The following is a 54,967-nucleotide window of genomic DNA, read 5'->3' on the forward strand; positions in this document are numbered from 1 at the left end:
CCTCGACGAGCAGCCGGGCCTGCGCGGGCTGTTCAACATCGGCGCCGGCGTCGATGCGCTGCTCAAGCTCAAGGTGGCGCCGCAGACCCAGGTGGTGCGGCTCGACGATGCCGGCATGTCGGTGCAGATGGCCGAGTACGTCTGCCATGCGCTGATCCGCCATTTTCGTGAGTTCGACGCCTACGAGGCCGAAGCGCGAGCCGGCCGCTGGAGCTATCGCAAGCCGCGCGAGCGCAGGGATTTCGCGGTGGGCGTGATGGGACTCGGCGTGCTGGGCGAGCGCGTCGCCAAGGCGGTGGGGCAGTTCGAGTTTCCGGTCAACGGCTGGAGCCGTTCGCCGAAGCAGATCCACGGGGTCGGCTGCTTCGCCGGCGCGGCCGGCTTCGACGACTTTCTCGGCGCCAGCCGCGTGCTCGTGAACCTGCTGCCGCTGACCCCCGAGACGCGCGGCATCCTGAACCGCGACACGCTGGCCAAGCTGAACGGCGGCCGCCCCGGCGGCTACCTGATCAACGTGGCGCGCGGCGCCCACCTGGTCGACGACGACCTGATCCCGCTGCTCGACGGCGGCCAGCTCGCCGGCGCCACGCTCGACGTCTTCAACGTCGAGCCGCTGCCGGCCGGGCATCCGTTCTGGTCGCACCCGAAGATCACGGTGACGCCGCACGGCTCGGCGCGCACCGAGCGCGACACCTCCATCGCGCAGATCGCCGGGAAGATCCGGGCGATAGAGCGGGGGGAGGCGATCGCCGGGGTGGTGGACGCGGGGCGGGGGTACTGAGCGCCGGGGTGGCGATGACAATGCAATTGCATGGCCACCCGGCTTTGCAGCCTTCTGCGGAACCGCCATGGCCCACCGCGGCTCCGCTGGTCGTCAACGGCTGGACGTTGTTCGCCCACCCGCCATTCCTGCACCAACTCCAGGTTTTGCTCGACCAGGCACCAAACGGCTGGCCGCCATCGCCAGGGTGGCGTTCGAAGTGATTCTCCAAAGATGCTGCAGACGGGGCATCCGCCCGACGACTGGGACGGCCTGCTGCGGGAGGCGCGCGTGGAGTCGGGGCGACTGGCGTCGGCTGCTCAAGGGTCGTCCTCCGCGCAGACCACATGGGCTGCGTTTTCCCGGCGAGTCCGCGATCCGCCCAGCGGACCACGTGGCGGGCTTTGAAGGACCCGTACAAACCCTGAACCCAATTTAATTCACATCCATGAAAATAAATTCATGAGTGTGAAAACAGCCTTGCGGGTCTTCGAGATCATCGAAGCCTTCGCGCAGGAGAAGCAGCCGCTGGCGCTGTCCGAGATGGCGCGCCTGCTCGACATGCCGGTGTCGAGCTGCCTCGGCCTGATCCGAACCCTCGAAGAGCGCGGCTATCTCTACGAGACCGGCCGCCGCCAGGGCTACTACCCGACCAGCCGCCTGCTGGCGATGGCGCAGGTGATCGCGGCCCACGATCCGGTGCTCGACCGGGTCAAGCCGGCGCTGCTCGAACTGCGCGACAGCGCGCGTGAAACGGTGGTCTTCGGCAAGCTGCGCGAGGGCGGGTTGGTGGTGTATCTCGAAGTGGTGGATGCGCCGCAGAGCATCCGCTACACCACCGCTGCCGGCGAGACCCGGCCGGCCTATGCCAATTCGATGGGGCGCGCACTGCTCTCCACCCTGACGCCCGACGCCCTGCGGGACTGCCTCAAGGCCACACGGCTCGCGCGCCTGACCGATGCGACGCTGACCAGCACGACCGCCCTGGAAGCTGAACTGGAGCGCTCGGCCGCCCGCGGCTGGTACGCCAACCTCGGCGAGAGCATTCCCGACCTCGCCGGCATCGCCTGGCCGGTGCACGTCGGCGGCCAGCCCTACGCCATCTCGATCGCCGGACCGCGCTATCGGGTCGAGCCGCGGATCGAGGAAATGGCGGCGATGCTGCGCGCCGCCTGCCGGTCGATCGAAGAGCCGCAGCGCACCGCGACCGCAGCGCCGCCGCGCAAACGATGAGCGCGCGCATGAACCCATCCGACCCGCGCTACTTCATCCGCGAAGCCGAGATCCCCGGCTACCACCCGGCCAACCACACCGGCACGCTCAACAAGCGCCTGATCGGCCCCGACACCGTCGGCGCCAGGCAGATCGAGATGCTGGTCGGCCATATCCAGAAGGGCCAGGGCGCGCTGCCGCATGCGCATCCGGGCATCGAGCAGGTCTGCTACCTGCTGGCGGGCCGCGCCGTGGCGCAAGTCAATGGGCAACGGCAGGAACTGGGGCCGGGCGACTGCTGTTTCTTTCCGGCCGGCGCGATGCACAGCTTCACCGTGGTGAGCGAAGAGCCGGTGCGGGTGTTGGTGGTCTACAGCCCGCCGTACGAGGAATTGCCCGATCGGGTGGTTCGACCGTGACATCGACAACAGAAGGGAGACAGGCATGCAGAAGAACATCGACAGCCGCGGCACGGGCGACCGCCGCCGCTTCATTGCACTCGGAGCCGGACTCGGTCTCGGGAGTGCCATGCCGTGGGCCTTCGCGCAGGACGCGGGCTACCCGAAGCAGCCGATCCGGCTGGTGGTGCCCTTCGCGGCCGGCAGCGGCACCGACGCGGTGGCGCGCATCACGGCGCAGATGCTCGGCGAGGCCCTCAAAGGCTCGGTGATCGTCGACAACCGCGCCGGGGCCAACGGCGTCATCGCGGCCGAGGCGGTGGCCAAGGCGGCGCCCGACGGCTACACGCTGTTCATGACCACCAACACCACCCACTCGGCCAACCCGAGCCTGTTCAAGCGGCTGCCCTACGACCCGGTCAAGGACTACACGCCGATCAGCCGCATGGGCAACCTGCCCTTCATGCTGGTGGTCAACAACGACCTGCCGGTGAAGAACGTCGACGAGCTGCTGGCCTGGGGCCGTGCCCATCCCGGCAAGCTCAGCTACGCCAGCGGCAACAGCACCGGCATCGTGAGCGGCGCCACGCTGTCGCGCATGAGCGGCATCCCGATGCTGCACGTGCCCTACAAGAGCACGCCGCCGGCCATCGCCGACCTGATCGGCGGCCAGGTGTCGATGATGGTGGTCGACCTGGCCGCCGGGCTGGCCACCGTCCAGGCCGGCCGCATGCGCGCCATCGCGGTCACGACCCAGGAGCGCACCCAGCTCTTTCCCGAGTTGCCGCCGCTGGCCGACACGCCGGCGCTCAAGGGCTTCGACATCACCTCCTGGAACGGCGTCTACGGCCCGGCCGGCATGCCGAAGGACACCGTCGCGAAACTCAACCAGGCACTGGCCGGCATGGCCAATGGCGCGGTCTTCCGCGAGCGCGTGGCCAAGCTCGGCTTCGACGCCTTCGGCAGCACGCCGGAAGCGCTGGGCAGCTTCACCGTGGCCGAGCTCGGCAAGTGGAAGAAGCTGGTCGAAGCCGCCGGCATCCAGCCCGAATGACGAGCGTCGACGCAACGGCCGGCGGCGGCCCGCTGCAGGGCATCCGCATCCTCGACCTCACGGCGGTGGTGATGGGACCGTACGCGACCCAGATCCTCGGCGATCTCGGCGCCGACGTGATCAAGGTCGAGCCGCCGGCCGGCGACAACCTGCGCGCCGTCGGCCCGATGCGCCATGCCGGCATGGGCGCGATGGCGCTGCACCTGAACCGCAACAAGCGCTCGGTGGTGCTGGACCTGAAGCAGCCGGCGGGCCGCGACGCCTGCCTGCGGCTCGCCGCGGGCTGCGACGCCCTCATCTACAACACGCGGCCGCAGGCGATGGCCCGCCTCGGGCTCGACCACGCGGCGGTCGCCGCGGCCAACCCGAAGATCGTCTACATCGGCTGCTTCGGCTACGGCGAGGACGGCCCCTACGCAGGCAAGCCGGCCTACGACGACCTGATCCAGGGCGCGACCGGCATCGCTTCGCTGTTCGCGCAGCAAAGCGGCGCCGCGCCGCGCTATGCGCCGGTCACGCTGGCCGATCGCGCGGTCGGCCTGCAGGCGGCCATCGCGCTGCTGGCGGCGGTGCTGCATGCGCAGCGCAGCGGGCGCGGCCAGGCGGTCGAAGTGCCGATGTTCGAGGCCCTGTCTCAGCTCGTGATGGGCGACCACCTGGGCGGCCACAGCTTCGAGCCGCCGATCGGTCCGACCGGCTATGCGCGGCTGCTGGCCCCGCACCGCAAGCCCTATGCGACGGCCGACGGCCATCTCAGCGTGCTGATCTACAACGACAAGCAGTGGCTGGCCTTCTTCGACGTCATCGGCCGGCCCGAGCTGCGCGACTCGCCGGTGTTCGGCAGCCACACGGCGCGGGCCGCCCACATCGGCGAGGTCTATGCCTTCGTGGCCGAGCTGATGGCGACGCGCACCTCCGATCAGTGGCTGGCCGCGCTCGAAGCGGCCGACATCCCGGTGGCGCGCCTGCACACGACGCAAAGCCTGCTCGACGATCCGCATCTGCGCGCGGTCGGCTTTTTCCGCCAGGTCGATCATCCGAGCGAAGGCCGCCTGCGCACGCCCGCCCCGATCGGGCGCTACGGCGAGACGCCGGCCGCGCTGCGCCGCCCGGCGCCGCGCATCGGCGAACACAGCGTCGAGCTGCTGCGCGAAGCCGGCTATGACGCCGGCGAGATCGCGGCCCTGCTGGCCAACGGCACGACCCTCCAGCCCACGTCCCCTACCGACGAGCCACTCCCATGAATTTCTCCCTCGACGACGACCAGCGCGCGCTGGTGGCGGCCATCGAACGCCTGTGCGAAGACTTCCCCGCCGACTACTGGCGCGCGCACGACGACAGCGCCACCTTCCCGCACGAGTTCCACCGCGCCGTGGCGGCCAGCGGCTGGCTCGGCATCGCGATGCCCGAGGCCCAGGGCGGCGCAGGGCTCGGCATCACCGAGGCGGCATTGATGATGCGCGCCATCAGCGCGTCGGGCGCCGGCATGTCGGGCGCGTCGTCCATCCACATGAACATCTTCGGGCTCAATCCGGTGGTGGTGTTCGGCAGCGAGGCACAGCGCCAGCGCTTCCTGCCGCCGCTGATCGCCGGCGCCGAGAAGGCCTGCTTCGCGGTCACCGAACCCGACGCCGGGCTCGACACGACGCGGCTCAAGACCCAGGCGGTGCGGCAGCCCGGCGGCGGCTACCTGCTGCATGGCCGCAAGATCTGGATCTCGACCGCCCAGGTGGCCGACCGCATGCTGATCCTGGCGCGCACCACGCCGCTCGACGAGGTCAGGAAGCCGACCGAGGGCCTGACGCTGTTCTACACCGCGCTGGACCGCAGCCGGGTCGAGGTGCGCGAGATCCACAAGCTGGGCCGCGCGGCGGTCGACTCCAACATGCTGTTCATCGACGGGCTCGAAGTGCCCGAGGCCGACCGCATCGGCGAGGAGGGCCGGGGCTTCGAGTACATCCTGCATGGCCTCAACCCCGAGCGCATCCTGATCGCGGCCGAGGCCATCGGCATCGGCCGCGCGGCGCTGCGCATCGCGGCGCAGTACGCCAGGGAGCGGGTGGTGTTCGGCCGGCCGATCGGACAGAACCAGGGCGTGGCCCACCCGCTCGCGCGTGCCTGGGCCAACCTGGAGGCGGCCGACCTGATGATGCTGAAGGCGGCCACGCTCTACGACGCCGGCGCGCCCTGCGGCATCGAGGCCAACAGCGCCAAGTACCTGGCCGCCGAAGCCGCCCACGACGCCTGCCAGAACGCGGTCCTGACCCTCGGCGGCATGGGCTACGCGAAGGAATACCATGTCGAGCGGCTGCTGCGCGAGAGCTACATCCCGCGCATCGCGCCGGTCAGCCCGCAGATGATCCTCAACTTCATTGCCGAAAAGGCCTTGGGCCTGCCGAAATCCTACTGAGCACCGGGATGCTCCGGATGCGGAGAAAATGGCGTTCGCCCTTTCATCGACCACGAGCGAGCCCATGAACCTCCCTTCCAAAGTCAAGATCGTCGACGTCGGCCCGCGCGACGGCCTCCAGAACGAGAAGCAACCCGTGTCGGCCGGGATCAAGATCGGCCTGGTGCACCGCCTGCAGGACGCCGGCCTGAAGGAGATCGAGGTCACCAGCTTCGTCTCGCCCAAGTGGGTGCCGCAGATGGCCGACAACGCCGAGGTCATGCACGGCCTGCGGCGCAAGCCCGGCGTGCGCTACTCGGTGCTGACGCCCAACATGAAGGGCTTCGAGGCCGCGATCGCCGCGCCGCGCGAAGAATGGCCCGACGAAATCGTGGTCTTCGGCGCCGCCAGCGAGGCCTTCAGCCAGCGCAACATCAACTGCTCGATCGCCGAGAGCATCGAGCGCTTCCGGCCGGTGGTGGCGGCGGCGCGCGAGCACGGCATCCACGTGCGCGGCGCGATGTCCTGCACCGTGGGCTGCCCCTACGAGGGCGAGATCGCGCCGTCGCGGGTCGACATGCTGGCCGGGCTCATGAAGGAGATCGGCGTGCAGCACGTGGGCGTGGCCGACACCATCGGCGTCGGCACACCCTTGAAGGTGCAGCGCGCCATCGAGGCCACGCTCAGGCACTACGGTGTCGACGACATCTCGGGCCACTACCACGACACCTACGGCCAGGCGCTGGGCAACACGCTGGCCAGCCTCGAGCTGGGCGTCTGGCAGTACGACACCTCGTCCGCCGGGCTCGGCGGCTGCCCCTACGCTAAGGGCGCGACCGGCAACGTCGCGACCGAGGACGTGGTCTACATGCTGCACGGCATGGGCATCGAGACCGGCATCGACCTGGATCTGCTGATCGATGCCGGCGTCTACATCAGCGACGCACTCGGCCGCGAGCCCAATTCGCGGGCATCCAAAGCGATCCGCAACAAGCGGGCCAACTGACATGTGCGGTGCCGAGCTGACTTCATTGCCGGAGGGCGTGCAGCGAGTCGCCCGCCTGCTGCAGGACAAGGGCCATGGCCACGCGCCGCGGATGCTCGACGACGCCGCGCGCACCGCGCAGCAGGCTGCCGATGCGCTGGGCATCGAGGTCGCGCAGATCGCCAAGAGCATCGTCTTTCGCCGCAAGTCCGACGACGCCGCGGTGCTGGTCGTGACCTCGGGCGACAAGCGGGTCGACGAGAAGAAGGTCGAGGCGCTGGTCGGCAAGCTGGGCCGCGCCGATGCCGAGTTCGTCAAGTCGAAGACCGGCTTCTCGATCGGCGGCGTGTCGCCGTTCGCGCATGCCGTGGCACCGGTGATGCTGATCGACCGCGAGCTGTTCCGCTTCGAGGAGATCTGGGCGGCGGCCGGCCATCCGCATGCGGTGGTTCGACTGCATCCGCGTGAACTCGAAGGCCTGACCGGCGCGCCGGTCGCGGACGTGGTGTGAGCATCGCCTCCCTTTCGACCCTGCCGGCGCGCGCCGCGGTCGCACGCGCCATGCACGGCGACCTGCCGTCGCCCTGCATCTCGATCTGCCGGATGGTGCCGGCCACGGGCTTTTGCGAGGGCTGCCTGCGCACCATCGACGAGATCGCCGCCTGGAGCCGGATGGACGATGCCGGCAAGCGCAGCATCTGGCGCGCGATCGAACTGCGTGCCGAGGCCGGGTTCGGCATCGCCGCCGGAGACACGCCATGAAGCACCTCACCTGCCACCTCGACTTCATCTCGCCCTATGCCTACCTGGCCTTCGAGCACCTGCCGCAGGCGCTCGAAGGCCTCAGCTACAGCGTGGCCTACCGGCCGGTGCTGCTTGGCGCGCTGCTCAAGCACCACGGCCAGCTCGGCCCGGCCGAGATCCCGGCCAAGCGCAGCTGGACCTACCGCCACGTGCTGTGGCTCGGCCAGGCGCACGGCATCCCGATCCGGATGCCCGCGACGCACCCCTACAACCCATTGCCGCACCTGCGGCTGGCGCTGGCGACCAGCGCCGACGGCGACATCAGCCGGCAGGTGGCCGAGACCGTGTTTCGCGATGTCTGGCGCAGCGGCGAGGAGCCCGGCGACGCGACGCGCCTGGCGGCGCTCGCGGCGGCGCTGCGGCAGCAGCGCGACGCGAGCGGCGACGCGGTCAAGTCGCAGCTCAAGGCCAACACCGACGACGCCATCGCGCGCGGCGTGTTCGGCGTGCCGGCCTTCGAGGTCGACGGCCGGCTGTTCTGGGGCTTCGACGGCCTCGCGATGCTGCGCGCCTACCTGCGCGGCGAAGCCTGGTTCGATGGCCCGGACTGGGCGGCCGCCGACCAGCGTCCCTCGCTGCTGCGCAGCAGCAATAAGTAGTTTTACTGCCATCTGAAACGTAAGGCGCGGGTTACACCCTAATTCGTCAGCCGCCGTTCAGTTTCGCGACAGCCTCGGGTCAGTCGCCGCTCCAAGAATGATGCACGTCCCACGCCGTGGGCGCAAATTCAACAGGAGACGACATGGCAGCCACACTAGATTCGAGGGGAGCGGCAAACGTTCCCCGGCCCATGAGCAAGGAGGAGAAGAAGGTCATCTTCGCCTCGTCGCTCGGGACCGTTTTCGAGTGGTACGACTTCTATCTGTACGGCTCGCTGGCGCCCGTGATCGCGCGCCAGTTCTTCAGCGGCCTGGACGCCGGTGCGGCCTTCATCTTCGCGCTGCTGGCCTTCGCGGCCGGCTTCCTGGTGCGCCCCTTCGGCGCCATCGTGTTCGGCCGCCTCGGCGACATGATCGGCCGCAAGTACACCTTCCTGGTCACGATCCTGATCATGGGCCTGTCGACCTTCATCGTCGGCCTGCTGCCCAGCTACGCGACCATCGGCGTCGCGGCGCCCGTGATCCTGATCGCGCTGCGCATGCTGCAGGGGCTGGCGCTCGGCGGCGAGTACGGCGGTGCCGCCACCTACGTGGCCGAGCATTCGCCGCACGGCAAGCGCGGCGCCTACACCTCGTGGATCCAGACCACCGCCACGCTCGGCCTGTTCCTGAGCCTGCTGGTGATCCTGGGTGTCCGTGAAGGGATGGGCGAAGCCGCCTTCGCCGACTGGGGCTGGCGCATTCCGTTCCTGGTCTCGATCCTGCTGCTCGGCATCTCGGTCTGGATCCGGCTGTCGCTGTCCGAGTCGCCGGCCTTCCAGAAGATGAAGGCCGAGGGCAAGACCTCCAAGGCGCCGCTGTCCGAATCCTTCGGCCAGTGGAAGAACCTGAAGATCGTGATCCTGGCACTGGTGGGCCTGACCGCCGGCCAGGCCGTGGTCTGGTATTCGGGCCAGTTCTACGCGCTGTTCTTCCTGACGCAGCAGCTCAAGGTCGATGCGACCACCGCCAACCTGATGATCGCCGCCGCGCTGCTGCTCGGCACGCCCTTCTTCGTGATCTTCGGCACGCTGTCCGACAAGATCGGCCGCAAGCCGATCATCATGGCCGGCTGCCTGCTGGCGGTGGTGACCTACTTCCCGGTCTTCAAGATGCTGACCGAGAACGCCAACCCCGACCTGGCGCGCGCGCAGGCCACGGCCGGCGTCGTCGTGACCGCCGATCCGCGTTCGTGCTCGTTCCAGGGCAACCCGGTGGCCCGCGAGATCGACTTCCGCAGCTCCTGCGACATCGCCAAGCGCTACCTGGTGCAGAACTCGGTGAGCTATGAGCGCGCCGACGGCCCGGCCGGCTCGCCCGCAGTGATCAAGATCGGCAACGCGACCATCACGGCGCCGACCGGCAACGTGGTCAACAGCAAGTTCGACGAAGCCTCGGCCAAGGAGATCGCGGCCTTCAAGAAGGCCGTCGCCGAACAGCTGAAGGCTGCGGGCTACCCGAGCAAGGCCGACCCGGCGAAGATCAACAAGGCCATGACGGTGGCCCTGCTGTTCTACCTGGTGCTGCTGGTGACCATGGTCTACGGCCCGATCGCCGCGATGCTGGTCGAACTGTTCCCGACCCGCATCCGCTACACCTCGATGAGCCTGCCGTACCATATCGGCAACGGCTGGTTCGGCGGCCTGCTGCCGACCACCGCCTTCGCGATCGTGGCCAGCACCGGCAACATGTACAACGGCCTCTGGTATCCGATCGTCATCGCCGCGATGACGCTGGTGATCGGCACCATCTTCATCCGCGAGACCAAGGACGTGGACATCTACGCGAACGACTGAGGTTCGCAGGCACGAGGGCCTCTTCGGTCCTCGGTTCAACAAAGAGGCTTCTCGCCGATCCGGCGCGAGGCCTTTTTCTTGAACACCCCGGGAGACTCAATCATGTGGAAAATCGTCGTCGGCTTCGTCATCTTCGCGGCCATCGTGCTGTACGTGCTCAGCAAGGCGGGCGGCAATGTCGACATGTCGGGCGAGAAGCACGGCGGCGACGCGACCCATGCGCCGGCGCCGGCCGCGGCCGGCGAATCGAAGTAGCGATCAGTCGGCGTGCCGCCCGATCCAGTCGACGATGCCGCCGGCGCTGCGGAACTCGTCGGCCGAGCGCGCGGGGATGTCCGGGTGGCGCTGGTTCCAGATCCGCGCCAGGGCCTGTCCAGGGCCGATCTCGAGCACGCAGCCCACGCGCCGCGCCGCGATGCCCTCCATGCATTGGTCCCAGCGCACCGTGTGGTCGAGCTGACGGGCCAGCGCGGACCGGGCATGGGCGGCATCGCGCACGCGCCCTGCGACATTGCTGAGCAGCGGGAGCCGCGGCGAGGCGAAGGGCTGCGTCGCCAGCCGCGCTTCGAAGGCCCGCGCCGCCTCGGCCATCCACGGCGTGTGCGAGGCGACCCCGACATGGAGCGCCGTGACGCGGCCGCCCTGGCGCAATGCCGCATCGGCGGCCGCCGCGAGCGATGACCTGGGGCCGCCCAGCACCACGCTGGCCGGGTCGTTGCGAATGGCGATCCGCAGCCCGAACGCGCTGCACAGCTGGGCCATCGCCTCGTCCGCCAGGCCGCTGACCGCCAGCAGCCCGGCGTCGCAGCGCCGGGCGTCGCGGTCCATCAGCGCGGCGCGGTGCTGCACCAGCGCGATCGCATCGCCCGTCGTGCAGACGCCGGCCGCCGCGAAGGCCGCGACCTCGCCGACGCTGTAGCCGGCGACGACCGCGGGTTCCGGCAGCCGGGGCGCGAGCTGTGTCCACGCGGCCAGCCCGAGTCCGGTCAGGAGCAGTTGCGCATGCGCGTTGCGGCCGGCCCAGTCGCGATCGTGGAGGCGCTGGCGCCAGTCCGCGCCCAGCACGTGCGCCACGCTCGACAGCAGCTCGTCGTCGGCCAGCCAGGCCAGCATCGCGGGATGCTGCATCCCCTGGCCCGAAAAGATCAGCGCGAAGCTCATGGTGCAGGCGCGTCAGATGCGCTCGCAGACCCGCCGCATCCAGCAGGCCGCGGCCAGCGTGTCGGCCGCGCCGCCGGGCGACAGGCGGCGGGCGACGAAGTCGCGGTGCAGGGCCCGGGCGGCGGCGAAGCCGTGGTCGCTGGCTGCGCCGCCTTGCGCGAGATAGCCGCGCGCTGCCTGCTGCGCGTGGCGCAGTCCCGCCATGCCGCCGCGGTGCGCGAGGTTGCTGTCGTCCAGCGTGGCCATGGTGGCGAACAGGGTGTCGACGCGTGCGCGCTGGGCACCCAGGCCGCGCCGCAGCGCAGAGGCGAGGGCGGGTACGGCCGTGTCGAACAGCACCGGGAAAGCCAGTGCCGCTTCTTCCGATGCGCTGCGCAGGCCATGGCGGCGCGCGGCGATGCCGCCCGGCAGGGTCGAGACGCGCCGGGTGCGCGCCGCCAGCGCATCGCCCCAATGGCGGCGCAAGGCCTGGCGAAGCGCGTGCGGGTCCGGCGGCGCGCCGTCGCGGAGCAAAGCGCCCGCCGCGGCGCACAGCAGGCCGAGCGTGAAGATGGCGCCGCGGTGCGTGTTGATGCCGCCGGTGGCCGCCAGCATGCGTGCCTCGGCGGCGACGCCGCAGCGCTCCAGCGCATCGAACGGCGCACGGGCCTCGCCCAGGGCGCAGATCTGCACGAAGTAGTGGCGCAAGGCGAACAGGCTGCGCATGAAGGTGTGGGCATCCATGTCCGCGTGGCTGCCGCTGTCGACGAAGGACACCAAGCCCGGCTTGGGCGCCAGCGCGAGCTCGTCGTGCAGCGCCAGGGTGGCGGCGCGTCCGATGTCGGCCGCGCTGCGTCGGGCGGCGCGTCGAGCCGGCAGTCGGGCAGCGTTCATGTCTCTATCTCCAGGACAGGCGCATGGCGGCGCAGGAACGAGACATCCGCCATCGCCGCGCCATGCAGCCGCTTCACGAGCAGGCGCCGGGCCCGGCCTGCGCGCCATGCCTGCCATTCGCGCCAGGCCACGGCCGTGCCGTCCGCGAACACCAGTTCGCCATCCAGCCGCGGCTGGCGGGGCGCGAAGCCTTCGAGGTGGCGAACGACCGTGTCCGCGTGCCCGGCGTCGTCGACGGCGATCCACAGGTCGACGTCGGAGCTCTCGCGCAGGTATTCGAGGCCGGTCAACAGCTGCCAGCCGTAGCCGCCGTAGACCCGTGCCGGCGCGCGGCAGTCGGCGAGCGACTGGCCGAGCGCGCGCAGCGCGGCGCGGGGCCCGCGCGGCAGCAGGCCCAGCGCATCGACGGCGCGCGGAAACTCGTCGAACCAGGCGAGCGCGCTGCGGGGCGCCAGGATGGCCAGGCGCCGCCGATCCCATTGCAGTGGGGCCGGCAGGCCGAGCGCGATGGGGGCCTGCGCCGGATCGGCGTGCGCCGGCTGCCGCGTCACGACCAGCGGCAGCCGGTGAGCGGCCCAGTGGTCGACGCAGGCCCGTGCCTGGGCGTCCCAGGCCTGCGCGCGGACGACGGCCCAGCCCGCGTCCGTCAGGCAAGCCAGCCGATGGCGTCGCAGCGGCATCATGGTGCGGTCCTCAGGCGGCATCCAGCACGCGCTGCGCGACCGCGGCGGCGAGCTGGCGGCCGCCGCGCGCGGCGCCGTCGATCGCGCGCAGGTCTTCACGGGGCGAATGCGCCAGCGCCTCGCGCAGCGCCGCCGCCAGATCGCCCTGCCACAGCGAGCGCACGCCGCCCATGGCGACGTAGTTCGCCACCCCGGGCGCGAACACCGGGTTCGATTGCGACAGCGCGGCGAGCATGTCCTCGGGCAGCTTGGTCACGCGCGCCATCGCGGGGATGCGCATGACGCGGATCTCGGCCTCGGGCAGCGCATGGCAGGCGTCCGCGATCAGGCCCGAGGTGATGAAGCCGCCCGACAGCGCCTGGTCGTACACCAGGCCGATCACGCGATGGCCGCGGCGCCGGGCAAGGTCGATGCTGGCGCCGAGGTGGGCCATCGCGCGGTTGATCCCGAGCAGTTCGTCGCGCCGCCGCAGCTGCTGGCCCTGGGTGTCGACCAGCAGCAGGATCGGCCGCTCCGGGTGCTGCGCGAGGGTGTCGAGCACCACTCGCGCCTGGGCCAGGGCCAGCCTGACGCCGATCGACGCATGGTTCGTGGTGCCGATCACGGTGATCGGCCGGCCGTCGAAGTGCGCCGTGCCTTGCAGGAAGTCGCCGTCGGCGACGATGCCATGGCCGGCGCCGAAGAGCCGGGTGGCGAGAAGGTTCCAGTCCATCGATTCGCTCCTCATGCAGGCCGCAGTGCGCGCACCGCGGCCACGTCCAGGTCGGGCACGCGGTCGGCTCCCGCAATGCCCAGGTGGGTCCACAGCGCAATGGCGTCGTCGCCGCCGTCCTCCGCGAGCGGGTCGCGCAGGCGGGCGGAGAGCAGGGCGTGTTCGGCTTCGAGCGTGGCGGGCGTGACGGGCTTCGAGGCACCGATCGCATCGATGGCCGCGTCGCGGAAGGCGGCCGCGTCGTCTTCCACCAGCATGTCGCAATCGCCGGTCAGCCAGCGGTGCTTGCCACCCGTGGTGCGCCATACCAGGGCGCGGTCGCGCGAATCGAATTCCTCCACCCCGTGCGAGGCCTCGATGACTTCCGGGCCGGACATGGCGAGCCGCCCGACATCGCTCATCACGACGTGGTCGGCACAGCGCGCGACGATGCCCATGCCGCCGAAGCAGCCGTTGGCGCCGCCGATCAGCACCACCACCGGCACGCCGGCCGCGCGCACGTCGAGCACGGCGCGCATCACCTCCGACACCGCGATCAGGCCGGCGTTGGCCTCGTGCAGCCGGACGCCGCCCGACTCCGCCAGCAGCAGCACCGCCGCCGGGCGATCGCGCAGCGCGCGGCGCAGCAGGCCGACCAGCTTGGCGCCGTGCACCTCGCCGACGCCGCCGCCCATGAAGGCGCCTTCCTGGGCGGCGACGAAGACCTCCAGCCCGCCCAGCGTCGCCCGGCCGATCGCCACGCCGTCGTCGAAGGACGAGGGCACGCCCAGCTGCGCCAGGTGCGGGCTGGTGAGGCGCTCGGCCGGCGGCAGCCATTCGTGGAAGCTGCCCGTGTCCAGCAGCTGCGCGATGCGTTCGCGCGCCGAGCATTCGGCGTAGCTGATCATGGCCGGGCTCCTGGCGCCGCCGCCGGCAGTTCGGCCACCGCCTGGTCGAGCCGCAGGCTGACGACCGCGGGCGTGGCGCCCATGTCGTTGATGGCGATGCGCACGCCGGCCAGCGGATGCCGCGCGTGGAAGTCGCCGAGCACGGCCTCCCAGATCGGGCCGAAGCCGCGCGCCGAGGTCTCGATGCGGACCGTGCAACCGTCGCCGCCGGCCGCTTCGAGCAGCACCTCCAGGTTGCCGGAGCCGACGACGCCGACCAGCACCGGCGCGAAGGCGCCGGCCGGTCGGGTGCCGGTGAAAGAGAAGTCGAGGGCTTCGAGGCCCGCAGGAAGGGTCATGGTCGTTCTCCCGTTCACCAGTTTCTGAATCGCTTCGGGGGCTGGTAGAGCCCGCCCGAGGCCCGCACCAGGTCGCGCATGCTGCGCGCGGCCAGCAGGTTGCGGGTGGCCTGGCGCGGATCGATGCCGAGGTCCTCCGGCCGGCGGATCACGCCGCGGTCGCGCAGGTTCTCGACCGCGCGCCGGTCGCGCCCGAGGCCGACCGCCGTGTAGCCGGCCACGCCGCGGATCGCCTGCTCGCGCTCCGCGTCGGTGCGGCACAGCAGCAGGTTGGCGATGCCTTCCTCGGTCAGGATGTGCGTCACGTCGTCGCCATAGATCATGATCGGCGGCAGGTCCATGCCGGCCTGCGCCTGCAAGGTCCAGGCATCGAGCCGGTCGACGAAGGCCGGCTGCATGTGCTCGCGGAAGGTCTCGACCATCTGCACCACCAGCTTCTGCCCGCGCGGCGTGCCGGCGGCGCCGCTGCGTCCGGCGCGCGCCTCGCGCCCGGCCTTGAGCCAGGCGGGGCTGGCATGGCGCCGGCCGCGCGCGTCGGCGCCCATGTTGGGCGCGCCGCCGAAGCCGGCGATGCGGCCCAGCGTGGCGGTCGAGCTGTTGCCGTCGAGGTCGATCTGCAGGGTCGAGCCGATGAACAGGTCGCAGGCATAGTGGCCCGCGGCCTGGCAGAGGGCGCGGTTGCTGCGCAGGCTGCCGTCGGGCCCGGTGAAGAAGACATCGGAGCGGGCGCGGATGTAGTCCTCCATGCCCAGCTCCGAGCCGAAGGAATGCACCGATTCCACCCAGCCGGCTTCGATCGCGGGGATCAGCGCCGGATGCGGGTTCAAGGCCCAGTGCTTGCCGATCCTGCCCTTGAGCCCCAGCGATTCGCCGTAGGTCGGCAGCAGCAGCTCGATGGCCGCGGTGTCGAAGCCGATGCCGTGGTTGAGGCGCTGCACGCCGTACTCGGCGTAGATGCCCTTGATCGCCATCATCGCCATCAGCACCTGGATCTCGCTGATCTGCGCCGGGTCGCGCGTGAACAGCGGCTCGATGACGTTGGGCCGCGGCGCCTTGACCACGAAGCTCACCCAGTCGGCAGGGATGTCGACGCGCGGCAGCGTGGTGGTCTTGCCGTCCACCAGCTCGTTCACCTGGGCGATCACGATGCCGCCCGAGAACGCCGTCGCTTCGACGATCACCGGCGTGTCTTCGGTGTTCGGGCCGGTGTAGAGGTTGCCCTCGGCATCGGCCGCGTGCGCCGCGACCAGCGCCACCTGGGGCGTGAGGTCGACGAAGTAGCGGGCGAAGAGTTCGAGGTAGGTGTGGATGGCGCCGATCTCGATCCGCCCCGCCGACACCAGCTGGGCCAGCCGCGCGCCCTGCGGTCCCGAGAAGCTGAAGTCGAGCCGCGCCGCGACGCCGTTCTCGAACACGTCGAGGTGTTCCGGCAGCGCCAGCACCGACTGCACCATGTGCAGGCCGTGCACCCGCGCCGGATCGACCTGTACCAGCGCGCGGGCCAGGAAGTCGGCCTGCTTCTGGTTGTTGCCTTCGAGGCAGACCCGGTCGCCCGGCGCCAGCACGGCTTCGAGCAAGCTGCCGATGGCTTCGGTGTCGACCCGCTTGCCGCTGAGTCGCGGGCCGAGGGCGCCGGCCGCACGCGCGAGGCGCGCGGCGCGGTTGTCGGCCTTGGTGTTCCAGTTCGTGCGTTCCATGGGGTGTCCCTCAGCCCACCAGTGCCTTGGTGGCGAAAAACAGCAGCGACGGGCCGAGCAGGCAGCCGAGGCCGGTGTGGAAGGTGGCGACCAGCGCGCCGTACGGCACCAGCTTGCGGTCGGTGGCGGCCAGTCCCGCCGAGACGCCGCTCACCGTGCCGGCCAGTCCGCCGAACACCATCGCCGAGCGCGGCGTCTTCAGGCCCAGGAAGCGCGCCGCGATCGGCGTGCCCACCATCACGAGGATGGCCTTGACCAGTCCGGTCGCGATGCTGAGCGCCATCACGTCCGGGCTGGCGCCGATGGCCGCGCCCGTCACGGGGCCGACGATGTAGGTCACGGCGCCGGCGCCGATGGTGGTCATGCTCACAGCGTCCGAGTAGCCGAAGCTCCAGGCGATGCCGGCGCCGACGACGAAGGGCAGCACCGTGCCGAGCAGCAGCGACACGACGCCGATCAGCCCGGCCTTGCGCGCCTCGGTGGCCTGCACCTCGAACGCGGTGGCGACGATGGCGAAGTCGCGCAGCATCGCGCCGCCCATCAGCCCGATGCCGCCGAACAGCGTCATGTCGGCCAGCCCCTTGTGGCCACCCGTCTGGGTGCCGCCCCAGTAGGCGAGCGCCAGGCCGATCACGATCGCGATGGCCGAGCCGTGGACGCGGCCGAAGGTCAGCCGGCGCGAGATCTGGCCCGACAGCAGGATGACCAGGCCGACCACCGCGAAGGCGGTCACGAGGCCGTTCTGGACCGCGGCTTTTTCGAGGATGTCGATCATGGCGTCACTCCGCGTCGGCCAGCAGGGGGTTGTCGTGCAGGGTCGGCGCGCCATCGGTCTGCGCCTGCGGCCGCTCGGTCCGATTGATCACGGCGATCACGCAGGCACAGACCGCCACGGCGGCGATGGCCGACAGCAGCGCGACCGGGCCGCCGCGCAGGGCCGACACCATGTCCTGCTGCGCCGCCATGGCGACGACGACCGGGATGTAGAGCGCGCCCCAGTACTCGACGCCGAGTTCCGTCAGCTTCGGCAACATGCTGTGCCGCTGCATGTAAATGCGGGCGAAGATCAGCAGCAGCATGGCGATGCCGACGCCGCCGACGTTGGTCTTGACGCCGAGCGCCTGCCCCAGAAGATCCCCGAGAAAGATGCCCAGCAGGTGGCACACGGCCAGCAGGGCGGTACCGAATATGATCATCCGCTCGTCTCCTTGGATTCGCCGTCCGGAATCGCGGCGCTGTGGAGACGAACGGTACCGGTGGCCCCCGTCCCGATCAATTAACGGGGGACGGCGACCCTTACGCCGCGTGAAACGGTCGCGGGTAAACCCTGGGCAGCAGTGTCAGGAGAGATCGGCCTTCGAGCTGCGGCACAGGGCCAGCAGGGCCAGCAGATTGGGGTCGCGCTCGCGGGTGCGCAGGAAGTTCACCGCGATGGTCTGGCGCACCAGGTACTTCGCCTGCAGCGGAACCAGCCGCACGTTGGGCGGCAGCGCGCCGCGCACCCGCCCGGGCAGCAGGGTGTAGCCCACGCCGCCGCTCACCAGGTTCATGAGCGAGAAGATGTCGCCCGTCTGCATCACCACGTTGGGGGCGAATTCAGCGATGCGGAACGACTCCATGAAGCCGCTGTAGGTCACGAAGCCCTCGGACAGGCTGACGAAGCGCTCGTCGGCGCAGGCGCCGAGGTCGACCTCCGTCATCCCGGCGTAGCGGGAGTCGAGCGGCGCGGCGAAGAAGATGTCGTCCTCGAACAGCGGCTCTGATTCCACGTCGGGCGCCTCGCCGGGGATCGCCATCAGCACCGCGTCGACGCCGCCGTCGCGCAGCTTCTGCAGCAGGTCGGCGTTCGAGCCCAGCACCAGCTCGGTGTGGAGCTCGGGCCTGCGCTGCTTCATCCCCATGATGACCTTGGGCACGGTCCGGCTGGTCAGGGAAAAAAGCGACCCGATGCGGATCCGGTCGGCCGAATAGCCTGCCACCTGGCGCGTCGCCCGGATGCCTTCCGACAGCGTGCGCACCACGTCCCGGGCGACGTCGGCCAGCGTCTTGGCGGCGTCCGTGGGCAGCAGGTTGCGGCCTTCAAGACGGAACAGCGCGCAGCGGGTGCCGGTTTCCAGCGAATGCAGGGCCCGGTGCACGCTGACCGTGCTGATGTCGAGCCGCTCGGCGGTGCGCGCGAGATTGCCGGTCTCCATGAACACGAGCAGGATCTCCAACTTGCGGAAGGTGATTTCTTCGTCGACGAGGAAAGTCATATGTGTCCGTGTGTAATTATTTCATGCACGGTCCGGCGGGGAAGCCCCCGCGTAGCGCGCAACCATACGCCCACGCGGGCGAGGGCCGCGCCGGCTTCCTAGAATGTCTGCCCCACCCCGCAAGGCATTCATGACACAGGGCTCCATCCGGATTCGCGGTGCACGTCAGCACAACCTCCAGAACCTCGACCTCGACATCCGCACCGGCGAGATGACGGTGGTCACCGGGCCGAGCGGCTCGGGCAAGTCGAGCCTGGTGTTCGACACCCTCTATGCCGAAGGCCAGCGGCGCTATGTCGAGACCTTCTCGGCCTACGCGCGCCAGTTCCTCGACCGGATGGACAAGCCGGCGGTCGACAAGGTGGAGGGGGTGCCGCCCGCGATCGCGATCGACCAGACCAATCCGGTGCGCTCCTCGCGCTCCACCGTCGGCACCATGACCGAGCTCAACGACCACCTGAAGCTGCTGTTCGCGCGCGCGGCCCAGTTGTTCGACCGCGAGACCGCCCTGCCGGTGCGGCACGACTCGCCCGATTCGATCTACGCCGAACTGCTGTCGCGCGCCGCCGCGGCCGGCGATCCGCGGGTCGTCCTGACCTTCCCGGTCGAGTTGCCGGCCAGCACCTCGACCGAGGAAGTCACGCAGTGGCTGTCGGCCAGCGGCTTCACGCGGGTGCAGGCCGAGCGCGAGGTGGCGACCCCGACCGGCCCGCGCAAGGTGCTCGACGTGGTGGCCGACCGTTTCCGCATGGCCAACGCCGAGCGCGCGCGCGTGGTCGAAGCGATCGAGGTCGCGCTGAAGCGCGGCAGCGGGCGGCTGACCGTGTATGCGGTGGCGGCCGACGAGGGCGCCGAGCCGGACATCTGGAAGTTCTCCACCGGGCTGCACTGCCCCGAGAGCGACATCCGCTACGCCGATCCGATCCCCTCGATGTTCTCGTTCAACTCGGCGGTCGGCGCCTGCGAGACCTGCCGCGGCTTCGGCCGCGTGATCGGCGTCGACCTCGGGCTGGTGATTCCGAACGACAAGCTCACCTTGCGCGCCGGCGCCATCAAGACCATCCAGACGCCGGCCTGGAAGGAGGCGCAGGACGACCTCATGCGCCATGCCGAAGACGCCGGCATACCGCGCGACACGCCCTGGAACAAGCTCACGGCCGAGCAGCGCCACTGGGTGATCGAAGGCTCGCCGAACTGGAAGGGCAAGTGGAACCAGCAGTGGTATGGCGTGCGCCGCTTCTTCGCCTACCTGGAGAGCAAGGCCTACAAGATGCACATCCGCGTGCTCTTGTCGAAGTACCGCAGCTACACCCCGTGCCCGACCTGCGCCGGCGCCCGGCTCGAACTCGAGAGCCTGCTGTGGCGCATCGGCAGCAAGGAAGACGCCGACGCCGTGCTGGCGCCGGCCAGGCGCTTCATGCCGGTCGGCGTGAAATGGTCGCGCGAACAGCTCGAGGCCCTGCCGGGCCTGTGCCTGCACGACCTGATGCTGTTGCCGATCGAGCGCCTGCGCCGCCTGTTCGACCGCATCGAAAGCCACGGCAACAGCAGCAGCGCGAGCGAGGGCGACATCCAGGCGCTCAAGCTGCTGTTCGAGGAGATCACGACCCGGCTGCGCTACCTGCACGACGTCGGCATCGGCTACCTCACGCTCGACCGCCAGAGCCGCACCTTGTCGGGCGGCGAGGTGCAGCGCATCAACCTCACGACCGCGCTCGGCACCTCGCTGGTCAACACCCTGTTCGTGCTCGACGAGCCCAGCATCGGCCTGCATCCGCGCGACATGAACCGCATCACCGAGGCCATGCTGCGGCTGCGCGACGCCGGCAACACGCTGGTGGTGGTCGAGCACGACCCGGCCGTGATGCTGGCCGCCGACCGGGTGATCGACATGGGCCCGGGTCCCGGCATCCGCGGCGGCCAGATCGTCTTCGACGGCAGCACCGATGCGCTGCGCGATGCCGAGACCCTGACCGGCCAGTACCTGGGCGGGCGCAAGCAGATCGGCATGGGCTTCCGCCGCATGGTCAGCGACAACACGCCGCGCCTGATCCTCGAAGGCGTGCGCGAGCACAACCTGCAGGACATCACGGTCGAGCTGCCGCTGTCGCGCCTGGTCTGCATCACCGGTGTCAGCGGCTCGGGCAAGTCGACCTTGGTGCAGGACGTGCTGGCGCCGGCCCTGATGCGGCACTTCGGCAAGGCGACCGAAAGCCCGGGGGCGCACGACCGCATGCTGGGCGCCGATCACCTGAGCGACGTGGTCTTCGTCGACCAGTCGCCGATCGGCAAGACGGCGCGCTCCAACCCGGCGAGCTACGTCGGCGCCTGGGACGCGATCCGCGAGATCTTCGCCACCGCGGCGCTGTCGCGCCAGCGCGGCTACACGGCCTCGAAGTTCAGCTTCAACAGCGGCGACGGCCGCTGCCCGACCTGCGGCGGCTCGGGCTTCGAGCATGTCGAGATGCAGTTCCTGTCGGACGTGTATTTGCGCTGCCCCGATTGCGACGGCAAGCGCTACCGGCCCGAGATCCTCGAGGTGACGATTGAGCGGGCGGGCCGCAACCTCAACGTCGCCGACGTGCTCGACCTCACGGTGGCCGAGGCCGCCGCGGCCTTCGGCAACGACCGCGAGGTGCTGCGCGTGCTGCAGCCGATCGTCGACGTCGGCCTCGACTACGTGAAGCTGGGCCAGCCGGTGCCGACATTGAGCGGCGGCGAGGCCCAGCGCCTGAAGCTCGCGGGCTTCCTGGCCGAGGCCGCCAAGAGCGGCAGCGCCAGCAAGCAGCCGCTGGCGCGCAAGGGCACCTTGTTCCTGTTCGACGAGCCGACCACCGGCCTGCACTTCGACGACATCGCACGCCTGATGCGGGCGCTGCGCAAGCTGCTCGATGCCGGCCATTCGCTGGTCGTGATCGAGCACAACCTCGACGTCATCCGCGCCAGCGACTGGATCATCGACCTCGGCCCCGAAGGCGGCGAGGGCGGCGGCCAGGTGGTGGCGGTCGGCACGCCCGAGCAGGTGCGCGAGAACCCTGTCTCGCTGACCGGCGCGGCGCTGGCCGACTACGAACTGGCGGTCGGCCCGGGCGCCTACAAGGTGGCGGAGCGCGCGGCGCGCTCCTATGCGGCCCGGGTGCAGCCGGCGCCGGGGCGCGAGGCGATCCAGATCGTCAATGCGCGCGAGCACAACCTCAAGAACCTCTCGGTCGACATCCCGCGCGGCAAGTTCAGCGTGGTCACCGGCGTCAGCGGTTCGGGCAAGTCGACGCTGGCCTTCGACATCCTGTTCAACGAAGGGCAGCGGCGCTACCTCGAATCGCTCAACGCCTATGCGCGCAGCATCGTGCAGCCGGCGGGCCGGCCCGAGGTCGATGCGGTCTACGGCATTCCGCCCACCGTGGCGATCGAGCAGCGGCTGTCGCGCGGCGGCCGCAAGAGCACGGTCGGCACCACCACCGAGGTCTGGCACTTCCTGCGCCTGCTCTACGTCAAGCTCGGCATCCAGCACTGCATCCACGACGGCGCCGCGGTGCAGCCGCAGACGCCCGACAGCATCGCGGCCCAGCTGCTGAAGAACTTCAAGGGCCAGCACATCGGCCTCTTGGCGCCCCTGGTGAGCAACCGCAAGGGCGTCTACACCGAGCTGGCCGACTGGGCGCGGCCGCGCGGCTTCACCCACCTGCGGGTCGACGGCGAGTTCCTGCCGACCACGGGCTTCCCGCGCATCGACCGCTTCAAGGAGCACAGCATCGAGCTGCCGGTGGCCAGCCTCGACGTGCTGCCGGCGCAGGAGACCGAGCTGCGCCAGGCGCTGACCCGCGCGCTCGAACACGGCAAGGGCGTGGTCCACGTGCTGAGCGACCTCACGGGCCTGCGGGCCGCGATGATGGCCGGCGCGCCGACGCTGGGCATCGGCCACGCCCATGTGTTCTCGACCCTGCGCGCCTGCCCGGTGTGCAGCACCAGCTACGCGGAGCTCGACCCGCGCCTGTTCTCCTACAACAGCAAGCACGGCTGGTGCCCCGATTGCGTGGGCACCGGCGTCAAGCTCACCAAGGAGCAGCGCAAGGTCTACGACGACTCGGTGATGGCCGACGACCAGAAGGGGCGCGAGCAGACCTTCGCCGAGCCCGAGGCGGAGGACGTGGGCGACGTGGCCTGTCCGACCTGCGAAGGCACGCGGCTCAATGCGACCGCGCGCGCCGTGCTGTTCGGCGAGGGCGGCGGCATCGGCATCACCGAGCTGGCGCGCATGAGCGTGAGCGACATCCGCGTCTGGTTCGAGAACGTGGTGCTGAGCGGCCGGCAGGCCGAGATCGCGCGCGACCTGGTGCCGGAGATCAAGAGCCGGCTCGAGTTCCTCGAAGAGGTCGGGCTGGGCTACCTCACGCTCGACCGCGGCGCGCCGACCCTGAGCGGCGGCGAGGCGCAGCGGATCCGGCTCGCGGCGCAGCTCGGCAGCAACCTGCAGGGCGTCTGCTACGTGCTCGACGAGCCGACCATCGGCCTGCATGCGCGCGACAACCAGATCCTGCTCGACGCCCTGCACAAGCTCGGCGACAAGGGCAACACGCTGGTGGTGGTCGAGCACGACGAGGACACGATCCGGCGCGCCGACCACATCATCGACATCGGCCCCAGCGCTGGCAAGCGCGGCGGCCGGCTGGTCGCCGAAGGCAGCGTGGCCGACATCGAGGGCGCCGGCGAGTCGCAGACCGGCCGCTATCTGCGCGAGGCGATCCGGCATCCGCTGCAGGCCCGGCGCGGCGTGCCTTCGCCCGAGCCGGGGGCTCCGGGCTGGCTGAGCGTGAGCGGGGCCGACCTGCACAACCTGAAGGATGTCGCGGTCTCGCTGCCGCTGCACCGGCTGGTGGCTGTCACGGGCGTCAGCGGCTCGGGCAAGTCGACCCTGGCGCGCGACGTGCTGCTGGCCAACGTGTACGCGGTGGTGGTGCAGCGCATGACCAAGGCCGGCCGCGATGCCGATGCCGTGGGCAAGCATCCGAAGTGGGTCGGTTGCCGCGCGGTCGAGGGCTACGAGACCATCGACCGTGTGCTCGAGGTCGACCAGACGCCGATCGGCAAGACGCCGCGCAGCTGCCCGGCGACCTACATCGGCTTCTGGGACACGATCCGCAAGCTGTTCGCCGACACGCTGGAAGCCAAGGCGCGCGGCTACGGTCCGGCGCGCTTCAGCTTCAACACCGGCGAAGGCCGCTGCCCGGGCTGCGACGGTGCCGGCGTGCGAACCATCGAGATGAGCTTCCTGCCCGACGTCAAGGTGGCCTGCGAGGTCTGCCACGGCGCGCGCTTCAACCCCGAGACGCTGGCCGTGAGCTGGCGCGGCAAGAGCATCGGCGACGTGCTGCAGATGGAGGTCGACGAGGCGGTCGAGTTCTTCGCCTCGATGCCCAACATCAGCCATCCGCTGCAGCTGCTGAAGGATGTCGGGCTCGGTTATCTCACGCTGGGCCAGCCCTCGCCCACGCTGTCGGGCGGCGAGGCGCAGCGCATCAAGCTGGTGACCGAACTCAGCAAGGTGCGCGACGACGTCACGCGGCGCGGCAACAAGGCGCCGCACACGCTCTACGTGCTCGACGAGCCGACGGTGGGCCTGCACATGGCCGACGTCGAGAAGCTGATCCACGTGCTGCACCGGCTGGTGAACGGCGGCCACAGCGTGGTGGTGATCGAGCACGACCTCGATGTCATCGCCGAGGCCGACTGGCTGATCGACCTGGGGCCCGAAGGCGGCAACGGGGGCGGGCGCGTCGTGGCTGCGGCGCCGCCGGAAGAGGTGGTGAAGCTGGGCACGCATACGGGCGTGGCGCTTGGTCCGGTGCTGGCGCGTTCTCGGGAGCGGCATGTGGTGCTGACGCTGCCGGTGCAGGAGCCGGCGGGCGTCTCTGCCAAGGTTCGAAAAGAGGCTTGATCGTTGCGTACCATCTACAACGACAGTCACGCCTTGCACCACGGCAAGGTCGAGATGTTCCGGGGCGAACTCGTGCCGTGCTTCGAGGTGCCGGCGCGCGTCGACCATGTGCTTCGCGCCTTGAAGGCGCGCGGCCTCGGCGCCATCGAGGCGCCCGACGCCTTCGACGACGCCGCGATCGCGCGCGTGCATGCGCAGCGCTACCTCGATTTCCTGGCGGGCGCATGGGATGAATGGGTCGCCCTCGATCCGGCCAACGCCACACGCGATGCCTTGCCTTCCTACTGGCCGGTCCGCACCTTCCGCTCGGACGTGCTGCCGGCGAGCTTTCCCGCGCGCATGGGCCTGTTCTCGTACGACGCCGGCACGCCGCTGACCGCGGGCACCTGGACCGCGGCCCGCGCCGGCGCCCGCTGCGCATTGACGGCCGCGGCGCGCGTGCTGCAGGGCGATCGTGCGGCCTTCGCGCTCACGCGGCCGCCCGGCCACCATGCAGGCGCCGATTTCTTCGGCGGCTACTGCTTCCTCAACAACGCGGCCATCGCGGCGCAGAGCCTGCGCGATGCCGGGGTCGAGCGCGTCGCGGTGCTCGACATCGACTACCACCACGGCAACGGCACGCAGGCGATCTTCTACGAGCGCGCCGATGTCCAGTTCACCAGCCTGCACGGCGATCCGCACACCGAGTATCCGTACTACCTCGGCTACGCCGACGAACGCGGTGCCGGCGCGGGGCTGGGCTGCAATCACAACCTGCCGCTGGCGCGCGGCAGCGGCTTCGGGCTGTGGCGGGAGGCGCTGTCGACGGCGCTGCGCGGCATCGCCGCCTTCCAGCCGGGCGCGCTGGTGGTCTCGCTCGGGCTCGACACCTTCGCGGGCGATCCGATCGCCGGCTTCACGCTCGCCACGCCCGACTACCTGCGCATCGGCGAAGACCTCGCCCGCGCGGGACTGCCGACCGTGTTCGTCTTCGAGGGCGGCTATGCCGTGGCCGAAGTCGGTGCCAACGCGGTCAACGTGCTCGACGGCTTCATGCAGCAGGCCGGCTGACGCGGAGGCGACGCCACCGGGGACATACCCGCTTGCCGCGCGAATGTCCCTGCGGCCCAATGCGGCCTTTCGAATCCGTTGCGGAGTTGCCCCATGTTTCGTCGTTCCCTCCTGTGTGCCGCGCTGCTCGGCGTCGTCGCCACGGCCGTCCACGCGCAGACCTTCCCGACCCGTCCGATCAAGCTGGTCATCGCCTTCCCCGCCGGCGGCCCGACCGACATCACGATGCGGCAGCTGGCCGACAACGCCTCCAAGATCCTCGGCCAGCCGATCGTGGTCGACAACAAGCCGGGCGCCGGCGGCACGCTGCCGGCGCAGGCGCTGCAGACCGCGCCGGCCGACGGCTACACCATCGGCCAGATCCCGCTCGGCGTGTTCCGCCTGCCCTACACGACCAAGATCAACTGGGACCCGGTCAAGGACATCAGCTACGTCATCAACGTCACCGGCTACGCCTTCGGCATCGCGGTGCCGGCCGACAGCCCGTTCAAGACCTGGAACGACTTCGTCGCCTATGCCAAGGCCAATCCCGGCAAGCTCACCTACGGCTCGACCGGCAACCTCACCAGCCCGCACCTCACGACCGAGCTGATCGCCCAGCAGCTCGGCATCCAGCTGCAGCACGTGCCCTACAAGGGCAGCGCCGACCTGTCGCAGGCGGTGCTCGGCAACCACCTGATGGCGATCGCCGATTCGACCGGCTTCGCGCCGCTGGTCGAATCGGGCAAGCTGCGCGTGCTGAACACCTGGGGCGAGAAGCGGCTGGCCAAGTTCCCCGACGCGCCGACCCTGAAGGAGCTGGGGCTCGACATCGTGCAGAACTCGCCCTTCGGCATCGGCGCGCCCAAGGGCACGCCGCCCGAGATCGTGAAGAAGCTGCACGACGCCTTCAAGCAGGCCATGGAAGAGCCCAGCTACGTGGCCGCGCTCGGCCGCTACGACATGCTGCCGATCTACATGAGCTCGGCCGACTACGGGAAGTTCGCGCAGACCACCTTCACCCGCGAGAAGGCCCTGATCGAGAAGCTGGGGCTGGCCAAGCCGCAGTGAGCGGGGGCTACCCGAGCTCGAAGCTCGTGAGCCCGTAAACGCGCTGCAGCTCGCAGGGCGGCGCGGCGCCGGCGTACATGCGGGCGGTCTCGAAGACGCTGCGCATCCCTTCGGCCCGCGCCATCGCCACCGCGTCTGCGTTCGGCAGCGGGACGTCGATGGACACCGCGTCGCCGGCCGGCACCGCCGCACACAAGGCGGCGAACAGCGCGCGCGCCACCTGCGGATCGTCGGCCAGCAGCGGCGCAACCTTGTGGCCTTCGCGACAGCGCCGGATCAGCCCCCAGCCGGCGAGCCGTCCGTCCTGGAGCCAGGCCAGGCCGGTCGCGTCTGGCATGGCGACCCAGGCGCGCAGAAAGGCGTCGCGCGGCGCCGGGAACACGCGGCGATCGTCGGCCGCCAGCGAGCTGGCCTCGACAGTGGCCAGCGGAACGATCTGTGAGGGCGCGGTGCCGCCCCCTCGGGCAACGCCGGCAAAGCGGGCGTTGTTCCAGGCCAGGGCGAAACCGCTGCGGCGATAGTTGTCCTGCTGGGCCGGAACGCCATCCAGTCCCACCACGTGGCCGGCCAACCGCGCCATGCCCGCACGCCACAGCCGCAGCCCGACGCCCTTGCCGCGCCAGGCCGGCGCGACGATGTAGAGGCCGATGAAGCCGAAGCGACCCGCGTACGAGACCGCGCCGATGCAGCCGATCGCTTCCCGGCCGTGCTCGGCGACCAGGAAGCCGCCGAGGTCCGCGGCATGAAATGAGGCGCCATCGTGCAGGCCGGGATTCCAGCCCTCGCGGGCCGCCATCTCGATCACGAGCGGCATCTCGGCGAGGTCGAGAGATCGAATCGTCAGGTCCATTTCCGCATTCTGGACCGGCGCTGCGCCGGCTTCCTGTCCAATAGCGCCATGGACACCTCGCAAGACGCGCACCGCCGCCTGACCGAACTCGAGATCAAGGCGAGCTTCACCGAAGACCTGCTGGACCAGCTCAACCTGACGATCTACCGGCAGCAGGAACAGATCGACAGCCTGTTGCGGCAGGTGGCGCTGCTGCGGCAGCAAAGCCCCGATGGCGGCACCGGCGGCGCCCGGAACCTGCGCGACGAGTTGCCGCCGCACTACTGAAGACCTTTTTCACGCTTCGGTCGTGCCTGCGCGCTCACCGTTTGCTACTCATTGATACACAATCACACCAACACTTAAGGAGTAAGCATGCGGCAACCAGAGCGCCGGGGACGGCGGGCGATCGAAGCTGCGGCGATGGCCGCCCTGATGCTGGCGGCCGCTGGCGTCGCTGCCCAGGCCGCCGATGCGCCAGCCGCTGCCGCGGCGCCGTCGGCCGACGGCACCGACCTCGTGGCCCATCCCTGGGTGGTGCCGCCGCCGAACTGGTCGCCCGAGGCCTACTTCAGCAACCTGAAGGACGGCGCGACGATGGAAGCGCCCTTCGTCGCCCGCTTCGGACTCTCGATGCGGGGCATCGTGCCGGCCGGCAAGACCGCGGGCTCGGCCGGCCATCACCACCTGCTGATCAATCAGCCGCTGCCGCTCGATTTCACCAAGCCGCTGCCCTTCACCGAGCACTACATCCACTTCGGCAAGGGCCAGATGGAGACCGTGGTCGACCTGCCGCCGGGCAGCTACACGATGCGGCTGGTGCTGGCCGACCAGGGGCACATCCCGTATTTCGTCTACAGCAAGCCGCTCAGGTTCACGGTCAGCAAGCAGAACAAGGGCGTCACGGCGGCCAGCCTGCTGGGGGCGCCGCACATCGAGCTGCTGAGCCCCGCCGACCGCAGCACGGTGCAGTTGCCGCTGCGGGTGCAGTTCCATGCCAGCGGCCTGAATGTCTCGAACGCCGCTCCCAAGGTGCCCGAGACCGGGCACTTCCGGCTGGTGCTCGAACGCCCGGGGCAGAAGGCCGAGGCGATCGAGCTGGAGGGCGGGCAGACCGAGCTGTGGCTCAATCCGCCCAAGGGCAGCTACAACGCGCGGCTCGAACTGATCAGCAACACCGCGGCCGGCAGCGTGGTCGCACGGGCCAAGCCGGTCGCCTTCACCGTGCCCTGAGCACCGCGGCCGCCGCTTCGGCGAAGCCGGCGCCGCGCTCCTGGCTGGCGACGTAGCGCGGCAGGTGGGACAGCGCGGCCTCGAAGCGGCGGACGTTGGCGACGCCGATGCTGTTGTCGAAGTGCTCGAACATCAGCGCGTCATTGGTCGAATCGCCGACGTAGGCCCAGCGCGGCATCTCGTCGTCGAGCCGGCGGCCCCAGAGCTCGCGCACGATCCAGCGCGCGCCTTCGAGCTTGTTGTGGCCGCCGTACCAGCCGTTGACGTGGATGCTGCTGACGGTCGCGTGCATGCCCTCGCTCTGCATCAGCGCCACCACGGCGGCGATCTGGGCATCGCCGAGCTGCGTGAACTCGCTGTGGTCGATCGCGATGTCGCATTCGCGGCCGGCCGAGTCGGTGGCGCGCCGGGCACCCGGGATTTCGCGCTCGATGCGCTCGAGCACGGCCTGCATGCGGGCGAAGTTGCGTTGGCGCGTGGGCGCGTCCTGCTGGTAGCGCTTCTCGAGCCCGCCGCCGGGCAGCGGCAGCAGCGCGACGGCGCCGTTCTCGGCCACGATCGCATCCACCGGCCAGACGGCCACGAAGGGTTCGCTCCAGCCCACCGGGCGGCCGGTGATCGCCACCCGGTGCAGGCCGGCTGCGCGCAGGTCGGCCAGCGCCGCCAGCGCGTCGGCGCTGATCGCGCCGTCGGTGGTCAGCGTGTCGTCGATGTCGGTGAAGACGCCGACCAGTGCGCGCCGAGCCGCCAGCGGCCACTCGCGGAGGGGCGTCATCAGGAGGCGGTCTGCAGCGCCAGGCCGGCGTGCTCGCGCAGCGGATGGAAGTGGATCTTCGGAAAGCGCTCCTGCGCCAGCCGCACGTCGTAGGGCGAGGTGCACAGGTAGGCCAGCGTGTTGGCGGCGTCGAGCGCCATGCGCTGCGGATAGGCATCGACGAAGGCGCGCAGTTCGGCCGGCGTGTCGGCCGTGATCCAGCGCGCGCCCGTGTACTGGCAGCCCTCGAGCCGGATGTCGGCGTCGTACTCGGTCTTGAGCCGGTGCTGCACCACTTCGAACTGCAGCTGCCCGACCGCGCCCAGCAGCATCGGGCCGCCGACCTCGGGGCGGAACACCTGGATCGCGCCTTCTTCGCCCAGCTGCGCCAGGCCCTGCTGCAGCTGCTTGGTGCGCAGCGGGTTGCGGAGGATCACCGTCATGAACAGTTCGGGCGCGAAGAAGGGCAGGCCGGTGAACTGCAGCGAGGCGCCGTCGGTGATGGTGTCGCCCAGCTGCACGCCGCCGTGGGTCGTGAAGCCGACGATGTCGCCGGCATAGGCCTCTTCGACCGCCTCGCGGCGCTGGCTCATGAAGGTCACGACGCTGGTCGGGCGCAGCTCCTTGGCGGTGCGCTGCACGCGCAGCTTCATGCCCGGCGAGTAGCGTCCGGAGGCCATGCGCACGAAGGCGATGCGGTCGCGGTGGTTGGCGTCCATGTTGGCCTGCACCTTGAAGACCACGCCGGCGAAGTCCTTGTCCTCGGGCTGGATCTCCTTGACCACCGGCTGGCGGTTGACGATCGTGGTGCTGGTGCGCGACTGCGGCTGCGGCGCCAGGTCGACCAGCGCATCGAGCACTTCCATGACGCCGAAGTTGTTGACGCCCGAGCCGAAGAACACCGGCGTCAGCTTGCCCGCGAGGAAGGCCTCGCGGTCCCAGCTCGGCGAGGCGCCGGTGGCCAGTTCCATGCTCTCCATCGCGTGGTCGAATTCGCGGCCGAAGCGCTTCTGGAGCGCGTCGCGGTCGGTCAGGGGAATGGTCTCGAAGTCCTGCGGCAGCTTTTCCTGGCCCGACTCGAACACCGTCATCGCCTGCGTGCGCAGGTTGATGATGCCGCCGAAGCTCTTGCCCTGGCCCACCGGCCAGGTCATCGGCACGCAGGGCATGCCGAGCTCGCGCTCGATCTCGTCGAGCAATTCGAGCGGCTCGCGCACCTCGCGGTCCATCTTGTTGACGAAGGTGATGATGGGCGTGTCGCGCTGGCGGCAGACCTCGATCAGCCGGCGGGTCTGGGCTTCGACGCCGTTGGCGGCGTCGATCACCATCAGCGCCGAGTCGACCGCCGTCAGCACCCGGTAGGTGTCTTCAGAGAAGTCCTTGTGGCCGGGCGTGTCGAGCAGGTTGATGACATGGTCGCGGTAGACCATCTGCATCACCGACGAGGCCACCGAGATGCCGCGCTGCTTCTCGATCTCCATCCAGTCGGAAGTGGCATGGCGCGAGGCCTTGCGGGCCTTGACCGAGCCGGCGATCTGGATTGCGCCGGAGAACAGCAGCAGCTTCTCGGTCAGCGTGGTCTTGCCGGCGTCCGGGTGGGAAATGATCGCAAAGGTGCGACGGCGTTTGGTTTCGGAGGCGAAGGTCATGGTGAACGCGGTGCGCGCTCACGGGCGCGGGCTGCTGGAGGCAAAACCCACGATTTTACCGTTCACATCGGCGGCGTGAAGCCGTGGCGGCCGACCAGCATGCTGGAGGCCGTGGGCTTGCCGTCCTTCAACTGCGCCGTGACGACGACTTTGGCGCCTTGCACCACCAGCGCCTGCTGGTCGTCCTGGGCCGGCTTGAAGGTGACGATGGGCGTGCCGCGCGGGACGATCACGGTCTTTTCGCCGTCCTTGTAGCGCAGCACCAGCTTGCGCCCGCCCGGCACCGAGGCCGGCGCGGCGGCGAGGGCCGAGACGGTGGCGTTGGTCATGGTGCCGTTGGGCATGTAGTCCCAGGGCCGGAACCCCTCGCCGGTGCCGCGCATGGCCTCCGGAAAGACCAGCACCTCGACCGCGCGCTGGGTGCCGTCGGGCTGGGGCAGCGAGCCGGCGCCGACGAAGCTGTTGGGTTTGATCGCGTCCAGCGTGACCGGCAGCACCTCGACCACCCGCATGTCGGGTGGACGCACCATCGTGACGACCTCGCCGCTGCGGTCCTTGACGGTCAGCGAGGTGGCGTCGACATGGGCGATCACGCCGCGCACGCGCACCGGGGGCTGGGCCGCGCCCCCTTGCGCCCAGGCTGCGGCGGACAGAACGGCCGCTGCAGCTGCTGCAAGTGAAAGGGCGAGAACGCTGGCTTTGGACATGGCGGATTTCCGTGCGGCAGTGGTGGGGGAACGCAGTCTAGGCCGATCTGGCGGCCCCTGCTGGCGGCGGGCCGGCGGCTGGCGTTAAAATGCGCCGTTCCGAGGAGCGTTGCAGCGCCGTCAGGCGTGAGGCTCGGACCATCATCGCAACCACGCTCACCCGCTGTTCTCGCGGTGAGTCCGTTCCCCGAATGCAGTGGCCACTGTCAAACCCGCTTTGGAGCCCACAATGAGCGCTGTTCTCAAACCCACCCCCGTCTCGACCGCCGACCAGGCCATCGCCGACCTGTCCCTGGCCGCCTGGGGCCGCAAGGAAATCCGCATCGCCGAAACCGAGATGCCCGGCCTGATGGCGATCCGCGAGGAATTCGCCAAGGGCCAGGCGCTCAAGGGCGCGCGCATCACCGGATCGCTGCACATGACGATCCAGACCGCCGTGCTGATCGAGACGCTGCAGGCCCTGGGCGCCACCGTGCGCTGGGCCTCGTGCAACATCTTCTCGACCCAGGACCACGCCGCCGCCGCCATCGCCGCCGCCGGCACGCCGGTGTTCGCGATCAAGGGCGAGTCGCTGACCGACTACTGGGACTACACCCACGCGATCTTCGAATTCGGCCCCAAGGGCTCGAAGGACGAAGGCCCGAACATGATCCTCGACGACGGCGGCGACGCCACCATGCTGATGCACCTGGGCCAGAAGGCCGAGAAGGACCTCGGCGTGCTGGCCAACCCGACCAGCGAAGAGGAGCGCATCCTGTTCGCCGCCATCAAGGCCAAGCTGGCGGTCGATGCCACCTGGTACACCCGCAAGTCGGCCCAGATCATCGGCGTGACCGAAGAAACAACCACCGGCGTGCACCGCCTGAACGAGATGTCGGCCAAGGGCACGCTGCAGTTCCGCGCCATCAACGTCAACGACTCGGTCACCAAGAGCAAGTTCGACAACCTGTACGGCTGCCGCGAATCGCTGGTCGACGGCATCAAGCGCGCCACCGACGTGATGATCGCCGGCAAGGTCGCCTGCGTGGCCGGCTACGGCGACGTCGGCAAGGGCTCGGCCCAGGCCCTGCGCGCCCTGAGCGCCCAGGTCTGGGTGACCGAGATCGACCCGATCAACGCCCTGCAGGCCGCAATGGAAGGCTACAAGGTCGTCACGATGGAATACGCCGCCGACAAGGCCGACATCTTCGTCACCACCACCGGCAACCGCGACGTGATCCGCCACGAGCACATGGCCGCCATGAAGGACCAGGCGATCGTCTGCAACATCGGCCATTTCGACAACGAGATCGACGTCGCCTCGATCGAGAAGTACGAGTGGGAAGAGATCAAGCCGCAGGTGGACCACATCACCTTCCCCGACGGCAAGAAGATCATCCTGCTGGCCAAGGGCCGCCTCGTGAACCTGGGCTGCGGCACGGGCCACCCGAGCTTCGTGATGTCGTCCTCGTTCGCGAACCAGACCATCGCCCAGATCGAGCTCTTCACCAAGCCCGACGCCTACCAGGCCGGCAAGGTCTACGTGCTGCCCAAGCACCTGGACGAGAAGGTCGCGCGCCTGCACCTGAAGAAGGTCGGCGCCATGCTGACCACGCTGACCGACACCCAGGCCGCCTACATCGGCGTCGACAAGAACGGCCCGTACAAGCCGGACACCTACCGTTATTGAGCGCCACGCCTTGCGTGCCGATCAGTTGCTCGTCGAACGCGGCCTGGCCGCTTCGCGCTCGCAGGCGGTTCGCCTGATCGCCGGCGGCCTGCGCTGGCGTGATGGCGCCGACTGGCGCGTCGTGGGCAAGAACCGCGACGAAATCCCCGAAGCGGCCGAGCTCGAACTGCTCGATGCCGCCGAGGCCCGCTACGTCTCGCGCGGCGGCCTCAAGCTGGAAGGCGCCCTGGCCGCCACCGGCATCGACCCGGCCGGCCTGCATTGCCTCGACGTCGGCCAGTCGACCGGGGGCTTCACCGACTGCCTGCTGCAGCGGGGCGCTGCGCATGTGGTCGGCGTCGATGTCGGCCATGGCCAGCTGCATGCCCGCATCCGCGAGGATGCGCGCGTGACCGCGGTCGAGGGCGTCAATGCCCGCACCTTGACGGCCGAGGCCTGGGCCGACGAATCCGAAGAAGGCACGGCCGCCGACGAAGGCTTCGGCCTGATCGTCGGCGACCTGTCCTTCATCTCGCAGACGCTGGTGCTGCCCGCGCTGGTGCCGCTGCTGGCGCCCGATGGCGACCTGCTGATGCTGGTCAAGCCGCAGTTCGAGCTGCAGCCGGGCCAGGTCGGCAAGGGCGGCATCGTGCGCGACCCGGCGCTCTACGCGCTGGTCGAGCAGCGCCTGCGCGACTGCTGCGCGGCGCTCGGCCTGCGTGTGGTGCGTTGGTTCGACAGCCCGATCGAGGGCGGCGACGGCAACCACGAATTCTTCATCCATGCTGTTCATGCGGACGGCCAACCAGGAGCCGGCCGTGCGCCTTCCGCTGAGCTTTGAGTTCTTTCCGACCAAGACGCCCGAGGGCGCGGTCAAGCTGCGCGCGGTGCGCCAGCAGCTCTACGCCCAGTCGCCCGAGTTCTGCTCCGTGACCTACGGCGCCGGCGGCTCGACCCACGACGGCACCTTCGGCGCGGTGCGCGAGATCCTGGCCGAAGGCGTGGCCGCGGCCTGCCATTTCTCGTGCATCGGCGCGACCAAGGCCACGGTGCGCGCGCAGCTGGGCGAGCTCAAGGCGATGGGCGTGAATCGCCTGGTCGCGCTGCGCGGCGACCTGCCGAGCGGCTATGGCGTGGGCGGCGAGTTCCTCTATGCGAGCGACCTGGTGGCCTTCATCCGCGAGGAGACCGGCCGCGACTTCCACATCGAGGTGGCCTGCTATCCCGAGGTCCATCCGCAGGCCCGTTCGCCGGAGGCCGACCTGCAGGCCTTCGCGGCCAAGGTGCGCGCCGGCGCCGACTCGGCCATCACGCAGTACTTCTTCAGCCCCGAGGCCTACTGGCGCTTCGTCGACGACGCGCGTGCGCTCGGGCTCGACACGCCGATCGTGCCGGGCATCATGCCGATCACCAGCTCGACCCAGCTGATGCGCTTCTCGGACGCCTGCGGCGCCGAGATTCCGCGCTGGATCCGGCTGCGGCTGCAGAGCTTCGGCGACGACACGGCGTCGATCAAGGCCTTCGGCCTCGACGTCGTCACGGCCCTGTGCGAGCGGCTGTGCGCCGGTGGCGCGCCGGCGCTGCACTTCTACACCATGAACCAGTCGGTGGCCACGCTCGGCGTGCTGCAGCGCCTGGGCTGGACTGAATGAGTTTGCGCCGCCGCATTGCGACGCTGTCGACGGCGTTGCTTGCGGCCGGGCTGCTGGCCGGCTGTTCGCTGCAGCCCACCGCGCCGGGCGACGAGGCCGGCGGCGCCCCGTTCCGCCTGCGGCCGCTGGCCAAGCAGCCGGCCTTGCCGCCCGGCGCACCGCCACGCTCCGCCGTGCCGTCGGTGCGCTACGACCTGGCCGTGTCGGGCGCCGGTGAGCTCGGTCCCGACGACGGCATCCCGGGCGACGAGGGCGGGCGCGAGATCTTCGAGCGCGGCGGCGCGTCCTGGTACGGCATCCAGTTCCACCAGCGCAAGACCGCCAGCGGCGAACGCTTCGACATGACGGCCTTCACGGCGGCGCACAAGACGCTGCCGTTCAACACCCGCGTCTGCGTGCGCAGCCTGGTCAACGGCCGCGAGGTGCTGGTGCGCATCAACGACCGCGGTCCCTACGCCTCGGGCCGCATCATCGACCTCAGCCGGGCCGCGGCCGAAGAGATCGGGATGCTCGGCATGGGCATCAAGACGGTGGCGCTGTCGATCGCCGACAAGGACACCGACCGCTGCGGCGGCACGGAAGTCGGCGCCGCCGAGACGCCGGCCCAGGCGGCGCCGGAGCCGGCGCCGAAGCCGGCCCGCAAGATCCTGCCGACGCGCAAGCGCCGCTGACGGCCTCAGCCGCCGCTGTCGAGCGAGTGGGTCGCGTTGCGGTCCTGCGCCAGCCGCTCGGCCATCTGCGGCAGGGCCGCCGCCAGCAGCGGTTTCAGCGTGTAGGGCGGATTGATCAGGAACATGCCGCTGGCCGGCAGGCCCGGACGGTGCGTGGCGCCGGTCGCGTCGGTCGTGATCTTGCTCGACTTGACCGTCAGCGTGGCGTGCAGCCAGGACTTGCCGGCCTTGGTGGCCATCGTCTTGAGGCGGCGCGGCAGGTCGTGCGCTTCGGGCCGCGGAATGATCGGATACCAGACGGCGTAGGTGCCGGTGGCGAAGCGCTTGAGCGCCTCGCCCACGAAGTCGAGCACGCGGGCGTAGTCGCTCTTGATCTCGTAGCTGGGGTCGCACAGCACCAGCGCGCGCCGAGACGGCGGCGGCAGGAACTTGGTGGCACTGCCGAAGCCATCGTCGCGCAGCACCGCGATCTGGCGGCCGGCCTCGAGTTGGGCGATGTTGGCGTCGAGCGTCCGGGCATCGGTCGGATGCAGTTCGAACAGCTTGAGCTTGTCGTGCTCGCGCAGCAGGTGATGGACGATGAAGGGCGAGCCCGGGTAGATCTTGGCGCCGCCCTTGGGATTGAAGTCGCCCACCACCGCGAGGTAGCGGGCGAGGGCGTCGGCCAGGGGGGCTTCGGGTTCGGCGGCCTTGGCGCCCTTCGGGGGCGTCGGCCTGGCGCCGCCGCCGATCAGTCGCAGCACGCCGTCGGCGGCCTCGCCGCTGGTGCCGGCGTAGTCGCCGTCGAGCCGGTAGAGGCCGGCGCCGGCGTGGGTGTCGACCACCGTGAGGGCGGTCTCCTTCTCGAGCAGGTGTTCGAGCGTGGCAATCAGGACCGTGTGCTTGAGCACGTCGGCGTGGTTGCCGGCATGGAAGGCGTGGCGGTAACTGAACATGAGGAATAGTGCCTGGAAGATGATCTGGAGGTCGCTAGACTCTCGCGCTGTAACATTAAATTACAAGGAGCGAGGATGCGAGGAGCTGGATGGCGATTCTGGGGCCTGTGCGCATGCGCGGGCGTCCTCTCTATTCTGACCGGCTGTGCGTCGGTCACGCACGGTACCACCCAGTCGCTCAAGGTCGAAACCCTGACGCCGGACGGCAAGACCGTCGAGGGCGCCGAGTGCCGGCTGTCGAACGACAAGGGCGATGCACTCACGCAGTCCGGCCAGAGCGTGCTGGTGCGCCGTTCCGGCGCCAATCTCCGGGTCGAATGCACCCAGGCCGGGCTGCCGCCGGCGACCGGCCAGGCGGTGTCGCGCGTCAATGCCGGGATGGTCGGCAACATCGTGGTCGGCGGCGTGATCGGCGCCGCCATCGATGTCGGCAGCGGCGCCGGCTACAACTACCCCAGCTGGATGCGGCTCGTGTTCGGCGAGGAGCGCAGCTACGACCGCAGCACCCAGCAGGGCGACCAGCCGGTCGCCGGCGTGGTGCAGGGCGCCACCCGGCTGGCCGCCGCATCGAAGCCTGCGGGCGACGCCCCGGTGGCGCAGCGCAAGGCCGAGCCGGCCGAGGGCGTCCGACCGCCGCCCGCGGCACTCGCGCCTGCCACGCCGCCCGTCGCCGCGGCGCCCGCGCAGCCGGCCGTGGCGACCGCCGCGTCCTCCCCGTCGCGGGTCTCGCTGGACGACCTCAATGCCCTGCTGCCAGCCCGGAAGTGAGTGAGGACGGCCATGAACTTCACGAAGATCTTCCGCATCGTTCTGGCCGGCGCCTGCCCGGCCCTCGCCGCAGGCCCCGCGGCGGCACTGGAGCCGGACGCGCTGTTCGCCAGGCTGTCGCCCTCCGTCTGGACCGTCCGCACCTTCGACGCCCAGGAGCGTCCGCTGCGCACCGGCAGCGCCGTGGTGGTGGCGCCGGGCCGGCTGGTGACCCGCTGCCGCGTGCTGGCCAAGGCGGCCAGCGTCGTGATCCGGCAGGACAACGTCACCTACGGTGCCACGCTCGAGCATCCGGACGTCGAGCGCGACCTGTGCCAGATCCAGGTGGCGAACTTCCGCGCGGCGCCGGTCGCGGTCGCGCCGGCGGGCTCGGCGCGCGTCGGGCAGAAGGTCTATGCGATCGGCAGCCCGCGGGGGGTCGAGAACACCCTCGGCGAGGGCATGCTCACGGGGCTGCGCGGAGGCGACGAGGGCGACGAGCGCCTGTTGCAGACGACCGTGGTGCTGGCCGCGGGCTCGGCCGGCGGCGGCCTGTTCGACAGCGAAGGCCGACTGCTCGGCCTCACGGCGCCCGGCGCCGAAGGGGCGGGTGGCTCGGCGGTGCCGGCCGATTTCCTGGCCGAGATCCCGGCCCGGGCCCAGGCCGCCCTGGCGCAGCGCCCGCGCGTCGTGGAAGGCAGCGCGGCGTCCGCCCCGGCGGCGGGGCGGGCCCCTGCGGGCGCGCCAGGCCTCGGCGATGCGTTGCGGCCCGGCGACGGGCTCGAATACGTGCGGGTCGACCGGCTGACGGGCAACCGGTCGCCGGTCATCTACCGGCTGGACCGCATCACCGGCGACGAGTGGATCTTCAACATGGGCGGCCGCATCGAACAGGCCGATGGCCGGGTGGTGTCGGTCACTTCGCCGGTCGGCGGCATGTTCGATGCATCGTCGCCGCCGGGCGGCTGGGGGCGCAAGGACGTCAAGCCCGGCATGCGCTGGCACATGGACTACGTGGCGGCGACCGGCGACAAGTGGCGGCACGAACTCGATGCCACGGTCATCGGCGAACGGACGCTGCGCATCGACGGCACCGAAGTGAAAGCGCTCGAGATCGCCTACACGGGCTGGATCTACGCCTCGTGGGGAACCGGGTCGTCCGCCGTCGGGACGCGCTTCATTGCCACGGCATGGTATGCCGCCAGCCTGGGGCGAGTGGTCCGTTTCGAGGCCGAGCACCGGCGTGCCAACGCGAACAGTTCGAACGAATCGCTGGAGCTGGTACGGGTGCTGAGGCAGGGCGCCTGACCCCCCCGATTTGCCTCCGGGGCTCGATTCTTCATATAATGGAGGGCTTCGCAGCGCTTTAGTGGCCCCGCGGCGAAGTCAGGAACCCGCTTGCGCGGGAACCAGCTACCCACCTAAGAGATTCCCGCCAGAGGAACGCCGACCGTGGAAAAGGGCCCGCCAAACCCTCTTCAGAAGAGAAAACTCATGACCAAAACGTTCAGCGCCAAGCCCGCTGACGTGACGCACGAGTGGTTTGTGATTGACGCGACCGACAAGGTCCTCGGACGAGTAGCCAGCGAAGTTGCTCTCCGTTTGCGCGGCAAACACAAGGCCATTTACACGCCTCACGTCGACACCGGTGACTTCATCGTCATCATCAACGCAGCCCAGCTGCGCGTCACCGGCGCCAAGCCGATCGACAAGGTGTACTACCGTCACTCGGGCTACCCGGGCGGTATCACCGCGACGAACTTCCGCGACATGCAAGCCAAGCACCCGGGCCGCGCCCTGGAAAAGGCCGTCAAGGGCATGCTGCCCAAGGGCCCGCTCGGCTACGCGATGATCAAGAAACTCAAGGTGTACGGTGGTGCAGAGCACCCGCATACCGCCCAACAGCCCAAAGTGCTGGAACTGTAAGGAGCCTTGAGAATGATTGGTGAATGGAACAATGGCACCGGCCGTCGCAAATCCAGCGTCGCCCGCGTGTTCATCAAGAAGGGCACCGGCAAGATCACGGTCAATGGCAAGGACATCCAGGCTTATTTCGGCCGGGAAACCTCCATCATGATCGCGAAGCAGCCGCTGTTCCTGACGAACAACGTCGAAACCTTCGACATCATGATCAACGTCGCCGGCGGCGGTGAATCGGGTCAGGCCGGCGCGGCGCGCCACGGCATCACCCGCGCGCTGATCGACTACGACGCGACGCTCAAGCCGGTGCTGAGCCAGGCTGGCTTCGTGACGCGCGACGCGCGTGAAGTCGAGCGTAAAAAGGTCGGTCTGCATTCCGCACGCCGCCGCAAGCAGTTCTCCAAGCGCTAAGGCGCTTGGGCTTACCGCTCGCAATGTCAAGAAACCGCCTTCGGGCGGTTTTTTGTTGGTTGAAGTAGCATTCGTCGATCGGCCGCACATTCGGCCCCACAGGAGTCCCCTCACAATGAGCGCCGTTGCAGAAACCATCCAGACCCCGGCCATGATGCCCGAGCCGATCGTCTTCACCGACAGCGCGGCCGCCAAGGTCGCCGACCTGATCGCCGAAGAAGGCAATCCCGACCTCAAGCTGCGCGTGTTCGTGCAGGGTGGCGGCTGCTCGGGCTTCCAGTACGGCTTCACCTTCGACGAGATCACCAACGAAGACGACACCACCATGACCAAGAACGGTGTCTCGCTGCTGATCGACGCCATGAGCTACCAGTACCTGGTCGGCGCCGAGATCGACTACAAGGAAGACCTGCAGGGCGCCCAGTTCGTGATCAAGAACCCGAACGCGACCAGCACCTGCGGCTGCGGCTCGAGCTTCTCGGCCTGAGGTGCCGGCGCATCGCCGCCCCTGAAAAAGCCGCCTTCGGGCGGCTTTTTGCTGCCCGCTCTCCTTCTCCCGACCGATGACTTCCCCCGAATCCCCTCGCAAGAGCTTGCTGTGGCTGGTGGCCGTCGGCTTCTTCATGCAGACGCTGGACGCCACCATCATCAACACCGCGCTGCCGGCGATGGCCGCCAGCCTCGGCGAGAGCCCGCTGCGGATGCAGTCGGTGGTGGTGGCCTATGCGCTCACGATGGCGATGCTGATCCCCGCCTCGGGGTGGATCGCCGACCGCTTCGGCACCCGGCGGGTCTTCTTCTCGGCCATCGTGCTGTTCGTGATCGGCTCGGTGCTGTGCGCCCTGTCGCGCGGCATCGGCCAGCTGGTCGCGGCGCGGGTGGTGCAGGGCATGGGCGGGGCGCTGCTGCTGCCGGTCGGCCGGCTGGCGCTGCTGCGCTCGGTGCCGCGGGCCGAGTTCCTGGCGGCGATGAGCTTCGTCGCCATCCCGGGCCTCATCGGCCCGCTGATGGGGCCGACCCTGGGTGGCTGGCTGGTGCAGTACGCCTCCTGGCACTGGATCTTCCTCATCAACGTGCCGGTGGGCCTGGCCGGCTGCATCGCCACGCTCTATTTCATGCCCGACCTGCGGGCCGCGCTGCAGCGGCGCTTCGACGGCGTGGGCTATGCGATGCTGGCCTTCGGCATGGTGGCGGTCTCGCTGGCGATCGACGGCGTGTCGGGCCTCGGGCTGCACGGCGTCGGCGTGGTGGTGCTGATGATCTTCGGCTTCGCCAGCATCACGGCCTACTGGCTGCACGCGCAGCGGCGGTCCGACCCGCTGTTCGAGCCGGCGCTGTTCGGCATCCCGACCCTGAGCATCGGGCTGCTGGGCAATCTGTTCTCGCGCCTGGGCAGCGGCTGCATGCCCTTCCTGGTGCCGCTGCTGCTGCAGGTGTCGATGAACTATTCGCCGCTGAAGGCCGGGCTCATGATGCTGCCGATCGCGCTCGCCGGGATGGCGATGAAGCGCTTCGCCACGCCGCTGATCCTGCGTTACGGCTATCGCCGGGTGCTGGTGGTCAACACCGCGCTGGTGGGCCTGACGATGGCCAGTTTCGGGCTGGCCACGCCGGACCAGCCGGCTGCGCTGCAGATCGTGCAGCTGCTCGTGTTCGGCGCCGTCAATTCGCTGCAGTTCACGGCGATGAACACGATCACGCTCAAGGACCTGGACGGCAGCATGGCCAGCAGCGGCAACACGCTGCTGTCGATGGTCCAGATGCTGGCGATGAGCATGGGCGTGGCCGCCGCCAGCGCGGTGCTGGGCGGCTACACCGAGGTGTTCGGCAGCACGACGCCGCTGGCCACCCTGCATGCCTTCGAGGCCACCTTCGCCAGCATGGGGCTGGTCACGCTGGCTTCGGCCTTGATCTTCTGGCACCTGCCGCCCGAAGCCCGGGCGGTGCAGCCGGCCCAGCCCGAGGTCTCGGGCCAGGGCTGATCAGGCGGGGTAAAGGCTCCCCAGCACCCGCGGGCCGCGGGCGCCGGTGACGCTGGCGAGGTTGCCGGCTTCACCGTGCAGGGTGGCGCGCGCCAGCCAGGCGAAGGCCGCGGCCTCGACCTCCTGCGGCGGCAAGCCGCGCTCGGCGGACGACACCACCTCGACCGCGGGCAGCAAGGCGCGCAGCCGGGCCAGCAGATGCTGGTTCAGCGCGCCGCCGCCGCAGACGATCAGGGTCCGGCTGTCGGCGCCGTGGCGCAGCAGATGGGCCGCGCAGCTGCTCGCGGTGAGCTCGGTCAGGGTCGCCTGCACGTCGGACGGCTTCGCCTCGGAGGTGCCCAGGTGCGAGGCCAGCCAGTTCGGATGGAACAGGTCGCGCCCGGTGCTCTTCGGCGGCTGCTTGGCGAAATAGGGCTCGGCCAGGAGCCGGGCCAGCAGTTCCGGCAGCACCCGGCCGCTGGCGGCCCACTGGCCGCCGGCGTCGTAGGGCTGGCCGATGTGGGTCTGGCACCAATGGTCGATCAGCGCGTTGCCGGGGCCGCAATCGAAGCCCAGCACGGTGCCGGCGCCGGCCGGCAGCAGGCTCAGGTTGGCGATGCCGCCGATGTTCAGCACCGCCACCGCCTGGTCGGGGCGGGCGAACAGGGCGCGGTGGAAGCCCGGCACCAGGGGCGCCCCCTGGCCGCCTGCCGCCAGGTCGCGGCTGCGGAAGTCGGCCACCACCCGGATGCCGGTGAGCTCGGCCAGCAGCGACGGATTGTTGATCTGCAGCGTGTAGCCGACCTCGTCGAACTCGCCCGGGCGGTGGCGGACGGTCTGGCCGTGGGCGCCGATGGCGGCAATGGCGTCGACCGCCAGGCCGGAGTCGTCCAGCAGTTGCTGCACCACCTGCGCGTAGACCCGGGCCAGGCCGTTGCCGGCCAGGGCGGCCCGGTGCAGTTCGTTGCTGCCGGGGCTATTGAGCGCCATCAGCTCGGCCCGCAGCGTCACGGGGAAGGGGGCCGTCGCATAGCCCTGGACGGTGATGCCGCCGTCCGAGAGATCCGCCAGGACGCCGTCCACCCCGTCCAGCGAAGTGCCCGACATCAGGCCGATGAAAAAGTCAGCCATGGGCGGTCAGGCGGGGACGAGGCCGCGCGGCCGGCCGTCAGTCGGCGCTGGCCTGGACGACCGAGAAGGCCGCCGACAGCTCGGTGCGCGTGGCGAGCGCCAGCCGCTCGAAGGCGGCGCGGTTGGCCGCGGTGATGGGCGCGCCGCCGTCCTGCTGGGCGATCGTGGCCGGGTCGTGGTACTCGCCATTGACCCGGAACTCGAAATGCAGGTGCGGACCGGTGGCCCAGCCGGTGGAGCCGACGGCGCCGAGCGTCTGGCTCTGGCTGACGCTCTGGCCGACCTTGACGTCGACCCGGCTCAGGTGGGCGTAGGCGGTTTCCTGATTGTTGTGATGCTTCAGGATGACGATGTTGCCGTAGCCGTTCTGGGTGCCGGCGAACTCGACCGTGCCGTCGCCGACCGCGCGCACCGGGGTGCCGGTGGGGGCGGCGAAGTCGATGCCGTGGTGCTGGCGCCAGCTGTTCAGGATCGGGTGCAGGCGCATCGCGAAGCCGCTGGTCACGCGCGAGAATTCGACCGGCGAGCTCAGGTAGGCACGCCGCAGGCTGTCGCCGTTGGGGCGGTAGTAGCCGCCCTTCTGGCCTGGCTCCTGGTACCAGAGTGCCTGGTAGAGCTTGCCGTTGCTCTCGAACTCGGCCGACAGCACCCGGCCGGTGCGCAGCGTCTGGCCGTCGGCGTCGAGTGTCTCGTAGACCACGGCGAAGCGGTCGCCCTTGCGCAGCGAGCGGAAATCGACGTCGCCCGAGAAGATGTCGGCCAGCTGGCTGGCGACCGGATCGGGAATGCGGGCGTCGTCGGTGGCGGCGAACAGCGAGGTCCGCACGACGCCGCTGGCGAGCCGGGTGCCGGGCGTCAGGGCGTCGGTTTCGGTGCGGGCGCGGAAACCGGTCGGGGTCTTCTCGACCACCAGGCGCTTGAAGCCGCCGTCGCCATCGGGCATCCAGCGGGCGCTGAGCTTCTTCAGGGCGTTTTCCTGGGTCGCCTCGGCGGTCACGGTGCGGCCAGGTCGGCTCAGCAGCGCGGCTCGGGCGTCGGCGTTGCCGCGCACGAAGGCGGCCGCCGCCGGATCGGCCAGGCCGAGGCGCTGCAGCAGGGCCTCGGCGGTGTCGCTCGAGCGCGTGATTTCGGTGCGGAAGAGCGTGAAGCTGTGGGCGTCCAGCGCTTCGATCTGGTCGGCAAAGGAGGCGGACGGTGCGACGGCCTCGAACACTTGCTTGACGGGGATCTCGGCCGCATCGGGGCCCAGCGAGGCGACGGCGAAGGCACCGCCACCGGCGGACAGCAGCAACGCGGCGATCGCAGCCGTGATCTGCTTCGGGTACGTCCGGAAGGTGTGAGCCACGCGCGAAGCAATCAGCTCCTCGGCGGCAAGAATGCCGTTGATCAAACTTCGAATTCCAGCTCAGGTTCTGCAAATCCGTACTGCGAGGGCCGTGTCGGACGGGCGGCAGGACGGTGCGTTCACAGCGCCGCTTAGAATCCGGCGCTTGGAAAAGTCGGGCTGAGTATAGCTTCGGCCATAGAGAAAACAGCCAAAGAGCCCCATGAACCCCGGTTTTGTTACATCCACAAGTCTGTCCGAAGTTGTAGGACAGGCCCTCGAAATTTCACTCCGTGGGACTGACGAGCTGCTCCCCCAGGACGAGTGGGTGCGCAAGCTCCAGCGTTCCGAGGCGACCGGGGCGCCGCTGCGCATCAAGCTGGGCCTGGACCCGACCGCGCCGGACATCCACATCGGCCACACGGTGGTGCTCAACAAGATGCGCCAGCTGCAGGACCTGGGCCATACGGTGATCTTCCTGATCGGCGACTTCACCACCACCATCGGCGATCCGTCCGGGCGCAACAGCACCCGGCCGCCCCTGACCCGCGAGCAGATCGAGGCCAACGCGCAAACCTACTACAAACAGGCCAGCCTCGTACTGGACCCCTCGAAAACCGAGATCCGTTACAACTCCGAGTGGAGCGATCCGCTCGGCGCCCGCGGGATGATCCAGTTGGCGGCCAAGTACACGGTGGCGCGGATGATGGAGCGCGACGACTTCAGCAAGCGCTTCAAGGCCGGGCAATCGATCTCGGTGCACGAGTTCCTCTACCCGCTGATGCAGGGCTACGACTCGGTGGCGCTCAAGTCCGACCTCGAGCTCGGCGGCACCGACCAGAAGTTCAACCTGCTCGTCGGCCGGCATCTTCAACAGGAATACGGCCAGGAGCCGCAGTGCATACTCACTATGCCGCTGCTGGAAGGGCTCGACGGCGTCGAGAAGATGTCGAAGAGCAAGAACAACTACATCGGCATCAGCGAGGCGCCGAACACCATGTTCGCCAAGGTGCTGTCGATCTCCGACACCTTGATGTGGCGCTGGTACACCCTGTTGAGCTTCAAGTCGCTGGCCGAGATCGCGGCCCTCAAGGCCGAGGTCGAGGCCGGGCGCAACCCGAAGGACGCCAAGGTCGCGCTGGCCAAGGAGATCACCGCGCGCTTCCACAGCGCCGCGGCGGCCGAGGCGGCCGAGCAGGACTTCATCCACCGTAGCAAGGGCGGCGTGCCCGACGAGATCCCGGAAGTCGCATTGAGCGGCGCCCCGCTGGGCATCGCCCAGCTGCTCAAGCAGGCCGGCCTGGCGCCCTCGACCTCCGAAGGCAACCGCCTGATCGACGGCGGCGGGGTCCGGGTCGACTCGGCGGTGGTCAGCGACAAGGCACTGAAGCTGCCCGCGGGCAGCTACGTCGTCCAGGTCGGCAAGCGCAAGTTCGCCAAGGTCACGCTGAGCTGAGCCGCCCGGCCCCCTGCGGGGCTACCTGACTTCAATGGTCACGCGGCGGTTGCGCGGCTCGGCGACCTCGTCGGCCGTGCGCACCGCCAGGTCGCGCTCGCCGCGGCCCACGGCCTCGATCCGGCTGGGCGGGAAATCCCGGGCGACGAAGAGCTGCCGGATTTCCAGCGCGCGGGTGAGCGACAGGTTGTCGTTGCGGGTCTGCGAGCCGACCGTGTCGGTGTGGCCCGTGACCACGATCTCGCCGCCGCTGCGCGCCAGGGCCGCTGCCAGGGCCTCGTTCATGCGGACCTGCGAGGCGGCCGTGAGCACGGTGCCGCCGGCTTCGAAATAGACGGTGAAGCTTTGGGCGGGCGGCGGCATCAGGTCGAACAGCGTCTTGTTCTGCTGCTTGACGCGCTCGGGGTCGGCCTTGTCGACCTTCGGCGCTCCGTGGGCGCCCAGCTTGGCCGTGGCCCGTTCGAAGGGCTGCGACAGCGTTTCCTCGCCGTCCTCGGTGCTGACCACCACGGCGGACGGCTTGCCGTCGGCCTGGGGCAGCAGCACGACGCGGGTGGCCGGCGGCGCGGCGCAGGCGGCGAGCAGGGCGGATGCCAGGAGCGTGGCGGGCAGGCAGAGAGCGCGCCCCGTCACGGCTGCGAATCCGTCTCGACGATGAAGTCGGTGCCCCGAATGCCGATGACCGCGCTTTGGGTTTCGACGCGCACCGCATCGGGATGGGTCTTGCCGATCAGGCCGGTGACCATGCGCAAGGTGCCGCGCAGCAGCGAGACCACCATGCCGCCGTCCTGGGTGGTCGAGTCGAAGTGGAACTGCTTGAGGTCCAGCCTGGAGGAAGGGCCGACCACCAGGGTCGTGCCGTCGCGCAGCACCACGCTGGCGCCGGAGTCGGCGCCGGTCTGCAGGCGGTCGATCGGCGCCATGGTGTCGCCGGCCATCGCGGCCCGCGCCTTGGCGCTGCCGCTGAGCAGCTGGACATCGCCGCGCACCGATTTGACGATGCCGGCGCGTTCCTCGGCCGCCGAGGGCTTGGACGTCTCGGCCGCGAGGGCGATGCCGGCATTCAGCTGGGCGCCGACGGCGGCCAGGGCGAGGACGAGGCCCCGCAGGACCTGGTTTGATTTCTTGTTCAATGGACCTCCGCAACGATTCTGGGCGTTGCGGCCGATGGTACGCGAGGGGCGGACGGACCCCGATAATCCGCCGGCACGACCGGCTCGGCCATTGCGCCTTTGTCCGCACTTTGCACTGCCACTACTTTTCATCCTTTGAAATTCGCTTCACTCACTCCTGCCCAGTTGCTGCGCGTCTCGATCGTGGTCGCCCTGGTCACGATCGTGCTGAAGGGCGCGGCGGGCTACGTCACCAACTCCATGGGGCTGATTTCCGACGCCATGGAATCGTTCGTGAACCTGGCGAGCGCGACCTTCGCGCTGGCGATGGTCACGGTGGGGGCCCGGCCGGCGGACGACGAGCATCCGTACGGCCATCACAAGGCCGAGTACTTCTCGTCGGGCTTCGAAGGGATCCTGATCATCGGCGCGGCGATCGCCATCATCTGGGTGGCGGTGCTGCGGCTGCTCTCGCCGCAGCCGCTGGAGCAGCTCGGCTGGGGGCTGGGGCTGTCGATCCTCAGCTCGGCCTTCAACGGCTGGCTGGCCTTCGTGATGTTCAAGGCCGCGCGCGTGCATCGCTCGATCGCGCTCGAATCCGATGCCCGCCACCTGGTCACCGATGTCTGGACTTCGGCGGCGGTGGTGGTCGGCATCGTGGCGGTGCATCTGACCGGCTGGCTCTGGCTCGACCCGGTGCTGGCGATCGGCGTGGCGCTGAACATCGTGCGCGAAGGTCTGTCGCTGGTCTGGCGCTCCTCGCAGGGCCTGATGGACGAGGCGATCGAGCCCGAGTCGCTGGCCGTGCTGCAAACCACCTTGGCGCGTTTCGCGGCCGGCGTGCCCGAGGGCGCGCAGCTGCGCTTCGACGACATCGTCACCCGCCGGGCCGGCCAGCGGCGGTTCGCCGACCTCCACATGCACGTGCCCGGAGCCTGGTCGCTGGAGCGCGCCGCCGGCCTGCGCGACGGCCTGGAGAAGGCGCTGATCGACGCGCTGCCCGGCCTGCGCGTGACCATCCAGCTGCTGCCGCTGGGCATGGAGGCGCGGGCCACGCCAAGGGTCGAGGCGCTGTGAAGGCGCTGCTGCAGCGCGTCGGCCGCGCGCGGGTCGAGATCGCCGGGCACACCGTGGGCGCGATCGATGCGGGGCTGCTGGTGCTGCTGTGCGCCGAGCGCGGCGACACCGAGGCGGTGGCCGACCGGCTGCTGGCGAAGATCCTGAAACTGCGCATCTTCTCGGACGACGCCGGCAAGATGAACCGCAGCGTGCAGGACGTCGGCGGCGGCCTGCTGGTGGTGAGCCAGTTCACGCTGGCGGCCGACGTCAGCGGCGGCAACCGGCCGAGCTTCACGCAGGCCGCGGCGCCCGACGAGGGGCGGCGGCTCTACGAACACTTCGTGGCCCGGGCGCGCGCTGCGCATCCGGTGGTGGCGACCGGTGAATTCGGCGCCGACATGCAGGTGCACCTGGTGAACGACGGGCCGGTGACAATACCGCTGCAGATGGTTTGATCGATTCGCGGATCTGATCAGTTGAGGACAGAGCAAAAATTGCTGCGCAATTTCTTGGTCTGTCCCGCAAGTTCTCAGTAAGGGTTGCGGATGCCGAGGCCCGCGAGGATCTCGATCTCGCGCGCCTCCATTTCCTCGGCGTCGGCCTCGCCGGTCTCGTGGTCCCAGCCCTGCGCATGCAGCGTGCCGTGGACCAGCAGGTGGGCATAGTGCGCGGCCAGCGTCTTGCGCTGCTCCTTCGCCTCCCGGGCCACCACCGGCGCGCACAGCACCAGGTCGGCCATCACCATCGGCGCCTGCGCATAGTCGAAGGTCAGCACGTTGGTGGCGTAGTCCTTGTGGCGGAACTCGCGGTTCAGTTGCTGGCCTTCGTCGGCATCGACGATCCGCACCGTGATCTCGCCGTCGGCATCGAGCGCATGGCGGATCCAGCGCGCGACGCTGTGCCGCGGCAGGGCGGCGCGATGGCGCTCGACGCCCTCGAAGCGGGCGAACTGAAGCGACAGCGACAGGTCCGGGAGTGCCATGTCAGTGCGCTGCCGTGCGCTTGCGCGCGTTGTCGTAGGCGTCGACGATCCGCGCCACCAGCGGATGGCGCACCACGTCGGCGCTGGTGAAGCGCGTGATCGCGATGCCGTTGACCCGCTTGAGCACGCGTTCGGCGTCGATCAGCCCGCTGGGCTGGGTCTTCGGCAGGTCGATCTGGCTGACGTCGCCGGTGACCACCGCCTTGGCGCCGAAGCCGATCCGGGTCAGGAACATCTTCATCTGCTCGACCGTGGTGTTCTGCGCCTCGTCGAGGATCACGAAGGCGTTGTTGAGGGTGCGCCCGCGCATGAAGGCCAGCGGCGCGATCTCGAGCGCATTGCGTTCGAAGGCCTTCTGCACGCGGTCGAAGCCCATCAGGTCGTAGAGGGCGTCGTACAGCGGCCGCAGGTAGGGGTCGACCTTCTGCGTCAGGTCGCCGGGCAGGAAGCCGAGCCGCTCGCCGGCCTCGACCGCGGGCCGGGTCAGCACGATGCGCTGCACCGCGCTGCGCTCGAGCGCGTCGACCGCGCAGGCCACCGCCAGGTAGGTCTTGCCGGTGCCGGCGGGGCCGATGCCGAGCGTGATGTCGTGATTGGCGATGTTCTCGAGGTAGAGCGCCTGGGTCGGGGTGCGGGCGCGCAGGTCGGGGCGCCGGGTGGCGAGCACCGGGGCTTCCTCCTCGTCCATCGAACTGTCGCTGGCCAGCGTGAGTTGCACCACGGCCGGATCGATCACGCGCTGGGCGATCTCGTAGAGCGCCTGCAGCACCTCCATGGCGCGCTGCGCGTTGGCCTTGGGGCCGTCGATCTTGAACTGCTCGTGGCGGTGCGCGATCTTGACATCGAGCGCTTCCTCGATGCGCCGCAGGTGCGCGTCGAGCGGGCCGCAGAGGTGGCCCAGGCGCGTGTTGTTGGGCGGGGCGAAGGTGTGTCGCAGAATCACGCGAGTTTCATTTCAAAAGCGAGAAGGGCACCCATGATAGGCAAACTCACCGGCATCCTGGCCGAACGCAATCCGCCGCAGGTGGTGGTGGACTGCCACGGCGTCGGCTACGAGGTCGATGTGCCGATGAGCACCTTCTACAACCTGCCGGGCGCCGGCGAGCGGGTCTCGCTGCTGACGCACTTCGTGGTGCGCGAGGACGCCCAGATCCTGTACGGCTTCGGCACCGCCGAGGAACGGGCCGCGTTCCGGCTGCTGATCAAGATCTCCGGCGTCGGGCCGCGCACCGCCCTGGGCGTGCTGAGCGGCATGAGCGTGGGCGAGCTGGCGCAGGCGATCACGCTGCAGGAGGCCGGCCGGCTGGTGAAGATCCCCGGCATCGGCAAGAAGACCGCCGAGCGGCTGCTGCTCGAGCTCAAGGGCAAGCTGGGCGCCGACATCGCGCTGCCCACCCATGCCGCGACCGACGCCCAGGCCGACATCCTGCAGGCGCTGGTGGCGCTGGGCTACAGCGACAAGGAAGCGGCCGCCTCGCTCAAGGCATTGCCCAAGGAGGTGGCGGTGGGCGAGGGCATCAAACTGGCGCTGCGGGCGCTGGCGAAGTAGCCCGCCGCCGCTGGCGCATCGCGTCAGGGCACCCACCCGTAGCGCAGCGCGTGAAAGAACACGGGCGCGGCGAAGACCACCGAATCGAGCCGGTCCAGCATGCCGCCGTGGCCTTCGATCATGGTGCCCCAGTCCTTCACGCCGCGGTCGCGCTTGATCGCCGACATCACGAGGCCGCCGAAGAAGCCCATGAGGCAGATGGTCAGGGCCATCAGCGCGGCCTGCCAGGGCTCGAAGGGCGTGGCCCAGTACAGCGCCGCGCCCAGCGCGGTGGCGCTGAGCACGCCGCCGACCAGGCCCTCCCAGGTCTTCGAGGGCGACAGCTCCGGCGCCACCTTGCGCCGGCCGAACAGCTTGCCCCAGACGTACTGCAGCACGTCGCTGCCCTGGACCACGATCACGAGGAAGGCGATCAGCAGCAGGTTGCGGCCCTCGAAGCCGGGAATCTGCAAGGTCAGCAGCGCCGGCACATGGCTGATGCAGAAGACGCAGACCATCAGGCCCCATTGCACCTTGGACGTGCGCTCCAGGAAGCGCTTGGTGTCGCCGCCGACGGCCGCCAGGATCGGCAGCACCAGGAAGGCGTAGACCGGGATGAAGATCGCGTAGAGCCCGTACCAGTCGATCCAGATCAGCAGGTACTGCACCGGCAGCACGATGAAGAAGGCGGCCGCGATCGCATGGTGATCGCCGCGCCGGGTGTAGGCCAGGCTCATGAACTCGCGCAGCGCATAGAACGAGATCAGGAAGAACAGCAGCACGACGCCGCCCTTGCCCATGGCGAAGGCGAGGCCGATCACGGCCACCATCACCCACCAGGCATTGACGCGCGAATTCAGGTTGTCGATCACCGAATGCGGCTGGCCGTGCGCGACCCGCCACTTGAGCAGCGCACCGATGGCCGAGGCCAGCAGCAGCACGCCGGCGACGCCGCCGAACAGCGCCAGGGTGGTCTGGGAAGAGGCAGAGAGGGTCATGGGGCCGGGTCTTCCGCTTTGTCGTAGTCGGGCCGCAGGTCGAGCATCGCGGCGCGGGCCCGGGCGATGAAGGCGGTCTTGTCCTCGTCCTGCGCCAGTTGCAGCGGCGCGCCGAAGCGCACGCTGCAGGCCAGCGGGATCGGCACCAGCGTGCCCTTGGGCAGCACGCGTTTCAGGTTCTCGATCCACACCGGCACCAGCCGCACCTGCGGGAAGGAGCGTGCCAGATGGAACAGCCCGCTCTTGAGCGGCAGCAGTGTCTCGTCGCCGGTGTTGCGCGTGCCTTCGGGGAACATGATGAGCGAGTCGCCCGACCGCAGCGCCTCGGTCATCTGCTCGACCGGGTTGGGCGCGGCGCCGTTCGCCGCCCGGCCGTCCCTGCGGATCATCAGGGCGTTGAACACGTCCTGGCCGATGAAGCGGCGCAGCGTCGAGGCCTCCCAGTAGTCCTGTCCTGCGACCGGCCGCGTCAGGGCGCGCAGGTCGGGCGGCAGCGTGGCCCACAGCAGCACGAAGTCGCCGTGGCTGGTGTGGTTGGCGAAGTAGAGGGTCTGCTCGGCCTGGGGGGTGCTGCCGGCCCAGATCGCGCGCACGCCGGTCAGCAGCCGTGCGAAGACCACGATCAGCCAGGCCGAGGCCAGGGCGGCGAGCCTGCGCGGGCCCCCGGAAGGGGAAGAACTCATGGAGACTCCTTGGGATCCTTGATGGGCCGGGCTCAGTCCTGAAGGACCAGCGCGAGGATGAAGACGACCGTCTGCATCGCCACCACGATGCCGTGGCGCTGCATCAGCTGCCGGGTGCCGAGCACGCGCTCGGCGAGCGGCCGGGTGGCATCGGCGGCGCGCCGCAGGCCCAGCTTGTCGAGTGCGCCGTCGAGCGCGGGCAGGGTGGCGATGGTGCCTTGCGCCAGCCCCTCGAACAGCGCCATGTCCAGCCGCAGGCGCAGGGCCAGGTAGCGCTCGGCCAGGCCGAGGAGGCCGACCACCGCACAGGCGCCCCAGGCCGCGGCCGGCAGCGAGCGCCCGGTGAGCCCCAGCACCACGCCGGCGATCAGCGCGAGCGCGAGGCCCCAGAGGGCGATGGCGCCGCTGGCGCGCAGCAGCCCGGCGGTGGCGACACACAGGGCGCGGTCGTTGTCATTCATGGCGCGTGGTGCCTCCCGCGGAAAGTTGCTCGAGTTCGGCGATCCAGCCTGGGCGCAGCACGATCTGCGGCCGCGCCCGGCGTACCGCCGCGTGGGCGGCGGCGAGCGAGCCTTCGCTGCCGTGGAGTCCCAGCCAGCCGACCACCGAGGCGGCGCTGCGCGAGAAGCCGAGCGCGCAGCAGACCCACACCGTCTGGCCCGCGCGGCGCTGGCCCTCGATCACCGCCACCGCGCGGCGCAGGCGCGCCCTGGCGGGCACGGCCAGGTCCAGCATCGGCACGCAGCGCGCCTGCGGCACCTGCGGCAGTTGCAGCTCGGCGCACAGGCTCACGAGCCGCGGTTGGCCGGCGGCGCGCCATTCGGCGAGCGTCGGCCGCCGGCCCAGCCGCACGCCAGGTGCGACCTCGACCGAGGCCGGCAGCCGGCGCGTCCAGAGCCAGGCGTTGAGGGCGGCACCGAGCCGGTAGGGAGCGAACAGCCAGCGGGCGGACCAAGCCATGCGGCCGTGGCCATCCATGCAGAAGCCGCGCGCGCCCAGGCCCGCATAGTTGAGCGCCACCAGCGCCAGCGACAGGGCCAACCAGCCCAGCCACAGCGCGCTGCCCTGCAGGCTCAGCGCGATGGCCAGGCACAGCAGGGCGCCGGCGCCATACAGGCCCGCGAGCTTCCAGCGCTGCGGATCGCGCGCCAGCCGCCAGGCGCACGGCAGCGCGACCACGCGCTCGAGCGGCCACAGCCAGACGCACAGCAGGCCCAGCAGCGCGCCGGTCGGGATGTCGATGAAATGATGCTGCCAGGTGGTCAGCACCGAGGCGCAGATCGCGAAGGTCCACAGGTGCAGCACGGCGCGCGCCCAGCGCGCATGGATCAGGCGGCGATACCAGTCCCAAAGGATCACGGCCAGCGCGATGTGCAGGGAGGGGGCCTGGTTGAAGGGCTGGTCGAAGCCGCGCAGCGCATCGAACAGGAAGGCCGGCGCGCCTTCTACCGCCGGCTGGCCGAAGCTGAAATGCAGCGGCCACAGCACGAAGCAGCTGACCGCGACCGCCTGCGCCGTGAGCAGGCGCGCCGCATGCCGGTCCAGCGTGTGGCGATCCTTCGCGAGGAAGAGCGACAGCGCGTAGAAGGTGTTGATGGTCCAGTAAGGGAAGATCGTCCATGGCCAGAAAGGGGTGCCGCGCTCCCATTCGAAGACCAGGGCGGGAACCTGCGCGCGGGTCGCGGCCCACCAGTTGGCGAAGCCGTAGCTGATGTAGAAGAGCGGCCCCAGCAGCGCCAGCCAGGCGGCGGCGCGTCGCCACGGGCGCGGCTTCGTGCCCGGCCTCATGGCGCCGTGCGCACCGCCAGCGATACCGTGAAGATGCCCCATTCGTCGACCCGCTGGGCGATCTTGCGGAAGCCCGCCTGCGCGACCAGCTGGTCCATCTCGGCCTGCGTGCGGCGGCGCATGACCCAGGCCTCGCCCTGGCGGTGGCTGGTGAGCGCCCGGGCGATCATCTCGAGTTGCGGATGCCAGGGCTGGCCGGTGTAGACCAGATAGCCGCCGTCCTCCACCGCGTCGCCGACCCCGGCCAGCGAACCGGCCACCAGCGCGTTGTCGGGGAACAGTTCGTAGAGGCCCGACACCACGGCCAAGGTGGGACGCGGCTGCACGGCGGCGAGGCTGGCGCGGTCGAAGGCGTCGGCCTGCACGAACTGCGCCGTGCCCTCCAGCCCCTTCTCGGCGATCAGCGCCCGGCCGTCGCGCACGTTGATGTCGCTGTAGTCGCGCAACAGGATCGAGCCGGCCTTGACCGGGCTGGCCGACACCGCGTCGAGCACATAGCGGCCATGGCCGGCCGCGATGTCCATCACGCGCACTTCGCGCCGCGCCTGGGCCAGCCGCGCCATCGCCTCGCGCAGCAGCTCTTCGACATGAAGCTTGCGCTGGCGGATGCCGCGCCAGCCGATCGAATCGAGATAGGTGCGGTCGATCGAGCGGCCCAGCGGCCCGGCCCCTGCCGCCTGGTTGCGGTAGACGTAGTCGAGCGTGCTGCCCGAGTCGAAGCCGGTGTCGTGGCCCAGCTTGACGCCCTGCGACAGCAGACCGCCGAAGCGCAGGCTGGCGCGCGTGAAGGCCCAGTAGGCGCCACGCGGCGACAGCGGGGACAGGGGTCGGGCCAGCGCCCGCGACTCGTCCGCGGTGTTGCCGTGCAGGTGGGCCGCGCGCAGGTCCACCGGTGCCGGCGGGGCGTCGAACAGCTGCAGGATGAAGTCGCGGATGGCGCGCACCGCGGGCGCGCGGTCCTTTTCGCCCAGCGTGTCGTGGAAGAAGCCGGGCAGGACCATCTTCGTCTTCACGGCGCTGCCGAGGCGCTCGAAGAAGCGGTGCTGCGGCGGCTGATGCACCACCCAGTCGGCGCCGGAAATCAGCAGCTGCACCGGCAGCGTGATCGCGTT

General features: G+C 69.9%; 57 protein-coding genes and 1 riboswitch (2 of these 58 only partly in view). Of the genes, 31 read left to right on the forward strand and 26 right to left on the reverse strand.

Annotated features, from left to right (window positions below):
- From QTI33_RS10625 to QTI33_RS10680, 12 genes are all read left to right on the forward strand, one after another.
- Positions 1-781, forward strand: the 3' portion of a protein-coding gene (locus tag QTI33_RS10625) for a 2-hydroxyacid dehydrogenase (RefSeq protein WP_286505844.1). It extends 161 nt beyond the left edge of the window; only the last 781 of its 942 coding nucleotides appear in the window; its start codon lies off the left edge, out of view; its stop codon occupies positions 779-781.
- A 441-nt stretch (positions 782-1,222) separates the two neighbouring features.
- Positions 1,223-1,993: an IclR family transcriptional regulator gene (locus QTI33_RS10630; RefSeq protein WP_286505845.1), complete on the forward strand. Its 771-nt coding sequence runs from the start codon at positions 1,223-1,225 to the stop codon at positions 1,991-1,993.
- A gap of 8 nt (positions 1,994-2,001) precedes the next feature.
- Positions 2,002-2,391, forward strand: a complete 390-nt coding sequence (locus QTI33_RS10635; protein ID WP_286505848.1) for a cupin domain-containing protein — start codon at positions 2,002-2,004, stop codon at positions 2,389-2,391.
- 25 nt (positions 2,392-2,416) lie between these two features.
- Entirely contained in the window at positions 2,417-3,424 is a 1,008-nt protein-coding gene (locus QTI33_RS10640) for a Bug family tripartite tricarboxylate transporter substrate binding protein (RefSeq protein ID WP_444814831.1), read from the forward strand.
- Positions 3,421-4,668 (forward strand): CaiB/BaiF CoA transferase family protein, encoded by a 1,248-nt coding sequence (locus QTI33_RS10645; RefSeq protein WP_286505849.1) that lies wholly within the window; start codon positions 3,421-3,423, stop codon positions 4,666-4,668. The genes QTI33_RS10640 and QTI33_RS10645 overlap by 4 nt, the downstream gene beginning before the upstream one ends.
- Positions 4,665-5,834, forward strand: coding sequence for an acyl-CoA dehydrogenase family protein (locus QTI33_RS10650; RefSeq protein ID WP_286505850.1), 1,170 nt, complete (start codon positions 4,665-4,667; stop codon positions 5,832-5,834). The genes QTI33_RS10645 and QTI33_RS10650 overlap by 4 nt, the downstream gene beginning before the upstream one ends.
- Positions 5,835-5,898: 64 nt before the next feature.
- Positions 5,899-6,819 carry a hydroxymethylglutaryl-CoA lyase gene (locus QTI33_RS10655; protein ID WP_286505852.1) on the forward strand — a complete coding sequence of 307 codons (921 nt, stop codon included), beginning with the start codon at positions 5,899-5,901 and terminating at the stop codon, positions 6,817-6,819.
- Position 6,820: 1 nt separating this feature from the next.
- A complete protein-coding gene (locus tag QTI33_RS10660) occupies positions 6,821-7,309 on the forward strand; it encodes a YbaK/EbsC family protein (RefSeq protein ID WP_286505853.1) in 489 nt (162 codons plus the stop codon).
- A 50-nt stretch (positions 7,310-7,359) separates the two neighbouring features.
- A complete protein-coding gene (locus QTI33_RS10665) occupies positions 7,360-7,560 on the forward strand; it encodes a DUF1289 domain-containing protein (protein ID WP_286506323.1) in 201 nt (66 codons plus the stop codon).
- Entirely contained in the window at positions 7,557-8,201 is a 645-nt protein-coding gene (locus QTI33_RS10670; protein WP_286505855.1) for a 2-hydroxychromene-2-carboxylate isomerase, read from the forward strand. Before QTI33_RS10665 ends, QTI33_RS10670 begins: the two co-directional genes overlap by 4 nt.
- Before the next feature lie 143 nt (positions 8,202-8,344).
- Positions 8,345-10,036 carry an MFS transporter gene (locus QTI33_RS10675; RefSeq protein WP_286505857.1) on the forward strand — a complete coding sequence of 564 codons (1,692 nt, stop codon included), beginning with the start codon at positions 8,345-8,347 and terminating at the stop codon, positions 10,034-10,036.
- A 102-nt stretch (positions 10,037-10,138) separates the two neighbouring features.
- Positions 10,139-10,291: a hypothetical protein gene (locus QTI33_RS10680; protein ID WP_286505858.1), complete on the forward strand. Its 153-nt coding sequence runs from the start codon at positions 10,139-10,141 to the stop codon at positions 10,289-10,291.
- 3 nt (positions 10,292-10,294) lie between these two features.
- Here the strand turns inward: QTI33_RS10680 and QTI33_RS10685 are convergent, their stop codons facing one another.
- The 10 genes from QTI33_RS10685 to QTI33_RS10730 form a co-directional block, all read right to left on the reverse strand.
- A complete protein-coding gene (locus QTI33_RS10685) occupies positions 10,295-11,197 on the reverse strand; it encodes an acyltransferase domain-containing protein (protein WP_286505860.1) in 903 nt (300 codons plus the stop codon).
- A 12-nt stretch (positions 11,198-11,209) separates the two neighbouring features.
- Positions 11,210-12,070 carry a triphosphoribosyl-dephospho-CoA synthase MdcB gene (mdcB, locus tag QTI33_RS10690; RefSeq protein WP_286505862.1) on the reverse strand — a complete coding sequence of 287 codons (861 nt, stop codon included), beginning with the start codon at positions 12,068-12,070 and terminating at the stop codon, positions 11,210-11,212.
- Positions 12,067-12,753, reverse strand: coding sequence for a malonate decarboxylase holo-[acyl-carrier-protein] synthase (gene mdcG / locus QTI33_RS10695; protein ID WP_286505864.1), 687 nt, complete (start codon positions 12,751-12,753; stop codon positions 12,067-12,069). The genes mdcB and mdcG overlap by 4 nt, the downstream gene beginning before the upstream one ends.
- A 10-nt stretch (positions 12,754-12,763) precedes the next feature.
- Positions 12,764-13,465: a biotin-independent malonate decarboxylase subunit gamma gene (locus QTI33_RS10700; RefSeq protein ID WP_286505865.1), complete on the reverse strand. Its 702-nt coding sequence runs from the start codon at positions 13,463-13,465 to the stop codon at positions 12,764-12,766.
- 11 nt (positions 13,466-13,476) lie between these two features.
- On the reverse strand, positions 13,477-14,352 hold the full coding sequence (locus QTI33_RS10705) for a biotin-independent malonate decarboxylase subunit beta (RefSeq protein WP_286505867.1): 876 nt from the start codon (positions 14,350-14,352) through the stop codon (positions 13,477-13,479).
- A complete protein-coding gene (mdcC, locus tag QTI33_RS10710; RefSeq protein ID WP_286505869.1) occupies positions 14,349-14,690 on the reverse strand; it encodes a malonate decarboxylase acyl carrier protein in 342 nt (113 codons plus the stop codon). Before mdcC ends, QTI33_RS10705 begins: the two co-directional genes overlap by 4 nt.
- Positions 14,691-14,704: 14 nt before the next feature.
- Positions 14,705-16,387, reverse strand: a complete 1,683-nt coding sequence (gene mdcA / locus QTI33_RS10715) for a malonate decarboxylase subunit alpha (protein WP_286505871.1) — start codon at positions 16,385-16,387, stop codon at positions 14,705-14,707.
- Positions 16,388-16,397: 10 nt separating this feature from the next.
- Positions 16,398-17,162 carry a malonate transporter subunit MadM gene (gene madM, locus QTI33_RS10720; protein WP_286505873.1) on the reverse strand — a complete coding sequence of 255 codons (765 nt, stop codon included), beginning with the start codon at positions 17,160-17,162 and terminating at the stop codon, positions 16,398-16,400.
- Between the two features lie 4 nt (positions 17,163-17,166).
- Positions 17,167-17,583, reverse strand: coding sequence for a malonate transporter subunit MadL (gene madL, locus QTI33_RS10725; RefSeq protein WP_286505875.1), 417 nt, complete (start codon positions 17,581-17,583; stop codon positions 17,167-17,169).
- 144 nt (positions 17,584-17,727) lie between these two features.
- Positions 17,728-18,642 carry a LysR substrate-binding domain-containing protein gene (locus QTI33_RS10730; RefSeq protein ID WP_286505876.1) on the reverse strand — a complete coding sequence of 305 codons (915 nt, stop codon included), beginning with the start codon at positions 18,640-18,642 and terminating at the stop codon, positions 17,728-17,730.
- 130 nt (positions 18,643-18,772) lie between these two features.
- Here QTI33_RS10730 and uvrA point away from each other — a divergent pair, with 130 nt between their 5' ends.
- The 3 genes from uvrA to QTI33_RS10745 all read left to right on the forward strand — a co-directional run bounded on the left by uvrA (position 18,773) and on the right by QTI33_RS10745 (position 26,677).
- Positions 18,773-24,577 carry an excinuclease ABC subunit UvrA gene (gene uvrA / locus QTI33_RS10735; RefSeq protein ID WP_286505877.1) on the forward strand — a complete coding sequence of 1,935 codons (5,805 nt, stop codon included), beginning with the start codon at positions 18,773-18,775 and terminating at the stop codon, positions 24,575-24,577.
- A gap of 3 nt (positions 24,578-24,580) precedes the next feature.
- Complete coding sequence (locus tag QTI33_RS10740) at positions 24,581-25,627, forward strand: histone deacetylase family protein (protein WP_444814832.1); 1,047 nt, start codon at positions 24,581-24,583, stop codon at positions 25,625-25,627.
- A 93-nt stretch (positions 25,628-25,720) separates the two neighbouring features.
- A complete protein-coding gene (locus QTI33_RS10745) occupies positions 25,721-26,677 on the forward strand; it encodes a Bug family tripartite tricarboxylate transporter substrate binding protein (protein WP_286505878.1) in 957 nt (318 codons plus the stop codon).
- 7 nt (positions 26,678-26,684) lie between these two features.
- Here QTI33_RS10745 and QTI33_RS10750 read toward each other — a convergent pair whose 3' ends face one another.
- A complete protein-coding gene (locus QTI33_RS10750; RefSeq protein WP_286505880.1) occupies positions 26,685-27,527 on the reverse strand; it encodes a GNAT family N-acetyltransferase in 843 nt (280 codons plus the stop codon).
- 48 nt (positions 27,528-27,575) lie between these two features.
- Between QTI33_RS10750 and QTI33_RS10755 the strand changes: the two genes are divergently transcribed.
- Together QTI33_RS10755 and QTI33_RS10760 are read left to right on the forward strand one after the other, a co-directional pair.
- Positions 27,576-27,794 carry a SlyX family protein gene (locus tag QTI33_RS10755; protein WP_286505882.1) on the forward strand — a complete coding sequence of 73 codons (219 nt, stop codon included), beginning with the start codon at positions 27,576-27,578 and terminating at the stop codon, positions 27,792-27,794.
- A gap of 87 nt (positions 27,795-27,881) precedes the next feature.
- Positions 27,882-28,739, forward strand: coding sequence for a DUF4399 domain-containing protein (locus QTI33_RS10760; RefSeq protein ID WP_286505884.1), 858 nt, complete (start codon positions 27,882-27,884; stop codon positions 28,737-28,739).
- On the opposite strand, the gene QTI33_RS10765 is transcribed toward QTI33_RS10760, so the two are convergent.
- From QTI33_RS10765 to QTI33_RS10775, 3 genes are all read right to left on the reverse strand, one after another.
- Entirely contained in the window at positions 28,726-29,514 is a 789-nt protein-coding gene (locus QTI33_RS10765; RefSeq protein ID WP_286505885.1) for an HAD-IIB family hydrolase, read from the reverse strand. The two genes, QTI33_RS10760 and QTI33_RS10765, sit on opposite strands and share 14 nt — an antisense overlap.
- Positions 29,514-31,142 carry a peptide chain release factor 3 gene (locus tag QTI33_RS10770; protein WP_286505886.1) on the reverse strand — a complete coding sequence of 543 codons (1,629 nt, stop codon included), beginning with the start codon at positions 31,140-31,142 and terminating at the stop codon, positions 29,514-29,516. The genes QTI33_RS10765 and QTI33_RS10770 overlap by 1 nt, the downstream gene beginning before the upstream one ends.
- 62 nt (positions 31,143-31,204) lie before the next feature.
- The gene (locus tag QTI33_RS10775; protein WP_286505887.1) at positions 31,205-31,849 is read right to left on the reverse strand and encodes a hypothetical protein; all 645 of its coding nucleotides are present in this window, start codon (positions 31,847-31,849) and stop codon (positions 31,205-31,207) included.
- A gap of 95 nt (positions 31,850-31,944) precedes the next feature.
- Positions 31,945-32,014, forward strand: a riboswitch (S-adenosyl-L-homocysteine riboswitch).
- A 64-nt stretch (positions 32,015-32,078) separates the two neighbouring features.
- Here QTI33_RS10775 and ahcY point away from each other — a divergent pair.
- From ahcY to QTI33_RS10795, 4 genes are read left to right on the forward strand one after another with little or no spacing between them, the layout of a single operon-like run.
- Positions 32,079-33,518 carry an adenosylhomocysteinase gene (gene ahcY, locus QTI33_RS10780; RefSeq protein WP_286505888.1) on the forward strand — a complete coding sequence of 480 codons (1,440 nt, stop codon included), beginning with the start codon at positions 32,079-32,081 and terminating at the stop codon, positions 33,516-33,518.
- Between the two features lie 10 nt (positions 33,519-33,528).
- Complete coding sequence (locus QTI33_RS10785; RefSeq protein WP_286505889.1) at positions 33,529-34,338, forward strand: TlyA family RNA methyltransferase; 810 nt, start codon at positions 33,529-33,531, stop codon at positions 34,336-34,338.
- The gene (gene metF, locus QTI33_RS10790) at positions 34,316-35,149 is read left to right on the forward strand and encodes a methylenetetrahydrofolate reductase [NAD(P)H] (protein WP_286506325.1); all 834 of its coding nucleotides are present in this window, start codon (positions 34,316-34,318) and stop codon (positions 35,147-35,149) included. The genes QTI33_RS10785 and metF overlap by 23 nt, the downstream gene beginning before the upstream one ends.
- Entirely contained in the window at positions 35,146-35,820 is a 675-nt protein-coding gene (locus QTI33_RS10795; RefSeq protein ID WP_286505891.1) for a septal ring lytic transglycosylase RlpA family protein, read from the forward strand. Before metF ends, QTI33_RS10795 begins: the two co-directional genes overlap by 4 nt.
- 5 nt (positions 35,821-35,825) lie before the next feature.
- Here QTI33_RS10795 and QTI33_RS10800 read toward each other — a convergent pair whose 3' ends face one another.
- Positions 35,826-36,755, reverse strand: coding sequence for a 23S rRNA (adenine(2030)-N(6))-methyltransferase RlmJ (locus QTI33_RS10800; protein WP_286505892.1), 930 nt, complete (start codon positions 36,753-36,755; stop codon positions 35,826-35,828).
- Between the two features lie 75 nt (positions 36,756-36,830).
- Between QTI33_RS10800 and QTI33_RS10805 the strand changes: the two genes are divergently transcribed.
- The 6 genes from QTI33_RS10805 to mdtD all read left to right on the forward strand — a co-directional run bounded on the left by QTI33_RS10805 (position 36,831) and on the right by mdtD (position 41,815).
- On the forward strand, positions 36,831-37,523 hold the full coding sequence (locus QTI33_RS10805; RefSeq protein ID WP_286505893.1) for a hypothetical protein: 693 nt from the start codon (positions 36,831-36,833) through the stop codon (positions 37,521-37,523).
- A 12-nt stretch (positions 37,524-37,535) separates the two neighbouring features.
- A complete protein-coding gene (locus QTI33_RS10810) occupies positions 37,536-38,810 on the forward strand; it encodes a S1 family peptidase (RefSeq protein WP_286505894.1) in 1,275 nt (424 codons plus the stop codon).
- Between the two features lie 186 nt (positions 38,811-38,996).
- Positions 38,997-39,428 carry a 50S ribosomal protein L13 gene (gene rplM, locus QTI33_RS10815; protein ID WP_015867439.1) on the forward strand — a complete coding sequence of 144 codons (432 nt, stop codon included), beginning with the start codon at positions 38,997-38,999 and terminating at the stop codon, positions 39,426-39,428.
- A 12-nt stretch (positions 39,429-39,440) separates the two neighbouring features.
- A complete protein-coding gene (rpsI, locus tag QTI33_RS10820) occupies positions 39,441-39,833 on the forward strand; it encodes a 30S ribosomal protein S9 (protein WP_183027376.1) in 393 nt (130 codons plus the stop codon).
- 115 nt (positions 39,834-39,948) lie between these two features.
- The gene (erpA, locus tag QTI33_RS10825; RefSeq protein WP_286370102.1) at positions 39,949-40,320 is read left to right on the forward strand and encodes an iron-sulfur cluster insertion protein ErpA; all 372 of its coding nucleotides are present in this window, start codon (positions 39,949-39,951) and stop codon (positions 40,318-40,320) included.
- Positions 40,321-40,396: 76 nt separating this feature from the next.
- Positions 40,397-41,815, forward strand: a complete 1,419-nt coding sequence (gene mdtD / locus QTI33_RS10830) for a multidrug transporter subunit MdtD (RefSeq protein WP_286505896.1) — start codon at positions 40,397-40,399, stop codon at positions 41,813-41,815.
- On the opposite strand, the gene QTI33_RS10835 is transcribed toward mdtD, so the two are convergent.
- Together QTI33_RS10835 and QTI33_RS10840 are read right to left on the reverse strand one after the other, a co-directional pair.
- Positions 41,816-42,925 (reverse strand): anhydro-N-acetylmuramic acid kinase, encoded by a 1,110-nt coding sequence (locus tag QTI33_RS10835; RefSeq protein ID WP_286505897.1) that lies wholly within the window; start codon positions 42,923-42,925, stop codon positions 41,816-41,818. It abuts the gene before it with no gap.
- A gap of 37 nt (positions 42,926-42,962) precedes the next feature.
- Positions 42,963-44,315, reverse strand: coding sequence for a M23 family metallopeptidase (locus QTI33_RS10840; protein WP_286505898.1), 1,353 nt, complete (start codon positions 44,313-44,315; stop codon positions 42,963-42,965).
- A gap of 157 nt (positions 44,316-44,472) precedes the next feature.
- On the opposite strand from QTI33_RS10840, the gene tyrS reads away from it, so the two are divergent.
- Positions 44,473-45,705: a tyrosine--tRNA ligase gene (gene tyrS, locus QTI33_RS10845; protein ID WP_286505900.1), complete on the forward strand. Its 1,233-nt coding sequence runs from the start codon at positions 44,473-44,475 to the stop codon at positions 45,703-45,705.
- Between the two features lie 21 nt (positions 45,706-45,726).
- On the opposite strand, the gene QTI33_RS10850 is transcribed toward tyrS, so the two are convergent.
- Together QTI33_RS10850 and QTI33_RS10855 are read right to left on the reverse strand one after the other, a co-directional pair.
- Complete coding sequence (locus QTI33_RS10850; RefSeq protein ID WP_286505902.1) at positions 45,727-46,338, reverse strand: OmpA family protein; 612 nt, start codon at positions 46,336-46,338, stop codon at positions 45,727-45,729.
- Positions 46,335-46,838 (reverse strand): FecR family protein, encoded by a 504-nt coding sequence (locus QTI33_RS10855; protein ID WP_286505903.1) that lies wholly within the window; start codon positions 46,836-46,838, stop codon positions 46,335-46,337. The genes QTI33_RS10850 and QTI33_RS10855 overlap by 4 nt, the downstream gene beginning before the upstream one ends.
- 135 nt (positions 46,839-46,973) lie before the next feature.
- Between QTI33_RS10855 and QTI33_RS10860 the strand changes: the two genes are divergently transcribed.
- Both QTI33_RS10860 and dtd read left to right on the forward strand, forming a co-directional pair.
- Positions 46,974-47,894 (forward strand): cation diffusion facilitator family transporter, encoded by a 921-nt coding sequence (locus tag QTI33_RS10860; RefSeq protein ID WP_286505904.1) that lies wholly within the window; start codon positions 46,974-46,976, stop codon positions 47,892-47,894.
- The gene (dtd, locus tag QTI33_RS10865) at positions 47,891-48,331 is read left to right on the forward strand and encodes a D-aminoacyl-tRNA deacylase (RefSeq protein WP_286505905.1); all 441 of its coding nucleotides are present in this window, start codon (positions 47,891-47,893) and stop codon (positions 48,329-48,331) included. The genes QTI33_RS10860 and dtd overlap by 4 nt, the downstream gene beginning before the upstream one ends.
- A 74-nt stretch (positions 48,332-48,405) precedes the next feature.
- Here dtd and ybeY read toward each other — a convergent pair whose 3' ends face one another.
- On the reverse strand, positions 48,406-48,858 hold the full coding sequence (ybeY, locus tag QTI33_RS10870; RefSeq protein ID WP_286505908.1) for an rRNA maturation RNase YbeY: 453 nt from the start codon (positions 48,856-48,858) through the stop codon (positions 48,406-48,408).
- A 1-nt stretch (position 48,859) separates the two neighbouring features.
- Positions 48,860-49,801 carry a PhoH family protein gene (locus QTI33_RS10875; RefSeq protein ID WP_286505910.1) on the reverse strand — a complete coding sequence of 314 codons (942 nt, stop codon included), beginning with the start codon at positions 49,799-49,801 and terminating at the stop codon, positions 48,860-48,862.
- 33 nt (positions 49,802-49,834) lie between these two features.
- On the opposite strand from QTI33_RS10875, the gene ruvA reads away from it, so the two are divergent.
- Positions 49,835-50,407: a Holliday junction branch migration protein RuvA gene (ruvA, locus tag QTI33_RS10880; protein WP_286505911.1), complete on the forward strand. Its 573-nt coding sequence runs from the start codon at positions 49,835-49,837 to the stop codon at positions 50,405-50,407.
- A 23-nt stretch (positions 50,408-50,430) separates the two neighbouring features.
- Here ruvA and QTI33_RS10885 read toward each other — a convergent pair whose 3' ends face one another.
- The 5 genes in view from QTI33_RS10885 to QTI33_RS10905 are tightly spaced (at most 32 nt apart) and all read right to left on the reverse strand, a layout consistent with a single transcriptional unit that may run on beyond the window.
- Positions 50,431-51,384 (reverse strand): phosphatidate cytidylyltransferase, encoded by a 954-nt coding sequence (locus QTI33_RS10885; protein WP_286505912.1) that lies wholly within the window; start codon positions 51,382-51,384, stop codon positions 50,431-50,433.
- Positions 51,381-52,067 carry a lysophospholipid acyltransferase family protein gene (locus QTI33_RS10890; protein WP_286505913.1) on the reverse strand — a complete coding sequence of 229 codons (687 nt, stop codon included), beginning with the start codon at positions 52,065-52,067 and terminating at the stop codon, positions 51,381-51,383. The genes QTI33_RS10885 and QTI33_RS10890 overlap by 4 nt, the downstream gene beginning before the upstream one ends.
- A 32-nt stretch (positions 52,068-52,099) precedes the next feature.
- A complete protein-coding gene (locus tag QTI33_RS10895; protein WP_286505915.1) occupies positions 52,100-52,528 on the reverse strand; it encodes a hypothetical protein in 429 nt (142 codons plus the stop codon).
- On the reverse strand, positions 52,521-53,855 hold the full coding sequence (locus tag QTI33_RS10900) for a phosphatase PAP2/dual specificity phosphatase family protein (RefSeq protein ID WP_286505916.1): 1,335 nt from the start codon (positions 53,853-53,855) through the stop codon (positions 52,521-52,523). The genes QTI33_RS10895 and QTI33_RS10900 overlap by 8 nt, the downstream gene beginning before the upstream one ends.
- Positions 53,852-54,967: the 3' portion of a bifunctional alpha/beta hydrolase/class I SAM-dependent methyltransferase gene (locus QTI33_RS10905; protein ID WP_286505917.1), read on the reverse strand. The gene runs 645 nt beyond the window's last position; the window shows 1,116 of its 1,761 coding nt (coding positions 646-1,761); its start codon lies beyond the right edge, outside the window; its stop codon occupies positions 53,852-53,854. The genes QTI33_RS10900 and QTI33_RS10905 overlap by 4 nt, the downstream gene beginning before the upstream one ends.

Source organism: Variovorax davisae (assembly GCF_030316845.1).
Lineage (GTDB): Bacteria > Pseudomonadota > Gammaproteobacteria > Burkholderiales > Burkholderiaceae_C > Variovorax > Variovorax davisae.

Bases quoted from the DNA above. Each gene is read 5' to 3' on its own strand.
- QTI33_RS10750 (WP_286505880.1), bottom strand. From the start codon at position 27,527: ATGGACCTGACGATTCGATCTCTCGACCTCGCCGAGATGCCGCTCGTG.
- QTI33_RS10775 (WP_286505887.1), bottom strand. From the start codon at position 31,849: ATGTCCAAAGCCAGCGTTCTCGCCCTTTCACTTGCAGCAGCTGCAGCG.
- QTI33_RS10650 (WP_286505850.1), top strand. From the start codon at position 4,665: ATGAATTTCTCCCTCGACGACGACCAGCGCGCGCTGGTGGCGGCCATC.
- QTI33_RS10810 (WP_286505894.1), top strand. From the start codon at position 37,536: ATGAACTTCACGAAGATCTTCCGCATCGTTCTGGCCGGCGCCTGCCCG.
- QTI33_RS10705 (WP_286505867.1), bottom strand. From the start codon at position 14,352: ATGATCAGCTACGCCGAATGCTCGGCGCGCGAACGCATCGCGCAGCTG.
- QTI33_RS10670 (WP_286505855.1), top strand. From the start codon at position 7,557: ATGAAGCACCTCACCTGCCACCTCGACTTCATCTCGCCCTATGCCTAC.
- tyrS (WP_286505900.1), top strand. From the start codon at position 44,473: ATGAACCCCGGTTTTGTTACATCCACAAGTCTGTCCGAAGTTGTAGGA.
- QTI33_RS10655 (WP_286505852.1), top strand. From the start codon at position 5,899: ATGAACCTCCCTTCCAAAGTCAAGATCGTCGACGTCGGCCCGCGCGAC.
- rpsI (WP_183027376.1), top strand. From the start codon at position 39,441: ATGATTGGTGAATGGAACAATGGCACCGGCCGTCGCAAATCCAGCGTC.
- ahcY (WP_286505888.1), top strand. From the start codon at position 32,079: ATGAGCGCTGTTCTCAAACCCACCCCCGTCTCGACCGCCGACCAGGCC.
- QTI33_RS10700 (WP_286505865.1), bottom strand. From the start codon at position 13,465: ATGGACTGGAACCTTCTCGCCACCCGGCTCTTCGGCGCCGGCCATGGC.
- QTI33_RS10630 (WP_286505845.1), top strand. From the start codon at position 1,223: ATGAGTGTGAAAACAGCCTTGCGGGTCTTCGAGATCATCGAAGCCTTC.
- QTI33_RS10645 (WP_286505849.1), top strand. From the start codon at position 3,421: ATGACGAGCGTCGACGCAACGGCCGGCGGCGGCCCGCTGCAGGGCATC.
- QTI33_RS10800 (WP_286505892.1), bottom strand. From the start codon at position 36,755: ATGTTCAGTTACCGCCACGCCTTCCATGCCGGCAACCACGCCGACGTG.
- ybeY (WP_286505908.1), bottom strand. From the start codon at position 48,858: ATGGCACTCCCGGACCTGTCGCTGTCGCTTCAGTTCGCCCGCTTCGAG.
- QTI33_RS10730 (WP_286505876.1), bottom strand. From the start codon at position 18,642: ATGACTTTCCTCGTCGACGAAGAAATCACCTTCCGCAAGTTGGAGATC.
- mdcB (WP_286505862.1), bottom strand. From the start codon at position 12,070: ATGAACGCTGCCCGACTGCCGGCTCGACGCGCCGCCCGACGCAGCGCG.
- QTI33_RS10805 (WP_286505893.1), top strand. From the start codon at position 36,831: ATGCGAGGAGCTGGATGGCGATTCTGGGGCCTGTGCGCATGCGCGGGC.
- mdcA (WP_286505871.1), bottom strand. From the start codon at position 16,387: ATGGAACGCACGAACTGGAACACCAAGGCCGACAACCGCGCCGCGCGC.
- QTI33_RS10900 (WP_286505916.1), bottom strand. From the start codon at position 53,855: ATGAGGCCGGGCACGAAGCCGCGCCCGTGGCGACGCGCCGCCGCCTGG.
- QTI33_RS10755 (WP_286505882.1), top strand. From the start codon at position 27,576: ATGGACACCTCGCAAGACGCGCACCGCCGCCTGACCGAACTCGAGATC.
- QTI33_RS10685 (WP_286505860.1), bottom strand. From the start codon at position 11,197: ATGAGCTTCGCGCTGATCTTTTCGGGCCAGGGGATGCAGCATCCCGCG.
- QTI33_RS10675 (WP_286505857.1), top strand. From the start codon at position 8,345: ATGGCAGCCACACTAGATTCGAGGGGAGCGGCAAACGTTCCCCGGCCC.
- QTI33_RS10765 (WP_286505885.1), bottom strand. From the start codon at position 29,514: ATGACGCCCCTCCGCGAGTGGCCGCTGGCGGCTCGGCGCGCACTGGTC.
- madL (WP_286505875.1), bottom strand. From the start codon at position 17,583: ATGATCATATTCGGTACCGCCCTGCTGGCCGTGTGCCACCTGCTGGGC.
- erpA (WP_286370102.1), top strand. From the start codon at position 39,949: ATGAGCGCCGTTGCAGAAACCATCCAGACCCCGGCCATGATGCCCGAG.
- QTI33_RS10660 (WP_286505853.1), top strand. From the start codon at position 6,821: ATGTGCGGTGCCGAGCTGACTTCATTGCCGGAGGGCGTGCAGCGAGTC.
- QTI33_RS10835 (WP_286505897.1), bottom strand. From the start codon at position 42,925: ATGGCTGACTTTTTCATCGGCCTGATGTCGGGCACTTCGCTGGACGGG.
- mdcC (WP_286505869.1), bottom strand. From the start codon at position 14,690: ATGACCCTTCCTGCGGGCCTCGAAGCCCTCGACTTCTCTTTCACCGGC.
- QTI33_RS10665 (WP_286506323.1), top strand. From the start codon at position 7,360: ATGCACGGCGACCTGCCGTCGCCCTGCATCTCGATCTGCCGGATGGTG.
- mdtD (WP_286505896.1), top strand. From the start codon at position 40,397: ATGACTTCCCCCGAATCCCCTCGCAAGAGCTTGCTGTGGCTGGTGGCC.
- QTI33_RS10770 (WP_286505886.1), bottom strand. From the start codon at position 31,142: ATGACCTTCGCCTCCGAAACCAAACGCCGTCGCACCTTTGCGATCATT.
- QTI33_RS10885 (WP_286505912.1), bottom strand. From the start codon at position 51,384: ATGACCCTCTCTGCCTCTTCCCAGACCACCCTGGCGCTGTTCGGCGGC.
- QTI33_RS10895 (WP_286505915.1), bottom strand. From the start codon at position 52,528: ATGAATGACAACGACCGCGCCCTGTGTGTCGCCACCGCCGGGCTGCTG.
- rplM (WP_015867439.1), top strand. From the start codon at position 38,997: ATGACCAAAACGTTCAGCGCCAAGCCCGCTGACGTGACGCACGAGTGG.
- QTI33_RS10890 (WP_286505913.1), bottom strand. From the start codon at position 52,067: ATGAGTTCTTCCCCTTCCGGGGGCCCGCGCAGGCTCGCCGCCCTGGCC.
- QTI33_RS10680 (WP_286505858.1), top strand. From the start codon at position 10,139: ATGTGGAAAATCGTCGTCGGCTTCGTCATCTTCGCGGCCATCGTGCTG.
- QTI33_RS10635 (WP_286505848.1), top strand. From the start codon at position 2,002: ATGAACCCATCCGACCCGCGCTACTTCATCCGCGAAGCCGAGATCCCC.
- mdcG (WP_286505864.1), bottom strand. From the start codon at position 12,753: ATGATGCCGCTGCGACGCCATCGGCTGGCTTGCCTGACGGACGCGGGC.
- uvrA (WP_286505877.1), top strand. From the start codon at position 18,773: ATGACACAGGGCTCCATCCGGATTCGCGGTGCACGTCAGCACAACCTC.
- QTI33_RS10640 (WP_444814831.1), top strand. From the start codon at position 2,417: ATGCAGAAGAACATCGACAGCCGCGGCACGGGCGACCGCCGCCGCTTC.
- QTI33_RS10795 (WP_286505891.1), top strand. From the start codon at position 35,146: ATGAGTTTGCGCCGCCGCATTGCGACGCTGTCGACGGCGTTGCTTGCG.
- QTI33_RS10745 (WP_286505878.1), top strand. From the start codon at position 25,721: ATGTTTCGTCGTTCCCTCCTGTGTGCCGCGCTGCTCGGCGTCGTCGCC.
- ruvA (WP_286505911.1), top strand. From the start codon at position 49,835: ATGATAGGCAAACTCACCGGCATCCTGGCCGAACGCAATCCGCCGCAG.
- madM (WP_286505873.1), bottom strand. From the start codon at position 17,162: ATGATCGACATCCTCGAAAAAGCCGCGGTCCAGAACGGCCTCGTGACC.
- QTI33_RS10760 (WP_286505884.1), top strand. From the start codon at position 27,882: ATGCGGCAACCAGAGCGCCGGGGACGGCGGGCGATCGAAGCTGCGGCG.